General features: G+C 46.2%; 59 protein-coding genes, 1 pseudogene and 1 riboswitch (1 of these 61 cut by a window edge). Of the genes and pseudogenes, 16 read left to right on the top strand and 44 right to left on the bottom strand.

Going from position 1 to position 57070, the window contains the following annotated elements; genetic code table 11:
- Positions 1-42 carry the 3' end of an ABC-F family ATP-binding cassette domain-containing protein gene (locus B5G00_RS14895; RefSeq protein ID WP_087274142.1) on the top strand. The gene continues 1869 nt to the left of window position 1, outside the view, so the window shows 42 of its 1911 coding nt (coding positions 1870-1911); its start codon lies beyond the left edge, outside the window; it ends in the stop codon at positions 40-42.
- Positions 43-97: 55 nt separating this feature from the next.
- On the opposite strand, the gene B5G00_RS14890 is transcribed toward B5G00_RS14895, so the two are convergent.
- The 4 genes from B5G00_RS14890 to B5G00_RS14875 all read right to left on the bottom strand — a co-directional run bounded on the left by B5G00_RS14890 (position 98) and on the right by B5G00_RS14875 (position 4366).
- Positions 98-1300 (bottom strand): NADP-dependent isocitrate dehydrogenase, encoded by a 1203-nt coding sequence (locus B5G00_RS14890; protein ID WP_087274140.1) that lies wholly within the window; start codon positions 1298-1300, stop codon positions 98-100.
- Positions 1301-1329: 29 nt separating this feature from the next.
- Positions 1330-1995, bottom strand: a complete 666-nt coding sequence (locus B5G00_RS14885; protein WP_087274138.1) for a GntR family transcriptional regulator — start codon at positions 1993-1995, stop codon at positions 1330-1332.
- Positions 1996-2010: 15 nt separating this feature from the next.
- Entirely contained in the window at positions 2011-3402 is a 1392-nt protein-coding gene (locus B5G00_RS14880; RefSeq protein WP_087274136.1) for a 2-isopropylmalate synthase, read from the bottom strand.
- 133 nt (positions 3403-3535) lie between these two features.
- Complete coding sequence (locus B5G00_RS14875; protein WP_087274187.1) at positions 3536-4366, bottom strand: S8 family peptidase; 831 nt, start codon at positions 4364-4366, stop codon at positions 3536-3538.
- 116 nt (positions 4367-4482) lie between these two features.
- On the opposite strand from B5G00_RS14875, the gene B5G00_RS14870 reads away from it, so the two are divergent.
- The gene (locus B5G00_RS14870; protein ID WP_242971378.1) at positions 4483-6189 is read left to right on the top strand and encodes a S8 family peptidase; all 1707 of its coding nucleotides are present in this window, start codon (positions 4483-4485) and stop codon (positions 6187-6189) included.
- A gap of 70 nt (positions 6190-6259) precedes the next feature.
- Positions 6260-6502 carry a chorion class high-cysteine HCB protein 13 gene (locus tag B5G00_RS14865; protein ID WP_087274134.1) on the top strand — a complete coding sequence of 81 codons (243 nt, stop codon included), beginning with the start codon at positions 6260-6262 and terminating at the stop codon, positions 6500-6502.
- A gap of 536 nt (positions 6503-7038) precedes the next feature.
- Here B5G00_RS14865 and B5G00_RS14860 read toward each other — a convergent pair.
- Genes B5G00_RS14860 through hemA form a run of 7 tightly spaced genes read right to left on the bottom strand, consistent with a single transcriptional unit; the run spans position 7039 to position 15127 of the window.
- Positions 7039-8736, bottom strand: coding sequence for a MutS-related protein (locus B5G00_RS14860; RefSeq protein ID WP_087274133.1), 1698 nt, complete (start codon positions 8734-8736; stop codon positions 7039-7041).
- Between the two features lie 7 nt (positions 8737-8743).
- Positions 8744-10015 carry a glutamate-1-semialdehyde 2,1-aminomutase gene (gene hemL / locus B5G00_RS14855; protein ID WP_087274131.1) on the bottom strand — a complete coding sequence of 424 codons (1272 nt, stop codon included), beginning with the start codon at positions 10013-10015 and terminating at the stop codon, positions 8744-8746.
- Positions 10015-11001, bottom strand: a complete 987-nt coding sequence (gene hemB, locus B5G00_RS14850) for a porphobilinogen synthase (protein ID WP_164496700.1) — start codon at positions 10999-11001, stop codon at positions 10015-10017. Before hemB ends, hemL begins: the two co-directional genes overlap by 1 nt.
- 3 nt (positions 11002-11004) lie before the next feature.
- Entirely contained in the window at positions 11005-12516 is a 1512-nt protein-coding gene (gene cobA, locus B5G00_RS14845) for a uroporphyrinogen-III C-methyltransferase (RefSeq protein ID WP_087274180.1), read from the bottom strand.
- Between the two features lie 14 nt (positions 12517-12530).
- Positions 12531-13427 (bottom strand): hydroxymethylbilane synthase, encoded by an 897-nt coding sequence (hemC, locus tag B5G00_RS14840; RefSeq protein ID WP_087274129.1) that lies wholly within the window; start codon positions 13425-13427, stop codon positions 12531-12533.
- Entirely contained in the window at positions 13399-13908 is a 510-nt protein-coding gene (locus tag B5G00_RS14835) for a precorrin-2 dehydrogenase/sirohydrochlorin ferrochelatase family protein (protein ID WP_087274127.1), read from the bottom strand. The genes hemC and B5G00_RS14835 overlap by 29 nt, the downstream gene beginning before the upstream one ends.
- Positions 13898-15127 carry a glutamyl-tRNA reductase gene (gene hemA / locus B5G00_RS14830; RefSeq protein WP_087274125.1) on the bottom strand — a complete coding sequence of 410 codons (1230 nt, stop codon included), beginning with the start codon at positions 15125-15127 and terminating at the stop codon, positions 13898-13900. The genes B5G00_RS14835 and hemA overlap by 11 nt, the downstream gene beginning before the upstream one ends.
- Positions 15128-15273: 146 nt before the next feature.
- Positions 15274-15479: riboswitch (cobalamin riboswitch) on the top strand.
- 208 nt (positions 15480-15687) lie between these two features.
- Here hemA and B5G00_RS14825 point away from each other — a divergent pair.
- The 9 genes and pseudogenes from B5G00_RS14825 (at position 15688) to B5G00_RS14790 (ending at position 21521) form a co-directional block, all read left to right on the top strand.
- The gene (locus B5G00_RS14825) at positions 15688-16434 is read left to right on the top strand and encodes an energy-coupling factor ABC transporter permease (RefSeq protein ID WP_087274123.1); all 747 of its coding nucleotides are present in this window, start codon (positions 15688-15690) and stop codon (positions 16432-16434) included.
- A gap of 3 nt (positions 16435-16437) precedes the next feature.
- Positions 16438-16743, top strand: coding sequence for an energy-coupling factor ABC transporter substrate-binding protein (locus B5G00_RS14820; RefSeq protein ID WP_087274121.1), 306 nt, complete (start codon positions 16438-16440; stop codon positions 16741-16743).
- A gap of 15 nt (positions 16744-16758) precedes the next feature.
- On the top strand, positions 16759-17535 hold the full coding sequence (gene cbiQ / locus B5G00_RS14815; protein WP_087274119.1) for a cobalt ECF transporter T component CbiQ: 777 nt from the start codon (positions 16759-16761) through the stop codon (positions 17533-17535).
- Positions 17514-18137 (top strand): annotated as a pseudogene (locus tag B5G00_RS19850) (energy-coupling factor ABC transporter ATP-binding protein); the annotation flags it as partial. The gene cbiQ and the pseudogene B5G00_RS19850, both read left to right, overlap by 22 nt.
- 267 nt (positions 18138-18404) lie before the next feature.
- Positions 18405-19196, top strand: a complete 792-nt coding sequence (locus B5G00_RS19845; protein ID WP_242971379.1) for a sirohydrochlorin cobaltochelatase — start codon at positions 18405-18407, stop codon at positions 19194-19196.
- Positions 19197-19341: 145 nt separating this feature from the next.
- On the top strand, positions 19342-19803 hold the full coding sequence (locus B5G00_RS14805) for a DUF3786 domain-containing protein (protein WP_087274115.1): 462 nt from the start codon (positions 19342-19344) through the stop codon (positions 19801-19803).
- Positions 19804-19818: 15 nt separating this feature from the next.
- Positions 19819-20415 carry a TetR/AcrR family transcriptional regulator gene (locus tag B5G00_RS14800; protein ID WP_087274113.1) on the top strand — a complete coding sequence of 199 codons (597 nt, stop codon included), beginning with the start codon at positions 19819-19821 and terminating at the stop codon, positions 20413-20415.
- Complete coding sequence (locus B5G00_RS14795) at positions 20412-21074, top strand: DUF1638 domain-containing protein (protein ID WP_087274110.1); 663 nt, start codon at positions 20412-20414, stop codon at positions 21072-21074. The genes B5G00_RS14800 and B5G00_RS14795 overlap by 4 nt, the downstream gene beginning before the upstream one ends.
- An 18-nt stretch (positions 21075-21092) precedes the next feature.
- Entirely contained in the window at positions 21093-21521 is a 429-nt protein-coding gene (locus B5G00_RS14790; RefSeq protein WP_087274108.1) for a DUF2115 family protein, read from the top strand.
- Here B5G00_RS14790 and B5G00_RS14785 read toward each other — a convergent pair.
- The 5 genes from B5G00_RS14785 to B5G00_RS14760 all read right to left on the bottom strand — a co-directional run bounded on the left by B5G00_RS14785 (position 21518) and on the right by B5G00_RS14760 (position 26231).
- The gene (locus B5G00_RS14785; RefSeq protein WP_087274106.1) at positions 21518-22714 is read right to left on the bottom strand and encodes an MFS transporter; all 1197 of its coding nucleotides are present in this window, start codon (positions 22712-22714) and stop codon (positions 21518-21520) included. The two genes, B5G00_RS14790 and B5G00_RS14785, sit on opposite strands and share 4 nt — an antisense overlap.
- Before the next feature lie 26 nt (positions 22715-22740).
- Positions 22741-24051: a GNAT family N-acetyltransferase gene (locus B5G00_RS19675; protein ID WP_330396381.1), complete on the bottom strand. Its 1311-nt coding sequence runs from the start codon at positions 24049-24051 to the stop codon at positions 22741-22743.
- 202 nt (positions 24052-24253) lie between these two features.
- Complete coding sequence (locus tag B5G00_RS14770) at positions 24254-25144, bottom strand: DUF362 domain-containing protein (protein ID WP_087274176.1); 891 nt, start codon at positions 25142-25144, stop codon at positions 24254-24256.
- 411 nt (positions 25145-25555) lie between these two features.
- Positions 25556-26014, bottom strand: a complete 459-nt coding sequence (locus tag B5G00_RS14765) for a GNAT family N-acetyltransferase (protein WP_087274104.1) — start codon at positions 26012-26014, stop codon at positions 25556-25558.
- A 106-nt stretch (positions 26015-26120) separates the two neighbouring features.
- Positions 26121-26231 (bottom strand): DNA-3-methyladenine glycosylase I, encoded by a 111-nt coding sequence (locus tag B5G00_RS14760; RefSeq protein WP_140403172.1) that lies wholly within the window; start codon positions 26229-26231, stop codon positions 26121-26123.
- A 170-nt stretch (positions 26232-26401) separates the two neighbouring features.
- Here B5G00_RS14760 and B5G00_RS14755 point away from each other — a divergent pair, with 170 nt between their 5' ends.
- Complete coding sequence (locus B5G00_RS14755) at positions 26402-26821, top strand: PPC domain-containing DNA-binding protein (RefSeq protein ID WP_087274103.1); 420 nt, start codon at positions 26402-26404, stop codon at positions 26819-26821.
- A 57-nt stretch (positions 26822-26878) separates the two neighbouring features.
- Here B5G00_RS14755 and B5G00_RS14750 read toward each other — a convergent pair whose 3' ends face one another.
- From B5G00_RS14750 to B5G00_RS14650, 20 genes are all read right to left on the bottom strand, one after another.
- On the bottom strand, positions 26879-27661 hold the full coding sequence (locus B5G00_RS14750; protein ID WP_087274100.1) for a GNAT family N-acetyltransferase: 783 nt from the start codon (positions 27659-27661) through the stop codon (positions 26879-26881).
- Positions 27662-28049: 388 nt separating this feature from the next.
- Positions 28050-29426 (bottom strand): zinc ribbon domain-containing protein, encoded by a 1377-nt coding sequence (locus B5G00_RS19140; RefSeq protein WP_087274098.1) that lies wholly within the window; start codon positions 29424-29426, stop codon positions 28050-28052.
- A gap of 21 nt (positions 29427-29447) precedes the next feature.
- Positions 29448-30098 (bottom strand): precorrin-8X methylmutase, encoded by a 651-nt coding sequence (locus B5G00_RS14740; RefSeq protein ID WP_087274096.1) that lies wholly within the window; start codon positions 30096-30098, stop codon positions 29448-29450.
- A 28-nt stretch (positions 30099-30126) separates the two neighbouring features.
- Positions 30127-31635 carry a cobyric acid synthase gene (locus B5G00_RS14735; protein WP_087274094.1) on the bottom strand — a complete coding sequence of 503 codons (1509 nt, stop codon included), beginning with the start codon at positions 31633-31635 and terminating at the stop codon, positions 30127-30129.
- A 16-nt stretch (positions 31636-31651) separates the two neighbouring features.
- Positions 31652-32710, bottom strand: coding sequence for a pyridoxal phosphate-dependent aminotransferase (locus tag B5G00_RS14730; RefSeq protein ID WP_087274092.1), 1059 nt, complete (start codon positions 32708-32710; stop codon positions 31652-31654).
- 10 nt (positions 32711-32720) lie between these two features.
- Positions 32721-33701, bottom strand: coding sequence for an adenosylcobinamide-phosphate synthase CbiB (cbiB, locus tag B5G00_RS14725; protein ID WP_087274090.1), 981 nt, complete (start codon positions 33699-33701; stop codon positions 32721-32723).
- A complete protein-coding gene (locus B5G00_RS14720) occupies positions 33694-34299 on the bottom strand; it encodes a histidine phosphatase family protein (protein WP_087274088.1) in 606 nt (201 codons plus the stop codon). The genes cbiB and B5G00_RS14720 overlap by 8 nt, the downstream gene beginning before the upstream one ends.
- On the bottom strand, positions 34292-34678 hold the full coding sequence (locus B5G00_RS14715) for a bifunctional adenosylcobinamide kinase/adenosylcobinamide-phosphate guanylyltransferase (RefSeq protein WP_087274086.1): 387 nt from the start codon (positions 34676-34678) through the stop codon (positions 34292-34294). Before B5G00_RS14715 ends, B5G00_RS14720 begins: the two co-directional genes overlap by 8 nt.
- A complete protein-coding gene (locus B5G00_RS14710) occupies positions 34663-35436 on the bottom strand; it encodes an adenosylcobinamide-GDP ribazoletransferase (RefSeq protein ID WP_087274084.1) in 774 nt (257 codons plus the stop codon). Before B5G00_RS14710 ends, B5G00_RS14715 begins: the two co-directional genes overlap by 16 nt.
- Positions 35433-35972 (bottom strand): bifunctional adenosylcobinamide kinase/adenosylcobinamide-phosphate guanylyltransferase, encoded by a 540-nt coding sequence (locus B5G00_RS14705; protein WP_087274082.1) that lies wholly within the window; start codon positions 35970-35972, stop codon positions 35433-35435. Before B5G00_RS14705 ends, B5G00_RS14710 begins: the two co-directional genes overlap by 4 nt.
- Before the next feature lie 88 nt (positions 35973-36060).
- Positions 36061-37110, bottom strand: coding sequence for a nicotinate-nucleotide--dimethylbenzimidazole phosphoribosyltransferase (cobT, locus tag B5G00_RS14700; RefSeq protein WP_087274080.1), 1050 nt, complete (start codon positions 37108-37110; stop codon positions 36061-36063).
- A gap of 2 nt (positions 37111-37112) precedes the next feature.
- Positions 37113-38492 carry a cobyrinate a,c-diamide synthase gene (locus B5G00_RS14695; protein ID WP_087274078.1) on the bottom strand — a complete coding sequence of 460 codons (1380 nt, stop codon included), beginning with the start codon at positions 38490-38492 and terminating at the stop codon, positions 37113-37115.
- Positions 38493-38494: 2 nt separating this feature from the next.
- On the bottom strand, positions 38495-40477 hold the full coding sequence (gene cobK / locus B5G00_RS14690; protein ID WP_087274075.1) for a precorrin-6A reductase: 1983 nt from the start codon (positions 40475-40477) through the stop codon (positions 38495-38497).
- Positions 40470-41201 carry a precorrin-3B C(17)-methyltransferase gene (gene cobJ, locus B5G00_RS14685; protein WP_087274073.1) on the bottom strand — a complete coding sequence of 244 codons (732 nt, stop codon included), beginning with the start codon at positions 41199-41201 and terminating at the stop codon, positions 40470-40472. Before cobJ ends, cobK begins: the two co-directional genes overlap by 8 nt.
- Positions 41194-42309 carry a cobalt-precorrin 5A hydrolase gene (locus B5G00_RS14680; protein WP_087274071.1) on the bottom strand — a complete coding sequence of 372 codons (1116 nt, stop codon included), beginning with the start codon at positions 42307-42309 and terminating at the stop codon, positions 41194-41196. Before B5G00_RS14680 ends, cobJ begins: the two co-directional genes overlap by 8 nt.
- Before the next feature lie 29 nt (positions 42310-42338).
- Positions 42339-43103 (bottom strand): precorrin-4 C(11)-methyltransferase, encoded by a 765-nt coding sequence (gene cobM / locus B5G00_RS14675; protein WP_087274069.1) that lies wholly within the window; start codon positions 43101-43103, stop codon positions 42339-42341.
- A 19-nt stretch (positions 43104-43122) separates the two neighbouring features.
- Positions 43123-43815: a precorrin-2 C(20)-methyltransferase gene (cobI, locus tag B5G00_RS14670; protein WP_087274067.1), complete on the bottom strand. Its 693-nt coding sequence runs from the start codon at positions 43813-43815 to the stop codon at positions 43123-43125.
- 26 nt (positions 43816-43841) lie between these two features.
- Complete coding sequence (gene cbiD / locus B5G00_RS14665) at positions 43842-45011, bottom strand: cobalt-precorrin-5B (C(1))-methyltransferase CbiD (RefSeq protein ID WP_087274064.1); 1170 nt, start codon at positions 45009-45011, stop codon at positions 43842-43844.
- A 407-nt stretch (positions 45012-45418) separates the two neighbouring features.
- A complete protein-coding gene (locus tag B5G00_RS14655) occupies positions 45419-46360 on the bottom strand; it encodes an ornithine cyclodeaminase family protein (RefSeq protein WP_087274060.1) in 942 nt (313 codons plus the stop codon).
- Positions 46357-47544 (bottom strand): M20 metallopeptidase family protein, encoded by a 1188-nt coding sequence (locus tag B5G00_RS14650; RefSeq protein ID WP_087274058.1) that lies wholly within the window; start codon positions 47542-47544, stop codon positions 46357-46359. The genes B5G00_RS14655 and B5G00_RS14650 overlap by 4 nt, the downstream gene beginning before the upstream one ends.
- An 82-nt stretch (positions 47545-47626) precedes the next feature.
- Between B5G00_RS14650 and B5G00_RS14645 the strand changes: the two genes are divergently transcribed.
- Positions 47627-48271 (top strand): helix-turn-helix transcriptional regulator, encoded by a 645-nt coding sequence (locus B5G00_RS14645; RefSeq protein WP_158229644.1) that lies wholly within the window; start codon positions 47627-47629, stop codon positions 48269-48271.
- A 15-nt stretch (positions 48272-48286) separates the two neighbouring features.
- Here the strand turns inward: B5G00_RS14645 and B5G00_RS14640 are convergent, their stop codons facing one another.
- From B5G00_RS14640 to spoIVA, 5 genes are all read right to left on the bottom strand, one after another.
- Positions 48287-48754: an amidohydrolase family protein gene (locus B5G00_RS14640; protein ID WP_140403170.1), complete on the bottom strand. Its 468-nt coding sequence runs from the start codon at positions 48752-48754 to the stop codon at positions 48287-48289.
- 45 nt (positions 48755-48799) lie between these two features.
- Positions 48800-49612: a hypothetical protein gene (locus B5G00_RS14635; protein WP_162613514.1), complete on the bottom strand. Its 813-nt coding sequence runs from the start codon at positions 49610-49612 to the stop codon at positions 48800-48802.
- A complete protein-coding gene (locus B5G00_RS14630; protein ID WP_087274051.1) occupies positions 49597-49833 on the bottom strand; it encodes a hypothetical protein in 237 nt (78 codons plus the stop codon). The genes B5G00_RS14635 and B5G00_RS14630 overlap by 16 nt, the downstream gene beginning before the upstream one ends.
- 248 nt (positions 49834-50081) lie before the next feature.
- A complete protein-coding gene (locus B5G00_RS14625; RefSeq protein WP_087274049.1) occupies positions 50082-50693 on the bottom strand; it encodes a DUF3786 domain-containing protein in 612 nt (203 codons plus the stop codon).
- Positions 50694-50828: 135 nt separating this feature from the next.
- Positions 50829-52298: a stage IV sporulation protein A gene (gene spoIVA / locus B5G00_RS14620; protein WP_087274046.1), complete on the bottom strand. Its 1470-nt coding sequence runs from the start codon at positions 52296-52298 to the stop codon at positions 50829-50831.
- Between the two features lie 278 nt (positions 52299-52576).
- Between spoIVA and B5G00_RS14615 the strand changes: the two genes are divergently transcribed.
- A complete protein-coding gene (locus B5G00_RS14615; RefSeq protein ID WP_087274043.1) occupies positions 52577-54103 on the top strand; it encodes a putative DNA modification/repair radical SAM protein in 1527 nt (508 codons plus the stop codon).
- Between the two features lie 139 nt (positions 54104-54242).
- A complete protein-coding gene (locus tag B5G00_RS14610; RefSeq protein ID WP_087274041.1) occupies positions 54243-54998 on the top strand; it encodes a TIGR03915 family putative DNA repair protein in 756 nt (251 codons plus the stop codon).
- Between the two features lie 129 nt (positions 54999-55127).
- Here B5G00_RS14610 and B5G00_RS14605 read toward each other — a convergent pair whose 3' ends face one another.
- From B5G00_RS14605 to B5G00_RS14595, 3 genes are all read right to left on the bottom strand, one after another.
- Complete coding sequence (locus tag B5G00_RS14605; RefSeq protein ID WP_087274039.1) at positions 55128-55979, bottom strand: bifunctional 5,10-methylenetetrahydrofolate dehydrogenase/5,10-methenyltetrahydrofolate cyclohydrolase; 852 nt, start codon at positions 55977-55979, stop codon at positions 55128-55130.
- Positions 55980-56027: 48 nt separating this feature from the next.
- Positions 56028-56657: a cyclodeaminase/cyclohydrolase family protein gene (locus B5G00_RS14600; RefSeq protein ID WP_087274037.1), complete on the bottom strand. Its 630-nt coding sequence runs from the start codon at positions 56655-56657 to the stop codon at positions 56028-56030.
- Positions 56658-56761: 104 nt separating this feature from the next.
- Positions 56762-57070, bottom strand: a 309-nt coding sequence (locus B5G00_RS14595; RefSeq protein ID WP_140403169.1) for a formate--tetrahydrofolate ligase, incomplete at its 5' end; no start/stop codon positions are given.

Here is a 57070-nt window from a genome sequence, read left to right as displayed (position 1 = left end):
CTGGAGGAGCTTTATGAAAAATGGGAGGAACTTGCCCAATAGGCAGGTTTCTCCCATTTTTTAATCTTTCTTTCACCGTTTCCTGAAATTTCTATTTCTACTTCTCCAGTTCTTTGCGTATCTCCTGAATAAATTCCTGGCTGTTTAACACTACAGGATTCTCCAGACTGGTGATCAGTGCAAGATCTTTTGTCATCTTTCCGCTCTCAATAACACCTACAGTAGCTTTCTCCAGCTTGTCAGCAAAATCACAAAGATCCTGGTTTCCATCCAGCTCCCCTCTCTTTCTCAGAGCTCCTGTCCAGGCAAAAATGGTGGCCACAGAGTTGGTAGAGGTCTCTTCTCCCTTCAGGTGTTTGTAGTAGTGGCGCTGAACTGTTCCATGAGCTGCCTCATACTCAAAATATCCATGAGGAGACACCAGTACAGAGGTCATCATGGCAAGAGAACCAAAGGCAGAAGATACCATGTCGCTCATCACATCGCCGTCATAGTTCTTGCAGGCCCAGATAAAGCCGCCTTCTGCTTTCATGACTCTGGCTACTGCATCATCGATCAGTGTATAGAAATAGGTGATGCCTGCAGCCTCAAACTTCTCTTTGTACTCTTTGTCATAAATTTCCTGGAAGATATCTTTAAAGGTGTGGTCGTACTTCTTGGAAATAGTATCCTTAGTGGCAAACCACAGATCCTGCTTTGTATCCAGGGCATAGGAGAAACAGCTTCTTGCAAAGCTTTCAATGGAAGAGTCCAGGTTATGCATTCCCTGAGCCACTCCCGGCCCCTGAAATTCATGGACCAGTTCTCTGGTCTCTTTTCCTTCCTGGTCTGTATATACCAATTCTACCTTTCCTGGTCCTGGAATGATCATTTCTGTATTTTTATATACATCACCGTATGCATGTCTGGCAAGGGTAATCGGCTTCTTCCAGTTCTTCACACAGGGCTCAATGCCTTTTACCACAATAGGTGCCCGGAAAACCGTACCATCCAGCATAGAACGGATGGTTCCGTTTGGACTTTTATACATCTCTTTTAAATGATATTCATCCATACGTGCGGCATTGGGGGTAATAGTGGCACATTTTACAGCAACCTTATATTTCTTTGTAGCATCTGCCGCATCTATAGTTACCTGGTCATTGGTCTCATTCCTGTGCTCCAGGCCCAGGTCATAATATTCTGTCTTCAGGTCCACAAAGGGAAGGAGCAGCTCATCTTTGATCATTTTCCAGAGGATTCTGGTCATCTCATCTCCATCCATCTCCACTAGAGGTGTGGTCATTTTAATTTTTTCCATAGGTAAAATCTCCTTTCTCCCATCTTTCTTTACTTCATTTCTTCCCGAAGAACCTTCTCAATGTCAAAGTTCTTCAGATTTTCTATGGTATTGGCAATATGTCCGTAGGCGGCTTTTTCCGCCTCCTGACTGTTCCCCTGCCGGATAGCCTCCAGGATTTCTCTGTGCTCGCTGTTAGAAGGCCGCACTCTCATTCTGTACTGCACCGAGGCCTTACGTACTCTCTGCAGATACTGGTGAAAATCTCCCAGGGTATGGGTGAGGATCCTGCTTCCAGAAGCCTCATACAAAAGTTCGTGGAATCTGCCATCCTGCTGGCAGACCTGTTCATAGTTGCCCTTTCCTGCATGGTAATCGGAAAGGACAATAGCCTCTTCCATACCTTCCAGCTGTTCTTTTGTGGCCCTCCCGGCTGCCATAGAAGCGCACAGCCCTTCCAGCCGGGCTCTTATCTGATACATGTCCATAACATCCTGGGAGGAAATGCCGGTGACAAAGGCACCTTTATTAGGTATGATCTGTACCAGTCCTTCCAGGGCCAGCTGCCGTACAGCCTCTCTTACAGGGGTCCTGCTCACCCCCAGTTCCTTTCCAATAGTGCACTCTACCAGCTCATCGCCTTTTTTATATTTTCCTTTCAGAATGTCTTCCCTGAGTTTCTGAAAAACTTTTTCTCTCAATGACTCTCCTGCCATCTTCTTTCGCCGTCCTTATTCCAGTTTCACTCCCAAACGGCTGCAGCACTCATCAATTACGGCCAAAAGCTCATCATCGGTCAGTACCGTTACACGGCCTTCTTCGTACTGCTTGTCCACCCAGGCTTTGACCATGACTGCCAGCTCACTGTTCTTGTCAATCTGCTTCTCGCCAGACAGGCGGAAATGATTGTTGATCCAGTGGGCGATCCCTGCCAGGCCGGAAGTATTGGAGACTGCCACCTGAGGCGGACGGTTCAGGAATTTCTCTGTATCAAATATATTATAAATCTCTTCATTTTTCAACAGTCCGTCTGCATGAATTCCGGCTCTTGTAACATTAAAGGCAGTTCCCACAAAAGGAGTCTGGGGCGGAATCTTATAACCAATCTCTTTTTCATAGTATTCAGCCAGTTCTGTGATGACTGTGGTGTCCATTCCATCCAGAGAGCCCTTCAGCTGGGCATACTCGAATACCATAGCCTCAAGAGGTGTATTCCCTGTCCGCTCTCCAATACCGAAAAGAGAACAGTTTACACCACTGGCTCCATAGAGCCAGGCTGTTGTAGAATTGCTTACCGCTTTATAAAAATCGTTATGGCCGTGGAACTCAATAAGTTCAGAAGGAAATCCGGCATGGGTCATAATGCCGTAGATGATTCCCGGAACAGATCTGGGGATCACAGCGCCGGGATAATTTACCCCATACCCCATGGTATCGCAGCACCGGACCTTAATGGGAATGGAATATTCCTCCATCAGCTTTGTCAGTTCCAGACAGAAAGGAATTACATAACCATAGATATCTGCCCTGGTAATATCCTCCAGATGGCATCTGGGACTGATGCCAATTTCCAGGCAGTCGCGGATTACGCTGAGGTAATGTTCCATAGCCTGGCGGCGGGTCATCTTCATTTTATAGAAAATATGATAGTCAGAACAGCTGACCAGAATTCCTGTTTCTTTCAGACCAATATCTTTTACCAGTTCAAAATCCTTTTTGCTTGCTCTTATCCAGCTTGTAACCTCGGGAAATTTATATCCTTTTTCCAGACATTTATATACTGCATCCCGGTCCTTTTTGCTGTAGAGGAAAAATTCGCTTTGACGGATCTTTCCGTTAGGTCCTCCCAGTCTGTGGAGATATTCATAGATCTTTACAATCTGTTCTGTACTGTAGGGGGCCCTGGACTGCTGACCATCGCGGAAAGTAGTATCTGTGATCCAAATATCATCGGGCATGTGATGAGGGACGATCCTGTCGTTAAAAGCAATCTTCGGTACCTCTGTATAAGGAAACAGGTTTCGGAATACATTGGGCTTTTCCACATCTACCAGAGGATACATATGCTCCTCCAGTTCCAACAGATTCGTGTGATAATTCATACGTACAGCTCTGTCAATCATTTCTCTCACTCCTCATTTTCTGTAAAAATCATAGTTTCATACGCTACTATATAGAACTGCTTGTATCATTGTATACAATTATACAAAACCTGTCAATAAGTTTTTTAACTTTGATAGCATCCATAACCAGAAGTTATGACCTACCTAAAAAGTTTTGCAGCTGAAAAAGCCCCCATCCCTGGAGATTGTGGGGATAACCCAGGTCTTTTGCTGTAGCCCTCAGCCGTTTTTTTACATCCAGATTTGTAAGCTCCGGATATTTTTCCAGAAGCAGCGCAATTCCCCCGGAGACAACAGGGGTAGACATAGAAGTACCGCTCTTTCTGGTATAGGGATAAGGACAATTTTTATTAGAACAGGAAATAATCTCATTTCCCGGAGCCACAATGTCCGGCTTGCTGATACAGTCTTTCGTAGGGCCTCTTCCGGATATTCCCTGATTACGTACCAGCATATCGGAGGAGCCTACTGTAATGATCTTCCGGCTGCTGCCCGGAGCTGTAATGCTCCCTTTTCCCGGCCCCATATTGCCTGCTGCAGCCACAACCACCAGTCCTTTATCCCAGGCTTCTTCCACAGCCTCTATCAGGTCCTCATGTCCTTTTCGCTGGGTAGTCCCTACAGAAATATTTACAATCCGGATATGATAGCGTTCCATATTTTCTTCAATCCATTTCAGTGCCTGGATAACCTTTTCCTTATTTCCGTTTCCTTTTTCATCTAAAACTTTAATGGGAATGAGGCCGCAGCCAGACGCTGTCCCCCGGTATTTCCCGCCGGAGGCAGCCCCGCTCCCGCCCAGTATTCCCAGCACATGGGTGCCATGTCCGTTATCATCATAGGCCTGTTCCCGTCCATGGATATAATCTCGAAAGGCCCAGATCCTGCTGCCAAAATCTATATGAGGAAAAGCGCCTGTATCTAAAACAGCCACTCCGATTCCCTTACCACTTAATTCCCTCATGACTTTTCTCAGATACACCTTTGTTTTTCTATATCATATTCTTGGGAAATCTCCCTGGTTCCAGTCAAGATTTTCAGGGAACATTCATAGATTGAAAAGAATGAAGAGCCAAAAACATGGGAGTTTTTATGCCATCTATACGAGAAATGATTCTTTCCGAAGAGTATGCAGATGTCATCGTCCCTTATTTTCCCTGTTTTCTCAATCAATATCGGGAACAGGGTGCACAAGTCTTTAATGAGTATTACGGGATGATCCATTATCCCCTTTCTGAGCGGTCCTTTGCCGCTTTTTTTGAGGAGGGCTTTTTTTATACCACTGTGCCCAAGCTCTACACACTTTTGGACACGGTAAATCTGGATGCAGCAGGGATTACCCAGGTACAGAACCAGCCGGTACTGAAACTTACCGGCCAGGATATTATCCTGGGATTTATCGATACGGGAATTGACTATACTCATCCGGCTTTTAGAAGAAGTGACGGCAGCAGCCGTATATACGGTCTCTGGGACCAGACGGTTCAGACCGGCACACCGCCCTACGATCTGGAATATGGAAGTGTCTATACCCGGCAGGAAATTAATCAGGCATTGGCACTGGAGGATCCTTATTCTCTGGTTCCCAGCCAGGACGAAATCGGCCATGGCACGGCTCTTGCCGGGATTGCCGCTGGTACTGCCCTTCCTGAAAATGACTTCGCTGGAGCCGCTCCTCAGGCAATGATCGCTGTTGTCAAACTGAAACCTGCCAAGGAATACTTAAAATCCTTTTTCTATGTTACAGGAGACGCTCCTGCTTATCAGATGACGGACATCATGGCCGGCATCCGTTATCTCATCCGGCTCTCGGAAGAGCTGTTAAAACCTCTGGTAATCTGTCTGGGGCTTGGCACCAGCCAGGGTGCTCATTCTGGGGATTCTCCACTGGACTCCATGCTGTCTGTCACAAATCAGTTCCGGGGCATTACCGGCGTATCCGCTGCAGGCAATGAAGCCGGAAGAGCTCACCACTACTATGGTACTGCTCTAAACTCTACAGAGTATAACGCTGTGGAAATTCTGGTAAAGGAAGGCACCCGGGGATTTTGCGCTGAACTTTGGGGACAGCCTCCGGAAGTCTATGCGGTTGGTTTTGAATCCCCTTTAGGGGAGGTGGTCCAGAAGATTCCTCCCAGACTCAGCTACAGTGAAAATATTTCTTTTATCCTGGAAAACACCAAAATTTTTGTCAGTTCTGAAATCATCCAGACAGTTTCCGGAAGCCAGCTTATTTTTATCCGTTTCACAGATCCAACTCCCGGATCCTGGAAAATCCGTGTGTATACAGGAAACTACAACAGCGGCAGCTATCATATCTGGCTTCCGATCACTGGTTTTTCAAATCCGGATGTGACTTTTCTGGAGCCTAATCCTGATACCACCATTACCTCCCCCGGCACTTCTCTCTCTGTAATCACAACAGCCGCCTACAATGCATACAACAACAGTCTCTATCTGAATTCCAGCCGAGGTTATACAAGGACCGGACAGATTAAGCCGGATATTGCTGCCCCGGGAGTAAATGTTTTTGCCCCTGCTCCGAGACAGCGCTATACCACGATTACCGGTACGTCTGCTGCTGCTGCAATTACCGCAGGGGCCAGTGCTTTGGTCATGGAATGGGGTATGAATCGGACTCCCTCCAGGATCTTTAACAGTGAGGAGATGAAATCCCTCTTCATCCGGGGAGCACAAAGACGGGGAGATAATCTTTATCCAAACCGGGAATGGGGGTACGGACTTTTAGATGTGTATCAGGTATTTGTTTCTCTGTCTTCTCCCTGAAATATTTTGCACCCTTTTTTTCCCAATGCATAGTATGTAAGTGTAAACAAGATTTTTGGAGGAAACATTCATGAGTGATTTAGCTGCTACAAATTGTGGTTGCGGTTGCGACGATAACTGCGGAGGAGGCATGAGCCGTGGCTTATTCGGCGGCGGATGCAGCTGCATCATCTGGATTCTGCTTTTACTCTGCTGCTGTGGAAACGGCAATACCTTCAGCGGTAATGACGGATGCAGCGACTCTAGCTGTCTGATCCTGATCTTACTGCTCCTGTGCGGATGTGGCAACGGATGCGGAAACGGATGCTGCTAAAATAACAGGAAAGGGGGCTGTCACATCATATGTCATGAATATTTATACATTTTATGCGAATTTGTCGAGCATAGCTTTGAGACCATAGGCTCAAAGCGGCACAGACTGAGCAATAAGATGTATAAATATTCTCGATTTCGATTAATGCGACAGCTCCCCCATATTGTGCAAATGGAGCTGCGTATCCGCAGCTCCAACCCAATGGTAAACTCGAAGACTGTGCTTTCCATGGTCATAAATCAGACGTTTATGCACTGCTGCGATAAACGAGAAATGTCTGCCTGTGCAGATTTAGAACGGGTTCTTTTTTCTTTTATCACTCCCATCTTCTGTTTTCTCACAGCGAATGATGATTTAGTCTTTGAGTTTCCAGCAGACACGCTGATTGAAGAAATAAAAACAAAAAGTAAAAAGAAAAGACAGCATTGTCTTTTGACATCTTCTATTATGACAACATCCGGCCTCTCCGTCAAGGAAAACAGTCTGACAGTTTCCGGTGGATTCCTGCCTTTTCTCTTCTATATTTACAGCATGTCTCAGAATTTTTGTACTTTCTCCCAGATTCCTGTCTCTTCAAAATCTGCCACTGCTTTTTTTGCCTCTTCTGACAGGTTTTCCGGATATCCCGTCATTTCCAAAAGGCGTATGGCATTTCTGGTGGTCACTCTGCCTTTCTTCAGCAGATAATTAAAGACTACCTCATGTTCCTTTACTTCTTCCTCAAAATGATAGTTTTCGTACAGGTCCTCCAGAATATAAGACAGCTCAATATCATGGGTAGCTGCAAAGGGCAGCACATGCTCCCTGTCCAGACCCGCCAGTATCCTGGAAGATGCACCAATCCTTTCAATCGTGTTTGTCCCTCTTAAGACTTCATCAATGATACATAAAAGACAGCCTTCTTTTTCTGTCTCATCTAAAATCCTTTTCAGGGAACGTATTTCCACGATAAAATAGCTCTCTCCCCTTTCCAGATCATCCCGAAGAGCCATGGAAGTCATAACTTTAAAATAAGGCGCCTGGTATTCAGAAGCTGTAACAGTATAGATAGTCTGAGCCAAAATGGTATTTACCGCTATATTCTTCAGAAAAGTGGATTTTCCCGAGGCGTTGGAGCCAGTTACCAAAATCCCGTTCTCTGCCTCTATGCTGTTGGCCACAGGATGAGAAAGCAGCGGATGGTACAGGTTTTCCACCTTTAGATAAGCTTTGCCTGCCATTTCAAGTTCCGGTATGCTGTAGTAAGGCAGACTTACTCTGAAAGACGCAATGGAGATCATGGCATCCAGATATCCGAAAATCTTCATCAGACCCAAAATTTCTTCCTGATGTTCCTGCATGGCCTTCATCATGGTAGAAAACTTAATCAGGTCAATGTGCGTAAGCATACGGATATAGTCCATGATCAGCCCTTCCATCCCTCCTCCTGTACTGCTCTGCTCCAGGACCAGAAAGGATCCTTTCTGAAAGGTCCGCAGTTCTTTCCGGCATCTTTTTCCTTCTTCCATATATGAAGCAAGCTCCGGGATCTTCAGTTTTTCCAGATTTTTCTGTGCCTCCAGAAGCTGGATCACACAGCGGAAGCTGGTAAGATACAGATCAATATCCTGCTTTCGCATAAAATACGTGATAATATTCAGAATGCAGATTCCCAGGAAGCAAAAGATTCCCGGCGAAGGCATGGCTGCAAAAAACAATAGGGAAAGGAAAAAGGCGCCGCACATAACTATCTGGAATCCTTTTCCCTGGATCTCTACCTCTTTCGTTACACTGACAGCCTCATAAACGCTTACATTTCCCGGTTTCCGGATTCCGGCAAGAAGAGCCTGTACCTTGTGCCGCTCCATTTCTTTCTCTGAGAAAAATTCCAGAAGCCTCTGCCTCTCTTTCAATTCCTCTTCCTCAAAAACCGGCTTTCTCAGAATCTCATAGAGGTATTCATCTCCAATGGGGGAAATGCTCTGGTTTATCAGAGCAAAAATCCGGTCCATATCCAGGTCATTCCAGGTAATATCGTCAACATAAAAGCCTTCTTTTTCTCTTTTACGGAAAAACTGGGATATATGTTCCAGTTCATCATAACTGTATTCCCGCTGGGGGATCTTGCCCCAGGAAGCCATCATCCTTTCCAGAAAAAGCTTTCGCCTCTTACCCTTTTCATAATAATTCAGGACTCCAGCCCCTGCCAGAAACAGAAGAATCACTACCAGCCCGATTACGGTATCATTATACATAGTTCACCTAAAAATAATTGTTTATAAGCTCTAAAAATTGATGGATATCTTCCTCTGTATGAGCGTCAGAAAGGAAAATAGCTTCAAACTGAGAGGGCGCCAGATGAACTCCATGCTCCAGCATATATTCAAAATATTTTGAGAAAGCCGCCGTGTCAGAAGTCTTGGCTGACTGGTAATCCCTAACAGGAGTTTCTGTAAAGAAAATACTGCCAAGAGAAGCTACAGCATTTACCTGGTATCCGATTTCCTTCTCCACAAAAATCTTCCGGATTCCCTCAAAGAGGATTTCTCCTTTCTGGAAAAGACGTTTATAAATATCCTGGTCCTCCCAGAGGATTTTCAGCTGAGCCAGACCTGCTGCCATGGCGATAGGATTGCCGCTTAAAGTACCTGCCTGATAGACCGGACCGCTGGGGGCCACCATTTCCATGATCTCTTTTCTTCCGCCGTAGGCTCCCACAGGCATGCCTGCGCCGATGATCTTTCCATAAGTAACCATGTCAGGCGTCACTCCGTAGTATTCTGCCGCGCCCCCGAATCTTAAGCGGAAACCGGTAATCACCTCATCAAAGATCAGCAGGGCTTTATGCTTGTCACACAGATCTCTCAGACCCTGAAGAAAACCGTCTTCAGGAGGAACCACACCCATATTGGCGGCCACCGGCTCTACAATCACTGCTGCCACCTGATCCTGGCTTTCTGCCATTAATTTTTCTACGCTATCAAGATCATTATACACTGCGATCATTGTATCCTGGGTACAGCCTTTTGGCACACCGGCACTGTCCGGTACGCCGCTGGTCATCACGCCGCTTCCTGCACTTACCAGCATGGCGTCCGTATGACCATGGTAGCAGCCGGCGAACTTAATAATCTTATTCTTACCGGTATAGCCTCTGGCCGTGCGGATAGCGCTCATAACTGCTTCTGTACCGGAATTCACCATACGGATCATTTCCACATGAGGGATCCGCTGGCAGATAAACTCTGCCATCTCTACTTCCCGCTCTGTAGCGCAGCCAAAACTTAATCCGTTCTCGCTGGCACGGATCACCGCTTCTTTTATCCGCTCATCATTATGCCCCAGGATCATAGGACCCCAGGAACCGATATAATCTGTATAAGCGTTTCCGTCCACATCAAAAATCTTGCTTCCCACAGCTCCCTGGATAAATCTGGGAGCCTCATCTACAGAACCAAAGGCTCGTACCGGGCTGTTTACTCCTCCCGGGATTCTTTTCACTGCTCTCTGAAACAGCTCTTCTGATCTTGTCATTATCCGATTCTCCCTTCGTCTAAGAATTTTGCGATTTCTTCTGCAAAATAAGTTAAATAAATATCTGTTCCTGCTCTGAAAGCGCTGACTGCCATCTCACAGATGATCCGGTCCTCCTCTATGTATCCCAGCTTTGCTCCTGCCTTGACCATAGCGTACTCTCCGCTGACGGAATAAGATGCCACCGGAAGATGGATCTGGTCTTTTACCTCCCGGATAATGTCCAGATAATTCATTGCCGGTTTTACCATGATAATATCCGCTCCCTCTTCTACATCCAGAAGAGCTTCTTTAATAGCTTCTCTTCGGTTATGGAAGTCCATCTGATAGCTCTTTCTGTCGCCGAAAGCCGGGGCAGAACCTGCTGCATCACGGAAAGGTCCGTAAAAGGCAGAGGCATATTTCACTGCATAAGACATAATGGGAATATCCCGGTAGCCGTTCTTATCCAGGATGGTGCGGATAGCCCGGACTCTTCCGTCCATCATATCAGAGGGCGCTACCATATCCGCTCCAGCCTCTGCATGAGAAAGAGCTGTCTGGGCCAGATATTCCAGGGTTTTGTCATTGTCCACTTCATGTCCACAGAGGATGCCGCAGTGTCCATGGGAAGTATACTCACACATACATACATCGGTGATCAGATATAGCTCATCCTGAAATTCTTCTCTCGCTTTCCGAAGAGCCTTCTGAACAATTCCATCCTCTGCATATGCCTGGCTTCCGACCTCGTCTTTGTGGTCAGGAATACCGAAAAACATTACCTTATCTACTCCTGCTTTTTTTAATTCCTCCAGTTTTTCCGGAAGCCGGTCCAGGCTGTACCGGTACTGCCCAGGCATAGTAGCGATTTCTTCTTTCAGATTCTCTCCCTCTCTTACAAAGATGGGGTAGATCAGAGAGCTTTTATCCATTCTGGTCTCTCTTACCATTTTTCTTAAACTTTCTCCCCCTCTGAGTCTTCTGGGTCTGATCCCCATGTCCATTTGTCAACACTCCTTTTCCTTTAATCTTATTACCAGCTCCAGCACACTGTCTATGGTAGCTTTTTCGGCCATATAGGTCTTCATTCCATAGGAGTCTGCCGCTGCTTTTGTCTGTTTTCCAATACAGGCCGCTGTGACCTTTGTATAATCCAGATCCGGGCAGGCCGCTGCAAATCCTCTTACTGTAGAGGCGCTGGTGAATACCGCACAGTCTATCCCGCCCTGTTCAAATTCTTTTTTCTCATCTATGATTTCCTGATTTTCATAAAAAGTATCATAAGTGGCGATATCTGAGATCCGAAGGCCCGGTTTCTTTTCCAGCTCCTCCAGGATTTCATGATTTCCAATCTTAGCGCGAGGGATCAAAATCCGCTCTTCCCCGCAGCAGGCATCTCGCAGGGCTTTTCCAAGGGAAGCTCCGTCATAGATTTCCGGAATCAGATCCGGGATCAGGCCTCTCTCTTTCAAAGCTTTCTCGGTGCCTTTGCCGATAGCGGCAATCCGGATTCCTCCCAGCTTTCTGATATCTGTTCCGGTCTTCAGCAGTTCTTCAAAGAAGACCTTCACTCCTGTAGGACTGGTAAATGCAGCCCAGTCATAAGTATCCAGCTCTTTAAAGGCCTGATGCAGTTCTCTCTGGTCTTCCAGGGGCTCTGTCCGTATAGCAGGCAGTTCCAGAACTTCCGCACCCAGTGTCCGAAGCTTGGCAGACATGGTGGAGATCAGATCTTTTGGTCTGGTCACCAATACTTTATAACCGGCCAGCGGAAGCTTTTCATACCAGGCAAATTCCTCTGCCAGAGCGCAGACCTTTCCTACCACAATGATCGCCGGAGTTTCCACTCCCTGCCGCTTTACTTCTTCCGGCAGTTCCGCCACTGTGGAAACAATCCTTTTCTGCCCTGCAGTCGTTCCTTTCTGGAGAACTGCCGCAGGCATCTGTGGATCCATTCCTGCCTCCAGAAGAGAGGCGCAGATATCCGGAAGGGCTGTAACTCCCATGAGAAAAACGAGGGTGCCTTTGGTGTCCACCAGTGCCTTAAAATCAATATCGTAGGCTTCTCCCTGGCGTTTATGACCGGTGATAATATGAAGGGAAGAAGTATAGTCCCGGTGAGTCACAGGGATGCCGTTATAGGCAGGCACTGCAATAGGGGAAGTTACTCCCGGCACCACCTCATAGGGAATCTGCTCCTTTGTCAGAAGCTCCAGCTCCTCTCCTCCTCTTCCGAAAAGGAAAGGATCCCCTCCCTTCAGACGCACCACACGGCAGCCTTTCTTTGCCTCTTCTACCAGGACCTGATTGATCTTCTCCTGGGGCATAGTGTGATGAGAAGCCCGTTTTCCCACATTGATGGCTTTTGCCTCTTTTGGAATCTGGGATAAGACTCCCTGTCCAACCAGGCTGTCATAGACTACCACCTCTGCGTTCTGTAAGATTTCTCTGCCTTTTACGGTAAACAGGCCCGGATCTCCCGGGCCGGCGCCTACCAGCCAGACCTTTCCTGTACTCATATCTATCTGCTCCTTTACTGCTGATTTTCTTTCCTGCATGTTTCCTGCAGCCTGCGGGCAAGGGAAATCCCCAGTTCCTCTGCCGAGGAAATTCTGCCTTTTTCGCTGCCTCTTATGTATTTTCCTGTTTCTTCCTCATAGTACAATCCCATGAGGAATAATTCCTCTCCCAGAACCTGTCCGTGAGCCGCTACGGGAGAAGAACAGCCACCGTCCAGATAGCGGACAAAGGCCCGCTCTGCTCTGGCTGCAGCGGCAGCCTCCGGATCCTGGAAATCTGCCAGGTAAGAATAATCCTCTCCGGCCCTTCCCTGGACTGCCAGGATTCCCTGGCCAGCAGCGGGTATGATTTCTTCCACAGTAAAATAACGGCTGATCCTGTTTTCCAGTCCCAGCCTTTTCAGTCCTGCTGCTGCCAGGACCAGGGCACTGTATTCTCCGCTGTCCAGCTTTTTCAGCCGGGTCAGGACATTTCCACGTACGCTCTTAAATTCCATATCCGGAAAAAGCTCCTTTAGCTGAAGGATTCTCCGGAGGCTGGAACAGCCTATAGGCTTCCTCTTGTCCATGGTTTCCTGTCCTTTTGGAAGGACCAGCACATCCCGGGGATCCTCTCTTTTGGAATAGGACACCAAAGGCAGCTCCTCCGGTACTTCCATAGGCATATCCTTCAGGCTGTGCACAGAGAGGTCACTTCTCTTTTCCATAAGAGCCTTATCCAGTTCTTTCACAAAAAGCCCTTTTCCTCCGATCTTATCCAGTGTCCTGTCCAGGATAATGTCCCCTGTTGTTTTCATAGTCAGGATCTCTGCCTGGATCTCCGGAGAGTGTTCTTCTATATATTTTTTTACCATTTCACTCTGGATCACTGCCAGCCGGCTTTCACGGCTGCCGATTATGACTTTCTTCATCTTGTACCTCCATGTTGTCTCCCAGCAATACCTTCTGGGTTTTTTCCCGGACCTCTCTCACTTTCCTGTGGTCTTTTCCGCTTCCGTTGAATCCTATGACTACACCCTCGTATTCCAGGATTCCTGGAAAATGAAAGTCGCATTTATTCTGGTCGCTGGCTACATTTACCTGAATTCCCAGACATTTGCAGGCACTGTAAATATCTTCATTTACTTCTTTGTTGTCTGTGGCCGCAATGACCAGATCTGCATCATAAAGGTCCTCTCTGGAATAGGTCTTTTCTTTGTAAAGGATCTCTCCCTGACGGGCCAGACTGAGGATCTCTTCAGAAGCCTCAGGGGCTTCTACCACCACTTCTCCTGCAAAGGGCAAAAGGGTTTTTACTCTCCGGGAGGCAATTTTCCCTGCCCCTACTACCAGAACCTTTTTTTGGGTCAGGTCCACAAAGAGGGGAAACATTTTTTTCTCTTTACTCTTCATATAGCTTCTCCAACCCTTCCACACAATTTATAAACTCTTCTTCTTTCATAAAATCCTTCAGGCCGAACATCATCTTGTTGACCACTTTCCCGGCAGCTGTGTCAATGGCATTTAAAAGATTTTCCCGGTCTTTCTCTTCCATGGGAGTCTTCCTTAATATCTTCATGATACGGAGATTCAGATCTTCTACTGCATCTGCCTTGATCTCCTGAATCCTTGGGATCAGATCTCTGCCATTGTACCAGCTGTAAAACTCCTCCTGCTGCTCCTGAAGGATCTTCCCTGCCTGGTCAAGGCTGGCCTGGAGCTTGGGAGATACCGCATCAATCTTGAAACTGTCAATATCGTACAAAGTCACATTACTAAGGGTCCCTGCCGAAGGCTCTATGTCTCTTGGCACTGCCAAGTCGATAAGAACAATATGTCCGGGAATTTCTGCATTTTCAATCTGCTCCATAGTCAGCGTATAATTAGGACTTGCTGTAGCGCTGACTGCCAGATCACATTTTGGAAGAAACTCCAGACGCTCTCCATAATTGATCCTGTCGCAGCCCTGAGGGATTGTCACAATTCCGCTGCGGTACTGCCGCACTGTGACCGTTACATCTGCTCCTGCTTCCTTAAGAGCCAGAGCAGTTACCTTCCCCATTTCGCCGTTTCCAATAACCATACAGGTTTTTCCCTGGATGGAAAATCCCTGATTTTCCAGACGTTCTATAGCCTGGTGGATTACAGAGCTGTTGGCTCTGGAAAAGCTTACCTGGGTTTTTACTTTCTTTGCAGCAGTAACCGCCATGCGGAATAAAACCTCCAGAACATTATCTGTACAGTAAGCTTCTCTGGAAAGGGCTAGGGCATCTTTCACCTGGGTAATGATCTGGTCCTCTGCAAGAATCTGGGATTTCAGGCCACTGGTAAGATAGAACAAATGCTCTACGGCCTCCTCTTCTTTTCTGGAAACAAAATACTGCCGGAATTCATCCGGATCCTTCTCTTTTTCTCTGCATAAAAATTCATAGAGAGAACCTTTCCAGTCTTCCCCAGTACTGGCCCAAATCTCCATACGGTTACAGGTAGACAGAATAATACAGCCCAGGATTCCCGGCTCTTTTTTCAGATTTTCCAGGGCTGCAACTGTATTTTTTTTCGTAAATGAAAACTGGGCCCGAACATCTACTGATGCCTTTTTGTAGTCGATTCCAATCATGGAAATACTCATGTCTTTACTCTCCCCTATTTTCTTTCTCTTATGAATTATGAACGGTCTTATCTCCACTCAATCTTTTCTCATCTTAGCATAGAATTCTTTCCCGTGCAATGATTGATTCCTATTGACAAAAATCCTGTATATGCTACAATAAATCCAGAATTGAATGTACAAAGGTGCCTGCATAAAATGCGGGAGAATAGGAAAGCTGAGTGAAAAGCTCACACGGTCACGCCGCTGTAAAGGAGGAGCCGTATTTCTTGTAAGGTTTTTGTAAGACCTGCGTCACTGGGAATTACCTGGGAAGGCTGAAATACGGTGAGGATGCCTAAGTCAGAAGACCTGCCTTGTGCACGAAATTTACACAGGTTACGAACGATGGCCTCGTGTAAGAACAGGTTGGCTCATAGCAGTTCAATTCTATTTGCTATACCTCTTGTTCTTCTGGTAGCCTGTGGGAATCATCCCTCAGGTTTTTTTATTGTACAGGGAGCTTTGTTCCCAATAAAAAAGTCCCGCAAAAATATACTGCAGCGGGAAAATCACATTTTACTATCAGAAAGGAGAAGAAAATGAGTAAACAGGAAAAACGTATTCTGGCTCTGGCAGGGGCTTTTGCCCTCACCTTCGGCATTGTCCCCAATGTCAGCGCCATGCACATTATGGAGGGATATCTGCCCGGAGGTTTTTGCATTGCCTGGGGTGTTTTGTGCCTGCCATTTTTGATCGCAGGTTTCATGTCCATAAAGAAAACTTTAAATGACCACCGAAATCTGATCACACTGCTGGCCATGTCCGGCGCCTTTATCTTTGTGATCTCATCACTGAAGATCCCTTCCGTAACAGGAAGCTGTTCTCATATGACAGGAACTGGACTGGGTGCCATTTTGTTCGGTCCCTCTGCTGTTTCTGTGCTGGGACTGATCGTTCTTTTGTTCCAGGCCATTCTGCTGGCTCACGGCGGCCTTACCACTATTGGGGCCAATACCTTTTCCATGGCCATAGCAGGACCTTTCCTTTCCTATGGGATATATAAACTTTGTAACAAAAGTGGGATGAACAAGCGGGCCAGTGTTTTTCTGGCCGCCGCTTTAGGCGACTTATTCACATACTGCATCACCGCTTTGCAGATGGCTCTTGCTCACCATGCAGATACTAGCATAGGCGGCGCTTTGGTGAAATTTCTTGTGGTTTTTGCTCCTACCCAGGTGCCTCTGGCCATCATTGAAGGAATCATCACAGTCCTCATCGTCATGGGACTGGAAACCTATGCAAAGCCAGAGCTTCGTACTATCGGATTTATAAAGGAGGGAAAATAAGCCATGAAAAAGAAAGTGTTTCTGGGAATCCTCTTAATTTTTTTAATCGCTCTGGTTCCTCTCTTCGCTTTAAAAGATGCTGAATTCGGAGGCTCCGATGATGCAGGCAGCCAGGTAGTAGAAGAGGTGGATTCTTCCTATGAGCCCTGGGCCACTCCTATTCTGGAAAGGCTCATTGGCGGAGAACTGCCAGGAGAGGTTGAAAGCCTTTTCTTTTGTATCCAGACCGGTATCGGCGTGGGAATCATTGCCTTTATCATGGGCAGGTTCGTGGAACGAAGAAAATGGATGAAACATGAAGAACAATAAAGGAAGGAGTTTCCCGTGATTACCATAGACAAGCTCTGTTATAATTCAAAGCTTCGCTATGAAAATGCCGGTGAAAAATTTGCCTTTGCAGTGATTACACTTTGCATTTGTGTAATGAGTCGTTCCATTGCAGTGGCATGTATTGTTTTAGCTGTGACAGGGATTCTTGCCGTATGGAAAGGCGGAGTCCCTGTTTCCCGTTATCTGGGTTTTCTCACTGTACCACTGGCTTTTTTATTCCTGAGCACAATAGCAATTATGTTTAACATTAGAAAAGCCCCTTTGGACCTTTTTGCGATTTCAATCGGCAGTTGGTATGTGACGGCAAGTACCGATTCTTTTTTCTACGCAGTACAGTTGATCCTGACGGCCTTGGGAGCCGTATCCTGCTTGTATTTTCTATCCTTTACCACACCTATGCCGGATATCCTGGAAGTACTGGGAAAACTCCACTGCCCTGGTCTTCTTATTGAGCTGATGCTGCTGATCTATCGTTTTATTTTTATTCTCCTGAACACAGCTTCTGCTATTACCACATCCCAGAACTGCCGTCTTGGAAATAAAGATTACAGGACTTCTTTAAAGTCTTTTGGGCTGCTGGGCTCTGTACTTATGATGCGGGCTATCTCCCGCTCCAATAAACTTTATGACGCTATGGAAGCCCGGTGTTACGATGGCAGAATTCAGGTGCTGTCAGAGAATCAGCCTCCCAGAAAAAAAATCATTGCCGCTATCGCAGTCTTTGATACTGCACTTTTCATTTTTGCCTTATGGAGGAGATTTTTCTCATGAATCAAGATATTATCTTAAAAGCCGAGAACCTTTATTATTCTTATGATGACGACAACAGCCATTCTCTCAATGGACTGTCTCTGGAAATAAAAAAGGGGCAAAAGATAGCCGTTATGGGAGCCAACGGCAGCGGAAAATCCACTTTTTTCCTCTGCTGTACAGGAATTCTAAAGCCTCAGAAAGGACATCTGTTTTTTAAAGGAAAGAAATACGCCTATGACAAAAAAAGTCTTCTGGATCTGAGGAGCAAAGTGGGTATCGTCTTTCAGGACCCGGATAACCAGCTTTTCTCTGCCAGTGTTTACCAGGAAATCTCCTTCGGCATCCTGAATCTGGGGGTTGCCCCGGAAGAGGCCAAAAAAGAGGTGGAGAAAGTCATTGATTATCTGGAGATCACCCCTTTCCGCCATAAACCTACCCACGCCTTAAGCGGAGGTCAGAAGAAGCAGGTTTCCATTGCAGATATCCTGGTCATGCACCCGGATATCATTATCCTGGACGAGCCGGCAGCGGCCCTGGATCCAAAGCATACCCAGATGGTAAACCACATTGTAGATCAGATGACAGAGGCGGGGATCACCGTTCTCATGGCTACCCACGATGTTGATTACGCCTATGAGTGGGCAGATGAAGTCATCCTTTTCCATGAAGGAAAAGTCCTGCTCCACGGGTCTCCCGCCCAGGTCTTTTCCAATAAACGGGTTCTTGCCCAGACTAACCTGGAGCCCCCTGCAGTATTGGAGCTTTTTGAAAGTCTGTGCAGAAAAGGGATCCTGAAAGCCTCTCTGGAAATCCCCAGGAATTTAAAAACCCTGGAACAATATATAGAAGAAATAAAATTAAACCCACATTACGGAGGAAAGAAACCAGTGACAGCAGAAACAAAGAAAGCCATTCTGGCAGTAAGCTTCGGCACCAGCCACAACGATACCAGAAAAGTGACCATTGACGCCATTGAGAGAGATATGCAGGAAGCCTTTCCCGACTACATGCTCTACCGGGCATGGACCAGCAAAATGATCATCAAAAAGCTGAAAAACCGGGATAATGTTCATGTATTTACCGTCCTGGAAGCTATGGAACAGATGAAAAAAGACGGGATTACCGACGTTCTGATACAGCCTACCCATGTTATAAATGGTATTGAAAATGATCTGATGAAAGAAGACGCCCTGGCTTACCGTGATGATTTTCACTCCATCACCTTCGGGGATCCTCTCCTCACCAGCGCAGAAGACAATCTTGCAGTGATCCAGGCAATTGCCGATGAATTTTCTGACCTTGCCCAGGATCAGGTGCTGGTACTTATGGGCCACGGTACCACCCATTATGCCAACTCTATTTACGCTGCCCTGGATTACACCTTTAAAGACAAAGGCTACAAAAATATTTTCCTTGGCACGGTAGAGGCTTATCCTTCCATGGAAAGCCTGATGCGAATGGTAAAAGAATATAATCCTTCCAAGGTGGTTCTGGCTCCCTTTATGATCGTAGCCGGAGATCACGCCAAGAACGATATGGCAGGAGATGATCCGGAATCCTGGTACAGCCAGTTTAAAGCCGCTGGTTTTGAAGTGGAGCCAGTGATAAAGGGACTTGGTGAATATACTGGAGTCCGCAGTCTTCTGGTAGAACATTTAAGAGTTGCAGCAGAAATGTAGCAGGCCTCCGAAATCTTTAAAGAACGATAAAAGGCAAGAGCCTGGAGATCTCACAATCCTGTGAAAAATCTCCGGGCTTTTTTTACTTGATTTTTTAGACCGATTGGTCTATTGTTAGAGTAACAACTTTACCAGGGAGGATTTTATGGAAACGGTAACATCAAATTATGAAAAAATGAAAAGGTCTATGTCAAAAGTATTTCTCCAGTATCCCCAGGAAAAAATGATTGAAAAGTTTTCTCTGGAGGCTGACAAGGATTACCTGTATGTGTGGTTTTTCGGCCGCAAATACCGGATCAATCGCTCTACAGGAGAGGTTCAGTGGTCGGAGGATTCATTTTGCAGCGTACAGGAAGCCGGATATAACGAAGCCATGACCATTTATGACGTCCTCTGCAATGCAAAGGATACCTGTCATCTGTCCCATGAATTTGTAAACATCAACACCTTTACCACGGTCAAAACCGGGACTTTAAATCTTGGCAGCGGATTTTTCCAGAATACAGCGGATTTTTTTATCTGCAGATCCTGGCGGACAAAAACACGCCGGACTATATGCACTATGAGACCCTTATGTTCGCCCTCTCCCATCTCTTTGAACGGCTGAAGGAGGAAGTATCCCATGAAAAAAGGTGAAGAATCCAGGCAGAGACTCATCGCCTGCGCCGCCAGGCTGTTCTGGAAGAACGGATACGCCGCTACAGGGATCAGCGAGATCCTTGCCCAGGCAGGGCTTCCAAAAGGCTCTTTTTATTTTTATTTTAAGAGCAAAGATGATCTGGCTGTAGAAGTGATCTCCTATTATCAGCGGATTTTGCTGGATCAGTTAGAAAATATTTCCGTAGGGAAGACCTGGGAGACTTTTGTTGACGGCACCTTCGGATTTTTACTTAGTTCCTCAGAAGATACCGATTTCCTGGGCTGTCCTTTTGCCGTCATGGGAATGGAGACTGCCTTTTACAAGCCGGAAATCGCAAAGAAATATGGGGAAGGGATAGAAAAATTCCGGGATCTTTTCTGCAGGGTGCTGCTTTTCTCCGGCCTGGAACCGTCTCATGCAGAAACGCTTTCCAGCCGGTTTCTATCCCTGTATCAGGGAGCCATCCTCCTTGGAAGGATCAGCGGAAACACTTCTTACTTGACAGAAGCGAAAAAAACTATGATCGAAATATACCGGGAATACTGCGTATTTCATAAGATCGGAAAGGAGTGCCTATGAGTACCGTTATTCTCTCCTGCACCACGTTATTGGAATATGTACAGAAAGCCCAGGAAAGCTGCGGCACCAGCTATCCTGTTGTGGAACTTGACCGGAAATATCATGCAGAGCCTTCCCGGATGCGGGAGCATATCCTGAAGACCCTGGCCGGTCTTCCTTCTGATGTGGACACGGTTCTGGCCGCCATGGGATTCTGCGGCGGTTCCTGGCAGAATGTATCCTGTGCCCGGACTCTGGTCATTCCCAGAGCCGCCGACTGCGTGGCTCTGGCTTTGGTTACCCGAGAACGCTACTCACCGGATCTTAAGGAACCCGGACATATGTATCTGTTCGGCGAAGGGGACAATGGTTTCTCCATACGGGCTATCTATGAAAATCTGCTGGAAACCTATGACAGAGAAATGGCAGATATTGTTTTTGATATGTATTTTGAACACTACTATCACCTGGATATTATTGACAACGGTCTCTATGACTGCTACGACCTGGACTATGTGGAACAAGCCCAGGAAGATGCCGTGCGGATCCACGCAGAGCTGGATTTCGTCCCCGGCAGCAATCTGCTCCTGGAAAAACTGGTATCCGGCCAATGGGACAGCCAGTTCTTTGTAGTACCGCCAAACACAACCATCACACAGGAAAAATTCTTTAATCTTTAAGGAGAAAGGAAAAAGATTATGACTAAAAATTCTCTATTGACCCAGTTGAAAAAAGCCATATCTCCATCAGAATACACCCTTCTCCTGGAAGACAGACTCTCCCATATCAGTCCCTATAACCGCCGCACTATCCTGGAAATAATGGAGCACACAGAAGCCGGAGATACCAGCCTGCCCCTCTCTGAAATACAGGCCCTGAAAGGGATCCTTGACAGCTATCTGTCCAGATATCTGCCGGACGATCCTTCCACCTGGAAATGGATCCTTCTCTCCTGCCTGTATCTTTCCTTCATTCGAGAGGAGCCTATGCACCCTCAGAAACTTGTCCATTATAAAAAGACAGTAACAAACGGCAAAACCAGTTATTACTGTCCTGTAAAAAATATGGAGAAGGATACTGTCTGCTCTTTCTGTGTCTGTGAAAATATGAAAAAACGTATCCTCTAATGAGCTGTCTTTTTTGTAAGCAGCTCATGCATGACAGCCATAAGCACAAGCAGCGCCATCATATACACTGGAAAGAGCGTAATACTGATATGATTGGCGATCAGCCCGAACAGAGGCGGCATAAGGCAGGTGCCCACATAGGCGCTAGCCATCTGTACGCCAATGATGGCCTGTGACCGATCCGCCCCGAAATGCTCCGGCGTAGAGTGGATAATACAGGGATATACCGGGGCACAGCCCAGTCCGATAAGGATCAGCCCGGCAAGAGCTGTCACATTCGGCCCGGGAAGAAGCATAACAAGAATACCTGCGAAAATAATTACCTGTCCCAGACGGATCATCTGCACATCATTGAGCTTCATAGTAATAAAGCCGCTGACTGCACGGCCTGCAGTAATGCCGATAAAAAACATTCCGGCAAAACGTGCAGCTGTTTCCGCAGGTATCCCTTTAAATAAATGGAGATAGCTGCTGGCCCACAGCCCTGCTGTCTGTTCAATGGCGCAGTAACAGAAGAAACAGAGCATAACTTCCTTTGCTCCTGGAATCTTTATGATCTGCACCAGAGAAAGGGCGGATTCCTGTATCTCTGCCTCTTTTTCTCTGTCTATTGTTCCCTCTTCTTTTTCGGAAAAACTTCTGCTGCCCCGTTTTTTCCATAAAGGCAGGCTGAAAATAAGAACGGCGGTCAGAAGAATCTGGAGGATCCCCACGCAAAGGTAGCCGAAATTCCATGTCCTGCCTCCGGACAGGGCAAATCCCATGATATATGGTCCCACCGTAGCGCCCACACCCCACATACAGTGAAGCCAGCTCATGTGGTGGCTCTCATAGTGGAGAGCAACATAGTTATTCAGAGCAGCGTCTACACTCCCTGCCCCAAGCCCATAGGGAATCGACCACAGGCAGAGCATCCAGAAGGAACTGGAGAAAGAAAAGCCTAAAAGAGCGGCGGCTGTCATAGCTACGCTAATCGCCGTCACTTTCCCCGTTCCCAGCTTCTTTGTCAGACGGTCACTCTGGAGACTGGATACGATAGTCCCCAGGGAAATGATTATGGAAATGATCCCGGCATAGGAAACAGGAACATGAAATTCCGTATACATTGTAGGCCATGCGGAGCCAAGGAGACCGTCCGGAAGGCCGAGACTGATAAAAGCAAGATATATGATCGCAAGTAATAAGTGTGTCATCTTATGATTCTCCTTTTATGTAGCTGTTATTCTATGAACAGAGATATTCCCGAAAACATCTTATGCAGCTTATACTCATCAAAGGGAAGATATTCCGCAATGGTGAAACCGGCAACATCTGCATTTTTTGTAATGAGACCTAACACCTCTGTCAGCTTTTCTATAGTCATCTTTCCGCCGCCGGAGCCGTCTCCCGTTAATTCCGGATCAGCAAAGTAGGTGGAGTGGAAGAAATGCTCATCCAGCACATCAACATCCAAATGCACCAGAATGTGTTCAAACTTTTTTACAAACTCCAAAATTTCATGATCCGGCACAAAAGTCTCTTCCTGCACCTTATAATCCACTCCAATATCATTCAGAAACCGCTCCTGATAATCATGGAGGGGCTGCAGCCCAATATATAGAACCTGAGACGGTTCAAAACTTCCATGCCGCATTCTTTCCGAAAGAACTTCCGGTCCATATCCCAGAAGTGTCCGCAGCACCATTGCATGGGCGTTGGGATATCCGTCCTCTGCTGAGGAAACATCCGGATGGGCGTCGATCCATATGATACCGGTATCTTTATATTTTCCGTGAAGATAATCAAATGGAGCAAGGGAAACCATACAATTTCCCCCTATGGTAATGATCCTGTCCGGTTTCTCCCCCTCGATTTTCTTTGCAGCGTCTTCAATCCCGGCAAGTACTTTTTCTCTGGCGTAAATCCCTTCTTCAACCTCTTTTTCTTTATGATCCGGCGGGGCAATGTCGACCTTCACAAGAGGCTGCCGTTCATTTTGAGGCAATATGTGGGTAAGAAGATGTGCGCCAAAATAATAGGCCTCTAATCCCCCGCTGACATGATCCGGATAAAGCAAACGTATGGTTTTCATAGTCTCCAAGGATTTCTCAGTACGGCTCATATATAAAAGCGGATAAGGATTTCCCTGTTCATCCAGTTCTGTCCTTTTATAAACACGAAAACCCATATGTTCATAGAATCCTTTTGCCTGGGGGTTCTGTTCATTAACAGCCAGCCGTTCAACGGCATAGTTTTCAATCCCATATCGGAGCAGACGTTTTCCCAGTCCTTTTCCCCTCTCCTCCGGTGCAACAAACAGCATTTCCAGGGAACCGTCCTCAATTCCCATAAAAGCTTTCGGACATCCTGCTTCATCCTCTGCGATCACCAGATGTTCAACACTTTTTAATGCCTGGGGAACGTATTCTTTGATATTCTTGATCTCTCTGTCTGACAGAAACAGATGGGTAGCTTTCACAGAGCCTTCCCATACCTCCAGAAGACAGTTTATCAACTCTGATATCCTGTTTTTTACTTCTATGATTTTCATAAATTCCTCCTGTTTTTCAAACTGATATCGCACAGGTAAGAGTATACCAGATTTACTATGAAAAAACGAGATAAAAATTTAAAAAGAAGCGAAACAGGCATGACCGAGATCATGCCTGTTCCAAAAAATTCACATATCACTGTTTTACGACCATCAAGCATCAGGGACGGCTTCTTATAAAAATGACAGGTGAATCCTGTTTTTAAAGTTCTATAAGTTCATATTCCCTGGTTCCGATTCCCAGATCCTCAGCAGCTTCAATGGTATGGATTCCGTTGCGGCTGTTCACACGTTCCATAAAGTGGTCCCTGCCGGGATCATCGGAATGAATTACCAGATCCATACAAGCCTGATCAATAACAACCGGATCTGTGGAGGCCAGAATACCGATATCTTTCATACAGGGATCCTCCGCTACTGCACAGCAGTCACAGTCCACAGAAAGGTTTTTCATTACATTAATAAAGGCAGTCCTGCCTTTAAAATGCTCCACTACACTGGCCGCTGCATCAGCCATAGCCTCTGGAAATTCAACGCTGCTGGCATGCTGTTTCCATGTCTCATAACGGTCATCGGTCTTGCCGGCAGAATGGATCAGAGCCTTTCCGGCTCTTGAAGCACAGCCAATAGAAAGCTGCTTAAGAGCCCCGCCGTAGCCGCCCATAGGATGCCCTTTAAAATGAGCCAGGATCAGCATAGAATCATAATTCATAATGTTCTTACCCAGGTGGTTTTCTTTGAGAACTTTACCATTTGGAATGGGCCAGATCACATCCGGTCCCTGGGCATCCATAAGATCTACATCAAAGTATTTATTCCAGCCGTGCTCTTCCAAAAGTTTCAGATGAGACTCTGTATGGTCCCGTACACCTCCGCTGGCGTCACCATAAGCAGTGTTGCACTCCACAATCGTTCCCTGAACTTTCTCAACCATAGGCCGCCAAAACTCCGGACGGAGGAAATTTTGATTTCCCTTTTCTCCAGAATGGACCTTCACAGCCACTTTTCCTGGCAGCTCCACTCCAAGGGCCTGATACATCTCTACAACCTTTTCAGGGGTAATTTCTCTAGTAAAGTAAACCTTTGCCTTCATATTTTTCCCTCTCTTTCCTGTATTTGATGGTTCAGCATAATATACCGGAAAGCTTTCGGTATAATCTGAATGATCATTTATTTGTATCATAGCTCTTGAAGTCAACTCTAAGTCAAGAGTTTTTCTGAAAATAGTCCATCATATCAGAAATAATCCTCCTGCTGCTGCCACAAGAATTCCCAATATCCTCCCAACAACTTTTGCCCGTTTATATCCCAGCCATTTTACAGTTTCCGGAGTTGTAAGAGGAAAAACAAGGATCGTAATCCCGGTAAGAAAAAGCCCTCCGGCTTCTGCCCCTTCTCTTCCTGTTATCGCACCAATAAACAGAACCAGAATACCAATCCCGATTCCCAGGAGAAAGTACCTGACATGTCTTTTGTCTTTCTGAAGTTCTTTTTTTATACGCTGCTACAATTCCTTCTCATAAATGTATCTCTGAGGCCTCATTCCCTGTTTCTCATAGAATCTTTTGGCGTCGCTGTTAAATTCCCATACCATAAGGTCCAGCCGTTTTGCCCCGGTATTTCTGCCTCTCTCTTCCATTTCTTCATAAAGCTGTGAGGCAATCCCTTTTCCCCGAAAATTTCTGTCTACAATCAGGTCCTCTATATACATGGTCTTCGTCTCCACCATACCGCTTTTCTTCCGTAGAGTTCCTATACAAAGACCGATTACCACACTTTTTTCTTCAGCAAGTATAGCAATAATTCCCGGATTGCTTACAATCTTTTCAAATTCTTCTCTGGAATAGGGGTGTTCCAGCTCTGTATACAGGTCCGGCCTGCCTTTTACATGAAGCTCATGAAGTTCCTTCATAAGCCTGTCAATTTCCGGGTAGTCTTTACTTTCCATGTCTCGTATTTCCATCTCTGCCACCTCTTCCTGCTTTTTCGTTTCTACTCTCTGAGTAAGAGCCTAGATTTCCTTTACTGCTCTTTCTCTCTTCTTTTTTTGACTGCGTCTGACAGTTCCATCAGCTCTGGAAACCGAACTGTTTTTGATCGTCCCACAGAGGAACGCCCCATTCCTCATCATGGTAATGTATCATTTTCTCATTACAAAGACACCATTTACACCTGTTCATAATATTTCCCTCTACATACTGTACCCTCAGTGTATTTTCATAAATCATATCACAATCTGTCATAAAAGTCATAAAATATACGGACTTTCTTTCCTATGAAATCCAGTTCTTGACAATCGTTTTCCTCAGACTGTATGATTAACTATATAAATCTGGGAGGTACTTATATTATGGAATACAGAAAATTTGGAAACACTTTGATCGCAAGAATCGATAAAGGAGAAGAAATCCTGGAACAGGTAAAAGAAATCGCTCTGAAAGAAAATATAAAGCTGGCAAGCATCCAGGCTTTGGGCGCCATCAATGATTTTACTGTAGGAGTTTTTAAAACTGACGAGAAAAAATATTATTCCAATCATTTCAGCGGCAGTTTCGAAATCGTATCTCTTACCGGAACTATCAACACTATGGACGGTGAATTTTACTGCCATTTACATATGAGTGCAGGAAATGATAAGGGAGAAGTCTTCGGTGGTCATCTGAACCAGGCTATGGTCAGCGCCACCTGTGAAATGGTCATAACTCTCATTGAGGGAACTGTGGACAGGGCTTACAATGAAGAAATCGGGCTGAATTTATTTAAGTTTTAAATATCCTGGTATAAAGGATGTGACAAACTGTTTTCAGCCAGTCTGTTGTGGAACGTATTAAGGCAGCAGAGTAATTTCATTCATATCCTGAACGATCTTGGCCGGTTTCACTGTCATCTCCACCCAGGCAGGGATAAATCCGCTTTTTATCCCGTTTCTCACAGAGCGGATGTTGGACCAGGCAGAACAGTAAAAAGGCACCTTGCCCCGCTCCAGTATCTCAACAGCCAGTCTGCTGGTCAGTGCAGAGGCAATTCCCGCCCTGCGGTACTCTGGCAGTACATCCACGCCAATCTGCCACATCTTGTCGCAGTCAGCAGAGCACCCTGCCAGGCCAACCAGCTTTTTGCCGTCATATGCCCCTACTCCAAGGACATCCAGGTGTTTCCTTTCCCTGCACAGAGCATTGCTCCATTCCGGTCTGTAAAGCTCCTCAAAGTCCTCTCTGTGTAAAATTTTCAGGGAGTAACTGCAGGGAAGGGGCTTCACCTTTTCCACATCCGGCAGATAATATTCCGCCATAAAGCAGACCCTCTGCCCTTCTTTTCTAAGTCTGTCCTCCAGCCAGTGCATATTGGGGGTCTCAAAACAATGGTAAAATGTAAATCTATGGATATACTCCCATATAAGCTCCCGATACTCTTCTTTCACAGAAGCAACAATATTATTTCCATAGGATACCAAATTGGCGGAAACCGGCTCCTGATAATATTTTTTAGCCCCTGGTCCTAGGCCCCCGCTGACCACAACCGGTTCCTTTTTTAAAAAATCTTCTGCCTTACAGTTTAAATCTGCCCCAGACTGCTCCATGGCAGTCTTCATTATTTCCTGATTTGTCATTTCCTTCTCCTCTCGGCTAAACTATATTTTTCAACGGAAAAACGGTCCAAAATACATTTCCGATGATGTAACCGTCCTTTTTCGTATACAATTACGGTTTCATAATCTGGATTCTCTTATACAACCGTTCCTTTAGCCAGTTTATTACGGTTGCACACCTGGTTTTTCTTATATAACCGTACTGTAGACCATAAAACTACGGCTTAAAACCAATTTCTTATATCACAACCGTACTAGAGACCTAAAAGCTACGGTTATAATACAAGTATTTTCCATGATAACCGTTCACAGAAAAATACCAAGAGCTGCCGCATAAAAACACAGGTATAAATATTCTCCATAGGTTTCATGCGACAGCTCTTTATACAGCAATTCCTTAAAATGGGCATCATTCATAAACTTCTATTTCTGAGATACAGTTGTCCTCCCATCTCTCACCTTCATAAGAAGACTGTATCCGTATCTTTATCTCAGAAGCCTCCACCGGTTCCTGAAGTGCCAGGTAAAAGACTTTTTTCTCATCTGGAAATTCCAGGACTTCCTCTTCTCCCTCTCCCACCTGAACGGCCAGGGACTGGGGACGGGCATTATAGTTCCACAGCTCGTCACTTTTCCAGTTGCCAAGATAGAGAGCAAGATAACGGATCTGATGACTGCCGTCCAGGGTCAGGGTAACTCCTTTTCCCTCTCCGGTGCCTTCTTCTCCTTCCTGCCAGGAAGTTGCCGGATCTCCGTCTATAAGACGGCTTCCGCTATAGTCTTCTTCCTCTGACTGTTTCTGGGAATCTGCCTGAGCAGATGCGGGCTGCAGCTTTGTATACTGGGAAAGATCTGCTTCTTCTGAAAGGAGACGGATATTTCCAGTATCAGCAGCCGTAGGCTCTGTTTCGGTTCTATCTTCCAGTTTCTGAGTATACTCTCTTTCCAATGTCTCCAGATGATTCATTCTGCGGATCCCCAGAATGATACCTGCTGCCAGACACAGAAGGAGAAAAAACCCTGCCAGAAGAGCCGTATATCGCCTGGCTCTCTTCTTCTCCGGCGTCAGCGGTTCTTTCTCTTCTTCCTCTTCTGCCTCTTCTTCATCCTCATCTTCGTCCTCTTCCTCGTCAAAGTCAGACTCTGATTCCAACTCCGTTGTCTCTTGAGATTCCAGAGTTTCCTCTGGCAGATCTCCTTCATCTGAGGAAGACACTTTATCTTCCGGACTCTCTATTTCCTGAACAAAGCTTTGTTCTTCCAGGCCTGCTTCTTCCGTAAGTTCTCCTGAGGGAAAATCTTCCCCAGAAACTTCCTCTTGGGAAGTCTCCTCTTCTGAAATCTCCCTTTCGAAGTCTTCTGCCTGAAAATCTTCTTCCAAAAGTCCATTCTCTGGACTCAGGGCAGAATTTTCCCTTTCAGAATTTTCCTGTTCTATATTTTCTGTCTCAGAATCCTTCGCCGCAGCCTCCTCTGGTTCAAAAGCCTTGGACTCAGATTCCTCTGCTTTAGCACTCTTTATCTCAGAAACCCCATCTTCAGAATCTTCCTGTTCCGAAATTCTCTCTTTTTCTTCTGGTTCCGAAGTTTCTCCATCCGAAGCATTCTTCTGAGAAGCCCCATTCTGTTCTTTCTCTGCCTTTAAGATTTGTTCCAGCTCTTCATCTGACTTATAATAGGCCCATATATCTTCCTCGTCCATGTACTCTGGAAAAACGGCCTTACCGCATCTGCTGCAGTATAAGTCAATATCAGAAAGTTCCTTTCCGCATCTTTCGCACTTCATACAAATTCCTTCCCGGCAATTTTACTTCCAGTAATCTCGCTCATTATCAATCATGTAAAGCAATGCGTTACAGATACAGGCGGCGATATTGCTTCCGCCCTTTCTTCCACGGGCTACAATATAGGGAATCTCTGTATCCATAATCATTTCTTTTGATTGTACCACATTTACAAAGCCTACTGGAACCCCTATGATCAAATATGGAGAAATTTTTTTCTCCTGTATAAGCTCATAAAGACGCACCAGAGCCGTAGGGGCATTTCCAATAGCAAAGATTACCGGCTTTCCAAGGGCCGCCGCCTTATCGATGCAGGCAGTTGCTCTGGTACAGCCCTGTTCTTTTGCAGCAGCAGCCACGTCTTCATCGGACATAAAGCAGTAAACCTCTCCGCCATATTTCTGCAGCGCCTTTTTATTGATCCCGGCTTTTGCCATCTGCGTATCTGTCACGATACAGGCACCTTTTTTAATGGCTTCTATGGCTTTTTCCACTGCCCCTTCTGAGAAGCAGAGATTGTCTGCATAATCGAAATCTGCGCTGGTATGGATACAGCGCTTTACGATCAGCTCGGTTCCCGGAATCAGCTTCTTATCCCCCAGCTCCTGGGTAATGATCTCAAAGCTTCTGGTCTCTATTTCTTTTGGTTTTACATTTTCCAGTTCTACTTTCATACTGCCATCTCCTGTTTTTCTGCTCCTGTCAGATTCCTTTTTCCAGGATCTGATAGATTTTTTTCATATCTAAGTGTTCCCTGAGGCCTTGAGCCAGCAGGTCATACTGCGTTTCTTTAAAACTTGCAAAATCCACTCCTGTCATAGAAGAAACATCCAGTCCCTTGATCTCTCCTATGGCTTCTACTACTTTCTTGGCTACTTCTTCTTTATCGAAGATACCATGTACATAAGAGCCATATACATTGTTATAAAAGGCTCCGTCTGCTTTAGTTTCATTCTTTACCGTATCGGTGATCCTGGTAAAACTCTCAACGTTCTCATGGAGCTTTGTCTCTCCCATATGGATTTCATAGCCTTCCAGATTCACTCCTGTCAATGTATGGAGAGGTCCCTGTACCTGGCCAAAAGTTCCTTCCACACGGGTTCTGGTCTTCCCTTCTCTGAACACGGTATCCATAGGCAGAAGTCCCATGCCTTTGATCGCTCCTCCGGCCTCTACGTGCTCAGGGTCTGACAGAGTCTCCCCCAGCATCTGGTAACCTCCGCATACGCCGAAAATGATCTTTCCCTCAGCAGCTTTCTTCAGCACAGCTGCCTCCAGGCCGTTCTGCCGCATCCACAGCAGGTCTTCCATAGTATTCTTGGTTCCAGGAAGAATGATCATATCTGGATTTTTCAGCTCCTGGACATGGCGCACATACCGGAGAGAAACTCCCGGAATCACCTCCAGAGCGTTGAAATCTGTAAAATTGGAGATTCTCGGCACCCGGATCACGGCGATGTCAATAAGACCTACTTCCTGGTTTCCGGAGAACCGTTCTGTCAGGCTGTCCTCGTCCTCTACCTCCAGCTCCATATAGGGGGCCACTCCCACAACTGGAATATTGGTCCTCTCTTCCAGCATTTCTACGCCGGGATCCAGTATGGTCTTATCGCCACGGAATTTGTTAATGATCATGCCCTTTACCATCTTCTGCTCTTCCGGTTCCAGAAGCATAATGGTTCCCATCAGCTGGGCGAAAACCCCTCCACGGTCAATATCTCCCACCAGGAGCACCGGCGCCTTTGCCATTTTAGCCATACCCATATTGACAATATCTTCTTCCTTCAGATTGATCTCTGCAGGGCTTCCCGCTCCTTCTATGACAATGATATCATATTCTTCAGCCAGTTTTTCATAAGCTTCCATAACTTTTGGCACAAGCTGCTTTTTATACTTAAAATAGTCCCTGGCGCTCATAGTCCCCAGAACCTCTCCGTTTACGATCACCTGGCTCCCCACATCATTGGTAGGTTTCAGCAGTATGGGATTCATCAGCACGGAGGGACTGATCCCTGCCGCCTCTGCCTGCATGACCTGGGCTCTTCCCATTTCCAGTCCCTCCTGGGTGATAAAAGAATTCAGAGCCATATTCTGAGATTTAAAAGGGGCAACCTTATACCCGTCCTGTTTAAAAATCCTGCAAAGACCTGCCGCCAGCAGGCTTTTTCCTGCATTGGACATAGTCCCCTGTATCATAATTGCTTTTGCCATAATCCTTCCCTCTTTTTCAGTTTTCTCTATTTTGTTCTAATATCTGCTCCAGAACCTCCAAAAGCTTCTGGTTCTCCTCTTTTGTCCGGACGGCCACTCGATAATAGCCTTTTCTCAGTCCCCGATAATTGCTGCAGTCCCGGATATAGATTCCTTTGTCCAGGCACTTTTCCTGAAGATTCCAAGGGCCTTTAAAAAAGATATAATTCGCCTCTGAGGCAAATGTGAAAAATCCCAGTTTCCCCATACCCTCCAGAAGACGTTTCCTCTCCTTTCGGATTTTTACCATAGACTCTTTCACATATGTCTCTTCTTTCAGAGCGGCAATCCCTGCTTCCTGGGCCACTACAGAAACATTCCAGGGCTGCATGACAGCCTTCATCTGTTCCAAAGTCTCAGAGCTTCCGCAGAAGCCATAGCCCAGCCGGATTCCCGCCATGGCATATTTCTTTGTAAAGGCCTTCAGCAGAAACATCCGGGGATATTCTTTCAGATATCCTTTCATGGAATATTTCTTCGGCTCCTCCAGAAAGTCTTCAAAACATTCATCCAGCACCAGGAAGGCCCCCATCTGCCGGCATCGCTCTGCCAGTCTTTTCAGATACTCCGGTTCTGCGGCCACTCCGGTAGGGTTGTTTGGATTGCAGAAAAACACCATATCTGTATCCTGCCGGATGGCATCTAAAAACTCCTCTCCAGGGCAAAACCCCTTCTCTTCTGAAAGAAAACAGTATTCCGTCTGGCATCCCCAGGCATTCAAAGCCTGTTCATATTCTGCAAAGGTGGGAGCAGGAAGGAGCGCTTTCCTGGGCTTTACTGCCAATACCAGACCAAAGATCAGATCCGCAGCTCCGTTTCCGCAGATAATGGATTCCATAGGAACGCCTTCTGCCTTTTCCAGAGCCTGACGCAGTTCTTCACACTCCACATCCGGATAGTGACAGACCTGAGCCATAGCCGCCGCCCCTGCTTTTTTTACCCCATCGGGAGTTCCGTAAGGATTACAGTTAGAAGAAAAATCCAGAACATTTTTGTGCCGGTAAATATCTCCTCCGTGTTTGTGTATCTCTGTCATTATCTCACCTCTAAATCAGGGAAAAGATTCCCATTATTGCCAGCCGGACTCCTGCAAAGATCACCGTACCTAATAAAGCGCTTATATACAAAAGCCGGTTTGCCCGGGGAATATCTTCAAACTCCACAGGCCTTTGGGGATCTCCCAGGGTAGGCTTTTCATACAGCTTTCCGAAGTAATATGCATTTCCTGCAAGCTGTATATTCAGGGCTCCTGCCATAGCCGCCTCTGTCTGGGCGGAATTAGGGCTTGCATGGTTATACCTGTCCCTTTTAAAAATCTTCCAGGCATTTTTCCCGTCCATTCCGTCCAGAAAGGCTGCCCCGATCAGCAGCAGAGCTGAGAGCCTGGCGGGAATATAATTTACTATATCGTCCAGTTTGGCTCCATATCTGCCAAAGTTCAGATATTTGTCATTTTTGTATCCCACCATGGAATCCATGGTATTCACAGTTTTATACAGATAGAGAAGAGGCGGCCCTCCCAAAGCCATATAAAACAATGGAGCAATTTCTCCGTCTGAGGTATTCTCTGCTACGGTTTCCACCGCTGCCTTGGTCACACCTTCAAAGGTAAGGTTCTGGGTGTCCCTGCCCACGATCATGGAAACTGCATATCTGGAACCTTCCAGATCTCCTTTTTTCAGCTCCCGGTATACCTTCATGCTTTCCTCCTTCAGAGATCTGGCCGCCAGCATCTGGTAGCACATAAAGGTTTCCAGAAGGATTCCCAGCACTGTATGGATCTTATAGGCCAGGAAAAGGATTCCCGCCGGGATTGCAAAGCCCAGGATACACAGAAGGATTACCATGAGAAGCCCTGCCTGCCGTTCTCCCTTTGGTGTTTTTGGAAAAATTCCTCTCAGCTTCTTTTCCAGAAAACTAATCTCCAGACCGATAACCCGTACCGGGTGGTACAGCCAACGGGGATCTCCCAGAAACAAATCTATGATAAAGCCCAGAACCAGGGCCAGTGGTGTCCATTTAAACATCTGTCCATAATCCTTTCTCAGCGAAGACTACACTTCTGTCCTTTTTCCAGGATTCCTCCTCCAAGGTCAGCGCATAATATTCTCCGTTTTTTATCTGCCAGTCAAAATAATCCCGGGAAGGCCGGCCATAAGCGCTTAAAATACTCATGATCGTACCCCCATGAGCCACAATAGCCGTTTCAGGGCTTCCCAGGGAAAAGGCCGTCTCCACACACTGGAGAAAGCCTCTGCGGCACCTGGAACGAAATTCCTCAGAATCCTCTCCTCCCGGAAAGGGAAGGGTGCCGCCGCTGTCGATCCAGGCCTGATAGTCCGGATTTCCCGACAGCTCTTTATAGTTTTTGTTCTCAAAATCACCGAAGTCACATTCCTGCAAAAGAGGAATTTTTCTCTGTTCCAGGCCGGGATACAGAAGCTCTGCAGTCTGGATACAGCGTTTCATAGGGCTTACGAAAAGAATCTGAGCCTGGGGATAGGTTTTCCCTTTCAGTTCCCGGATTCCTTCTTCGCAGAGAGGTTCATCTGTTCTGGAACCGATATATTTTCCGGAAAGATTGCCCTGGGTCTTTCCATGACGGATAAGATAAATCTTAAGCATCTTTGATCACCGTCCCAATTCCGCAGACTATCCGGATCACCTGGCTGCTTTTCTGTGCGATCCTGGTACATACTCTCCCTGTTGTCTCCCGGTAATTCCTGTCAAAGGCTTCTATAGGAACTACCCCATATCCCAGTTCATTGGATACCAGGATGATCTCCGGATTTTTTTCCAGAAGTTCTCCTTCCAGATTGTCTAGATTCCAGTTTTCCTCTAATCCTTTCCGGATCCATTCATGGAAATGATAGAGACAGGGACAGTGAAAAATGTCCTCATAGGAAGCCGTGGCCCCGTCCTTCATCTCCGCGTCTTCCAGGTGGAAGGTCTGTTTTACATAGTCTTTTTTCCCTTGAAAGGCTCCGCCTATAACCAACCGCATAATTTCTCTCCTATCACTGCGCCAAAAGCGATCACCAGCTCACAGACCTGCATATGAAATCCTGCCAGATCTCCGGTAATGCCGCCAAATTCTTTCTGAGACATTTTATAATAATACAGATATTCCAGAGCCGCTCCTAGAAGAACGCAGCCTCCGATCACCGGCTCATAAGCCAGCATAAGAACTGCACAGATTACTACGTAAACCAGTGAAAAAATCTTCACACAGGTTTTCTGAGCCCCATCGGAAAAGGTAGCAGCCAGTCCCGTATTTTTTGCCATAGGAAAAGCAGCAATGGAGAATCCTCCCATTGCCCTGGACAAAATAAATCCAATACATACCACCGGCAGAGCCTTCAAAGTCATCTCGCTGTAGACTCCCAGATAAAAAAGAAAATAGATTACTGCGGTGATAATGGCAAAGGCTCCTGCATGGGAATCTTTAAGGATCTCCAGCTTTCTCTCTCTTGGCTGATAGGAGTGAAGGGCGTCTGATGTGTCCAGAAGCCCATCCAGATGAATTCCTCCGGAGATGATCACAGGTATCAGCACCAGCACAATAGAATAAAAGGTATGGCTCTGTGTAATCTGAGACCCCCAGTATCCCCAAATCCAGGTGACTCCTCCGATGATCACTCCGATCAGGGGAAAAAAGCACATGATGTACCGCATATTTTCTTTCGTCCAGTCGATTTTCGGCATTGGAACTTTGGAATACATTGAAAAGGCGATTTTAAAACTATTCCACCATGTTTTCATATTTTCTGTCCTTCTTTTCTCTCGTTTTTATGACACAGGGGGATTCCATAAACCACCTCTGTTACATTGACCGCCATCCTGGCGATCTCCTGATTGATCTGCCCCAGATAGGCCTGATACTGTCTGGTCTCTGGTGAATACTGGATTCCGTCGGAAAAAATCTCATTGGTCACCACCACCAGTTCTCCGGCCTGCTCTGCCAGAGAAGAGACCCCTTTTAAGATTTCCTCCACTGTATTTTCTCCTGCTCCCTGTTCCTGATACATTTCATTTGCCACCAGGTTGGACATACATTCCAGCAGTACACAGGAGCCTGGCGGAACCTGGAGATTTTTTAAGCCTGTATAACATTCCAGCGTCTGGAAGTTTTTTTTCCCTCGCATTTTCCGATGACGGCGGATACGCTCATGGCTTTCTTCATCAAAGGGATACATCGTGGCGATATAGATCCGCTCATGTTCCCCGAATCCGGTAATGACGCTTTCCGCATAGGCAGACTTCCCGCTGCCGCTGCCTCCGGTTATCAGTGTAACCATATCCTAAACCTCCTGTGTACTTTGGGTGTTTTTATAAAAGCCCCGGATTGCTACGTGCCAGGCACTCCCGCAATCATGATCCCCATTCTCATTCCAGGTGCTGGTATGCTTCCATGCCGAAGTTTCCGAAATCGCTCATGCCGTGATAAACGGCCAGGCCGGTATCCAGAAGAGGGAAGAGATTTAAGGCTCCAGTTCCTTCTCCCAGGCACATGTCGCAGTGAAGAGGCGCTTCTTTTCCCAGGGCTTTTAAGATCAGTTCTCCTGCCGGCTCTTTGGATACATGAGAAGCCAGCATGTAATCTTTTGCCTGGGGGCATAAAGCAGCCGCCAGAACTGCTCCTGTGGCAGAGATTACTCCGTCAATGACCACAGGCATATGACAGGCAGCTCCTCCCAGGAACAGCCCTGCGATCCCACCGATATCAAAGCCTCCCACTTTTGCCAGAACATCTATAGGGTCTTCTTTATCTGGTTTATGAAGGGCAATAGCCTCTTTGATCACCTGTATCTTCCGGTTAAACCCTTCTGTGGAAAGCCCGGCTCCTCTTCCTGTCATCTTCTCTACGGGAAGGTCCAGGAGTACAGAAGCAATAGCGCTGCTGGTAGTGGTATTTCCAATTCCCATCTCTCCGGTAGCCATGATCTGGTAGCCTTTTTCTTTCATCATACAGGCAACTTCAATACCTGTCTCCACAGCCTGGATGGCCTGTTCTCTGGTCATGGCTGGTTCCTTTGCCATATTTTTTGTGCCGTAGGCAATTTTCCTGTTGAGAATACTGACCTCTGTGGCCACCCCCACATCAACAGGGAAAATGTCGCAGTTTACAGTTTTACACATAATACTGGAAGCCGCCTTTGTCTGAAGGAAGCTCTCTGCAACCAGGGCTGTAATCTCCTTCCCTGTCTGGGTAACCCCTTCCTCTACAACTCCGTTATCTGCGCACATGGGAACCAGAACCCTTTTTTCTGTATGTACTCTGGGATCTCCGGTGATTCCTGCAATCTGTACCACCATATCCTCCAGTTTTCCAAGACTGTGAAGAGGATGGGCGATACTGTCCCAATGCTCTCTTGCCTGTTCCATAGCCTTTTCATCTAAAGGCTGGATTCCATTGACTGCTTCCTGTAAATTCATAATTACTGCCTCCTTCTCTCTCTCGCATAGTTTCTGCATCTATCTACATAAGCTGCCGCAAATCTGGGATTTCCCCAGTAATAGAAATGTGGAAATCCGGCGATCATGGAATCTGTACAATGGATACAATCCCATCCCCTGCTGCTTTCCGGTTTTTGTCCGTGGAAATCCTCCCCGCAGCTTGTAGAGTCAAAATAATGGAATTCATGAGCCGGGCAGGAACCTGTGTCCTGTCCGAAAACCTTTCCCTCTTTTTTCTCCAGAGTCAGATAGCCGAATCTGGAAAGTCTGGGTGTCTTATAGGCTTTGCCCTCTATGATCCCTACTCCTTTCCGGTCTTTTCCCTCCATATCCTGAAAGGTCTGGTGGAGATACATAAAACCCCCGCACTCCGCCAGGACCGGAAGACCATTTTCCAACGCATCCTTTATCTGGCTGCGCATATTTACATTTTTTTCAAGTTCCCCTGCGTAAAGCTCCGGATACCCGCCATACAGAAGAAGGCCGTCCAGATTCTCTGGCAGTTCCTGGTCATGTATAGGAGAAAACTCTGTCAGTTCAGCTCCAAGCTCACGCAGCAGTTCTAAGTTATCCTCATAAATAAAGCAAAAAGCCTCGTCTCTTGCCAGGCCGATCCGAACAGACGGCTTCTCACAGATTTCAGGAAGGGCTGGCTTTGCAGCTTCCAGGGCCGGCGCTGTATCCGCCAGCTTCAGAAGTCCCTCCAGGTCCAAAGACTCCTCCAAAACTTTTGCCAGCCGGTTCAGCTTTTCCTTCAGATCCTGTATCTCTCCTGGCAGCACCAGGCCTAAATGCCGGCTTTCAATAGTACATTCCTCCACCTTTGGGACATATCCGTAGACCTTCAGCCCCAGCTCTTCTTCTATCTGCTTTTTCATCCTGGGATACAGCATGGGAGACATCTGATTTAAAATTACCCCCTGGATCCCGCTGTCTTTTTTATACTCACAGAATCCTTTGATATATGCCAGAATGGAAAGGCTCATGCCTTTGCTGTTTACGATGAGCACTGCAGGAGTCTTGGTAATCCTTGCCAGATCATAGGCGCTGGCCCGGAAAGTGGTCCCGCCTACGCCGTCATAATATCCCATGACCCCTTCCATCACCGCAATGTCACAGTCCCGGCTGTTTTTTTCCAGAAGATACCTCAGGGTATCTTCTCCGGTGAAAAACGTATCCAGGTTTCTGGACTTTGTTCCGATAACCTTTGTGTGAAACATGGGGTCAATATAATCCGGTCCGCACTTAAAGGAGGCCGGATTTAAGCCCCTGTTTTTCAAGGCCTGAAGGATCCCGCAGGTAAGAAGGGTTTTACCGCTGCCGCTGGCTCCTGCTGTCAGCAAAAAACGTGGTGTCTTTATGGTCAGTTCCCCCTTCCTCGTCCTGTACAGGATATAATATATATGGGATTTTCCCCCATCATCATGTGATAAGAGCCGATTTCCCTGGACTTGCTCACACTGAGCTGGACAATTTCTGTGTCTGTCACCGGAAGTTCTTTTATGCAGCGGAGACTTTCCGCCACAGTTTCCAGTGCAATGCAGTTGATCACGATCCTCACCTGGGGATTTTTCTCCAGGAGCAGTTCCAGAATTTCCTTCATATTTCCAGAAGAGCCGCCGATAAAAGCCTGGTCAGGTGCCGGAAGGTCCTCTAGTGCCTCCGGTGCTGTTCCCTGGATCACCCTGAGATTATCTGCAGCAAACTTCTTTTTGTTTTTCTTTAAAAGCTCCACTGCCGGTTCTTTTTTCTCAATGGCAAAGACTTTTCCGTATGGAGTCCGCAGAGCCATCTCTACAGATACGGAACCGGTTCCTGCCCCTACGTCATAGCAGACGGAATCTGGGCGAAGTCTCAGCTTTGCAAGGGAGACTGTACGGACCTCTTCTTTTGTCATCGGCACCTTATCACGGATGAATTCCCCATCCGAAATTCCGTGAACTGACAAAAGCTCCTGACATTCCTCATTTTCTGCACAGACCACACTTAAAGGATCTCCTTCATAGTTCGTAAAGTCCTCTGGCTTGCCCTTTTGAATTTTTTCCTCAGGGTAAGAAAGACATTCTCCTGTGTACAGGGTTACATTTTTCATATCATATTCCAGAAGTTTTCTGGCCAGGTCAGAGATGCCGTCCCTGGTTCCCAGGATTGCAAAAACCTTTCGGTTATGGCGGATCAGAGGAACCAGATTTGCCTCTTTCCCATGGGCGCTGGTGATCAGTGCGTCATCCCAGGACTTTCCGATACGGCTCATAAAATATACCACGGAAGAAATGCCGCAGATAATCCGGACATTTTTTCCTTTAAGAGCCTCAAGGAGCTTTCTGGCCCCGCTGTAAAAGCCTACGTCTCCGGAAAGTAAAACCGCAATTCTGTCATATTCCGGATGTTCTTCTATGTATGCGGCAATCTTTTGGCTGTCATATTCGATAAAACAGTCCTGCCCGGGATTTTTGCAGGAGTCGGTCATCCTTCTGGCGCCGATAAGGAGCTGAGCTCCGCGGATTGCCTCTTGGGCTTCCACGGTAAGTCCTTCCCTGCTGCCCATGCCGATTCCTACCAGAGCAATCTCTCCCTGGGCTTTCAGACCGTATCTCCTGCACAGAAGCTGCCGGCACTGGCCCACAGAGATTCCTTCTTCCTTAAGAGGCCTTCCAATAACTACCGGAATACAGCCGCATTCCCTGGCTGCGTCGATCTTATCCTGAAATCCGCCTGCATCTCCTGACATCTTTGTTACCAGATATTTACAGTCCAGCTGACGGATCATTGCAGCGTTCAGTTCCCTGGAAAAAGGTCCCTGCATACAGATCAGGTTTTTTCCCTGAAACCCCAGTTCTCCGCACTGAAGGGCTACCTTTGGCAGAGACAGGACTCTCAAAAACACCCTTTCCTGATAGTCTGGAAGCCTGGTATACTTGGTAGCCTCTTTACTTCCTGTGGTAGCCAGAATGTTCCCTTCCCTATGAGAAAGGAGCTCTACAGCCTCCTCTACGCTGTCTGCAAAAATCCAGTCGCTGTCCTCTTCTGTCTTCTGATTTTCCCGGAGAATACGGATATATTCCCTGCCAGTTTCCTCACAGGCCTTTTTTATGTTTTCTGTGACCTGGGCCGCATAGGGGTGAGTAGCGTCCAACACCATATCCGGTTTTTTCTGCTGGAAAAGGGCTTTCATCTCTTCCACATCTAAGCGCTGGTGGGATATCTCCAGCACTCCGCTCTCCGGCAGAAGTTTCTCCCCATACTCCGTAGCCACACAGACATAGCCTGGCAAATTGTGACGATTCAGAAATTCTGCGATTTCTCTGCCCTCTGTAGTGCCGGCAAAAACAATCACTTTACACATTCTTATACCCTCTGGGAGTTACCATTTTTCCTCCCACATTTTTCGTCTGAGAATTTCCCACGAAAACCGTGGTAAACATATCCACCTTTGTATTCTTTAACTCTTCCAGAGAAAGGACCTTCATGGCTTCTCCCTCTCTTCCGATATTCCCCACAATGCCGCAGACTGTATCCGGAGACTTATATTCCATCATCAGATTGCAGGCTTTTTCCAGATAATCGTGGCGTTTCTTACTGGAAGGATTATAAAGACAAATGACAAAATCTGCTTTAGAAGCTTCTAACAGTCTGGTCTCGATCTTCTCCCAGGGGGTCAGCAGATCACTGAGACTGATCAGGCAGAAATCATGAATCAAAGGCGCTCCCAGCACTGCGGCGCCTCCTGTGGCCGCAGTTACGCCTGGAATGATCTCCAGCTCTACCTGAGGATATTTTACCCCCACCTCATACATCAGGCCGGCCATGCCGTAAACCCCTGCGTCGCCGCTGCAGATCATGGAAACAGTCTTTCCTTTTACAGCCTCCTCAAAGGCCATTTCACAGCGCTCCACCTCTTTTTTCATAGGTGTGGTCATAAATTCTTTGCCTGGAAAATGGTCTCTTACCAGATCCACGTACACTGTATATCCAATGATCACATCGCTGTTTTTCAGAGCCTGGGCCGCCTCAATAGTCATCTTCTCATAGGCTCCCGGCCCGATTCCAACTACATATAATTTATTCAAAGTTCACACTCCATTTCTTCATAGCCAGAGCTACGGTCACACCGTCCTGGGCAAATTTTCTAAGTATCAGCCGTCCTTTTCCCTCTTTGCTGCTTCCCAGAAGAGCAGCTCTTTCACACACGTTATCGACTCCTGTAACGTCCTTTACAAAGGAAGAAGAAGCATAGGTTCCCTCTACTTCCTCCAGTTTTTCCCTGCTGTAAGTGACAAAAGGCAGGTTTCTTTCCTGACAGTATTCCAGAATCCCTTCCTCGTCTTTTTTCAGGTCAATGCTGGCTACCTGTTCCATGGCTACGGAAGGGATCAGCAGCTCATCACAGGCTCTCCGGATTACTTTTTCCACGATTTCTTTCGGAGTTTCTTTTTTACATCCTACTCCTGTAGTGATCACCCTGGGGATCAGGTACAGCGTGTGTACGAAAGGATGCTCCATATAGCCGTTGGTCACATAGATTCCCAGCTCTGGTTTTTCTTTTCCCTCTTCCAGAAGCTTCAGTTCCTCCGGAATCTCCCCAAGCCATGGAAAATCACTGGCAAAACCAACTTCTTTTCCTGCCAGAAGAGCTGCTGAAACCTCTTTTGCCAGAGTCATATCAGAAATAAAACAACTGTTTTTCTTTGCAAAAACATCCACTGCAAATTTATTGTTCAGGTCTGTAGCAGTAGTCACCACTGGCTGCCCATGGACGATTTCCGCCACTTCCTGAGTCAGTTCATTGGCCCCTCCGATATGTCCGGACAGAAGAGAAATGACAAATTTTCCCTGTTCATCTACTACCACTACTGCCGGGTCTACTTTTTTGCTTTTTACAAAAGGGGCAATGCTACGCACCGCAATACCGCAGGCGCCGATAAAAATTATGGCGTCACAGTCTGCAAATCTCTGCTTGGTCCACTCTCTGATGGACTCGTCCACAGGCTTTGCAAAATCCTTTACATTTCGGAAATCTCTGGAATCTTCATCCAGCTGGGATTCGTCCAGAACTTTTTTGGTATACTTGCTTTTTGCATAGGAACTGACTTCATAATTCCGCTCCTTCAATACCCAATAAAGCATCTCGCTGAGACGATAGCCTGCCCGGCTGAAGCTTATGATCGCTATTTTCATTTCCTTCACCTCTTATCTTCTTCCTCTTATCACTGAGGTCCTGTACCTTTTCTGAATTCTGTAGTAAATTCCGGATGATACAGCAGGGAACGGTCATAGGAATTGTGGGAAACCACATCCCCAATGATCATCAAAGCTGTTTTGGTAATATTGTTTTCTTTTGCTGTCTGGGCCAGAGTAGCCACTGTACATACAAACTTCTTTTCATCTTCCCAGGTAGCCTTATAGACGATTGCCGCCGGTGTATCTGGTTTATAGCCTCCTTCGATGAGACGTCTGGACAGCTCCTCCAGCATGCCTGTACTTAAAAACACTACCATGGTTGCCTGGTGAGCCGCAAAAGACTCAATACTTTCCTTTTCCGGCACTGGAGTCCTTCCCGCCATTCGGGTAATGATCACGCTCTGGGAAACATTTGGAAGGGTATATTCCAGGTTCAAAGCCGCTGCTGCACCGGAAAAAGAACTCACTCCCGGACAATAGTCATAGGAAATCCCCTTCTCGTCCAGCACATCCATCTGCTCCCGGATAGCGCCGTAAAGACAGGGATCTCCAGTATGAAGACGGACTGTTGTTTCCCCTTCTTCTTCTGCCTGGAAAATCACCTCCAGTACTTCCTCCAGTGTCATTTTAGCGCTGTTGAAAATCTTACAGTCTTCCCTGGCATACTCCAAAAGCTGGGGATTTACCAGAGAACCCGCATAGATGATCACGTCTGCCTTTTCTAACAAGTTCTTTCCGCGGAGAGTGATCAGATCTGCCGCTCCGCTTCCTGCTCCTACAAAATGTACCATGATGTTTTCCTTTCTTCTGTTAGTTTTCTTTTACAATGATCAGAGAATAGTATCCGGAATCTTCCGGGATCTCTTCCACCGACCTGTATATTTTTTCTGAAGGCATACCGCAGTTTTCGATCATCACTGCCTTCTGTCCGCTTTTTTCTATACTCTCTTTTACTTGTTTCATTTTCTTTCCTGTCTTCATCAGGACCTTCGTCCCGGGAAGCTTCAGGATCTCTTCCATTTCCTGGGCTTTATAGGTAGCCGGTATCACATGGAGAGGCTGATCCGCCTCCACCAGTCCCATATTCAGCCTGGCTGCCACTGCACAGAAAGAGGTGATGCCGCTGACGATCTCCGCCTCATATCCTCTCTCCAGGATCCTTTTATGGACATAGAGATAGGTGGAATACACAGTAGTATCTCCCAAAGTGAGGAAAACCACATTTTTTCCTTCTTTAAGATAGGACTCCACCTGATCCGCCGCCTTATCATGATTGGCTTTCAGCACCTGAGGGTCCTTGGTCATAGGCATGGCCACAGGGATCAGTGTTTTTTCATCCAGTTCCTCATAAGCCCTCTTCACGATCTGATAAGCCACACTGGCCTGAATCTCTTTCCCCGGCACAGCGATAACCTCATTGTCCTTTATCAGTCTCAGCGCCTTTAAAGTAAGGAGCTCCGGATCTCCCGGTCCCACTCCTACTCCATATAATTTTCCTTGCATGTCTGTCTCCTTTGTTTTACATTTCTTTATACTGACGGCTTTTTATATTGTTTTTGCAAAAGCCGGATCAATTCCTCTGTATTTTCTGTCTGCCCCAGATAGCCGTATTCGTTAGAAAATATCACGGATCCCAGGAGCATTCGGTCATAAGTTCTGTGGTTCATGTAATATAAGATTCTTTTTGTCAGCTCCTCCATGACCGGCTCCAGAAGATTTTCTCTCCGGATCACAGCCAGAGCCTCGTCTGTGGTAATGGTATCCAGGATTTCTCTGGCTCCTTCCAGAGAAATTCCTGCCCGTATGGCGTTTGCAGCCAGCAGCTCCGCCCGGCTGTCTGCACATCTGGAATGGGTGTTCATGATCCCCCCGGCCACTTTTACGAACTTGCCGATATGAGAGACAAAAAGGATTCCTTTCACCTCCATATCCAGAGCCATATCCAGTGTCTCCCCTATGTAATTGCTGCACTTCATGCTTTCCTCAAAAGGCAGGTCCATATGCTCCTTTAAATATGCCGCTCCGTAGTTTCCCGGGGTGATCAGAAGATATTCTCCTCCGTTTTCCACCTTCTGACGCATTTCGATCTCAATGCTTTTGATCAGGGCACTTTCACTCATAGGCTCTACAATCCCCGAGGTGCCAAGAATGGAAATCCCTCCCCGGATCCCCAGCCTGGGATTAAAGGTCCTGGCTCCCACCCGGTCCCCTCCGGGAACACTGACGGTAAGAAGAAGCCCCCCCTCATAATCTGCTCTGGAACAGATTTCTTCGGTTTCCTTTAGAATCATTGACCGTGGGACTTTGTTGATAGCCGGACTTCCCACAGGCTGCTCCAGGCCTTTTTTCGTCACTCGTCCTACTCCTTCTCCTCCTTCCAGCCGGATCCCGGAATCTCTGGTCTTTTCTGCTTTTACAAAAATCTCCAGTCCGTCTGTGGCGTCAGGATCATCTCCCCCGTCCTTTTTCACGGCACAGGAGACCCAGTCCTTTCCCTGACTGATGTGGAGAAGCTCCAGATTCAGGAGGATCCCTTTCGGCGTCATCAGCTCCACCTGCTCCACCTTTTTGTTCTCCAGAAGGATCTCCACTGCTCCTTTTGCTGCAGCGGCAGCGCAGGAACCGGTGGTGTAGCCATACCTCATTTTCTTATTGTTTTTTATACTGTAATAGCCTTCTAATCCTGTTTTATGCTCCATATCCTGCCTCTGTTTTCTCAAATAAAACGAAATTTGTGCAAAGAAAAATCCGCTGCCAACTGGCAACGGACCTAGTGTATCACAGAGCTGTATCAGCTCTTTACCTCACACGATATCATGGAAGTATCCGGTTGCCGCAGATAAAACCTCCACACCTTCTGAAAATCTTATGTATCTGGCTTTCACAGTAACGGACTTGCACAGGAATTCCACCTGCTTCCATAAAGATTTCCAGCTTATTTTTTCAAGAATGACCTTGTTTATTATATAATTTTCTGTGCAAAAAGTCAACGTAAACCAGAAGTCTGCAAAGCACTATAAAATATTTAAAGAGCTGGTTAAAATAGCAAAAAAAGCTGCCGCATCTATGATTTTCTGACCATGGATACGGCAGCCCCTAATGTTATTTATTTCTTCGATTCCAGATAAACCAACTCCGCACTGGAAATATCTTCAACTGCAAGACCCAGTGCATCAAAAACAGTAATATCATTTTTGCTTTGACGTCCTGGTACTTTGCCTAAAAGCAATTCGCCTACAGAACCGATAATATGGGATTCCGTAATAATACCTTCCTTCAGAGGAATAAGATATTCCCCGCTCTCCTTTCTGCATGAAGGTGTATGATCCGAATAGAGCCTTGCTGCCCCGATCAAGTCGGATGCCACTTCTCTTGTAGTCGGAGAAAATGTACCGACTGCATTAATATGAACACCTGGCTTCACCATATCTTTGGTAAGATAAGCTTCCTTTGCAGGACATACCGTACAGATAATATCCGCATCGGCAACAGCACTTTCAACACTCCCGCAGGTTTTAACGGAAATCCCGTATTTTTTTTTCATTTCCTCGGCATATAGTTCTGAAGCTGCGGGATTTTTGTCGTATACGGTGACCTCTGTGATCTTTCTTACCAAACGGATGGCTGCAAGATGGCTTCTTGCCTGAGCTCCCGCTCCGATCACTGCCATTTTGTGAGCGTTTTTCTCTGCCAGCAGATCTGTGGCTACAGCAGAAACACATCCTGTACGGATTTCTGTGATACTCCCCGCCTCGATCATGCCGCAGACTGTGCAGTGTCTGCTCTCAAAGAGCATCACATATCCAATATGAGAAGGATAGCCTGTTCCCATATTCGGTTCATAGGCTGTGATTACTTTTGCTCCGAAATAGTCCCCTGTATACGCCGGCATAAAACCAAGAGCTGCGGTATTGGGCATCCTGCAGATCAGTCTCTGAGGCATTACACACTTTCCTAATTCCAGATCCATAAGAGTTTTTTTCATGACATCCATGCATTTCTCCGGTGTAAGCAGCTTCCTTACCTGTTCTTCCTCTATGATCTTCATATCTTTTCTTTACCGCCTTCCTTTAAGTATCCCATGGCTCCTGCCACATAGACAAGTACGCCTGTTTTCATAGATTCCTCATCAAAAATAATCCTGGGATTATGCTGCGTCAGCACCTCGCTGTTTTCCGGGCAAGCGCCAATCAGGAAAAAGGTGGACGGAACCAGGTCGCTGATATAGGAGAAGTCTTCACTGAACGGAAGTTTCAGGATATGGTCATTTACTTTCGCCGCATCCATATGCTTTTTGATCTCATTTCCGCACAGTGCTGTGACCATGGTATCCGTAACCACAGCCCCCATTTCAAGGGAATATTCTATCTGGGCGCTTCCGCCGAACATTGCGGCAGTCTGTTCCGTAATCTCTGAAACCCTCTTCTTAATCTGTCTGCGCACATCATTGTTGAATGTGCGGATATTCCCCTTCAGCACTGCTGTCTCAGGTATTGCATTGCCTGCAGATCCAGCATTGATGGATCCAAAGTCCAGTACAGCCATCTCCTGAGCATCTATCTCACGGCTATTTACTGTCTGAAGGTTCAAAACAATATGACATGCAATATTGATCGGATCAATGGTCGTATGTGGGACAGATCCATGCCCTCCTTTCCCATGTACGGTGATCGTAAACAGGTCTGCCCCTGTAGAGAGACTTCCCGTGCCATAGAGAACCGTCTCTTTTGGAAAACATGACATAATATGTGCACCAAATGCCGCATCAACCTTCGGGTTTTCAAGGATCCCATTTTCAACCATGTTACGACACCCGTAACCTATTTCTTCTGCAGGTTGGAACAAAAGTTTTACCTTTCCAGGAAGTTCATCCTCAATTTCTTTAAAAATCCGGGCTGCGGTAAGAAGCATAGCCGTATGTGTATCGTGCCCGCAGGTATGCGCTGCACTGTCATAAGTACACGAAAAAGGCAATCCGCTCTCTTCCTTCATTGGCAGGGCATCCATATCGGATCGAAGCAGAATGCATCTGCCCTCTTTTTTCCCGATTACCGCTGTCACCCCATGGTCTCCAATATCTATCGGCTTACATCCCATAGCAGTCAATTCTTCCTTCACATACTGCACTGTATGATCCAGATCAAACCCGAGTTCGGGATGCTGATGCAGATAACGTCGATTTCTTATCAGATCCTTTTCATATTTTTCAATCAATTTTTTATAATCCTGCATGCTTCTTCTCCTTTCCTGCAGGTTGATAAATTATCAACCTGATGTTAAAATCATAGTAAACATAGTAAGTGAGGTAATTGTTATGACAAAATCAGAGGCATTTTTCTTTCTTGACCGCTTGGCTCACGGCATTGCACTCATCTTCGGCGAAAGCTGTGAAACTATCATACACGATTTTTCAGACGGCATGATGACAAACGTGGCAATTTACAATGGAAATGTCAGCGGTCGAAGCCCCGGCTCCCACAATGGTATCCTGGATTCCTCTCTTGTCGATACAAGCCAGATCCGGAAAATCGGCACCCATGATATTATCAATCAGCTTGTTCATTTAAAAAATGGCCGTACTGTAAAATCCTCCACTTTTTTTCTCACCGGAGAAGATTATGTCCTCGCACTGGGGATCAATTACGAGATCACCCTGATGACGCAGATGGAACATTTTCTCAGTTCAGTTACCTCTGACAGCGGTGATCTCTTTTCTACCATGTCAGGGAATGAAAGATCTGACGCTGACCTGCTGGTACAACTCTTCCACCAGGCGTTGTCCCGAATTGGGGTTCCCATATCTGCCATGAAAAAACAAGAGCGTTTTTCCCTGGTAGCTCTCCTGAAAGAACAGGACTACTTCCGCCTGCAAAAAAGCGTCGGCTATGTAGCAAAGCAGCTAAATGTCTCTAAGTACACAATCTACAAGTATCTCAAAGAACTGGATGCCGATGCCTGACATCCGGTTCCTTATTTACATTCTTCGGACGATTTTTCCTCTCTTCATTACAAGTTTTGGTCTGTGATACATACAGCGGATATCCAGATCCGGTTTTCCGTCTACCAGGATCAAATCCGCTGACATTCCTTTTCGGATCATTCCGACTCTGTCTTCAATCCCTGCGATCACTGCGTTATTTCTTGTGCACTGAAGCAGAATATCCAAGTCCTTCATCCCGCAGTTCTCCCTACGGAATCTAAACTCAATCCCGTTATCATAGCAAAAGTCTCCGGCAGCACAATCTGTACCGAATCCAAGATACAGACCCATCTCATATGCTTTTGCCATTTTTTCCGTACAGTGTCGGAACATCGGTCCCAATCGCTTTTCCCAATAATCCTTTCTGGGGCCGTCAGAGATATGCATAACAGCCAATGTGGGAATCAGATACGCCCCCTGTACAGCCGCAAGCTCCACTCTCCTTTTATCTTTTTGTTTCAAAATGATAAGATGTTACCTTTTGGCCGTTGAGTTCAATTTCATCCTTCACAACTTGAAATCTGTTTTCAAAAATATCCGATCCGGCTCAAGGAACTTTCCTGCAGTCATCTCTTCAAACTGAACAACTGCCTCCCGGCCGAGGCGTTCCTGAAGAAAGGCCTTCCAATCCGCAGGATGCATGGGCCGATCCCAGCCAAATTGTTTTACAATGTCATCAATACTTCCTTTCCCGGCCCGTCGAAGCTGCGCCTCTGTGTTCGCCAGATACAGGAACCCTCTTCCATAAGGGCACTCCTGTGCGAGCCTCTCTTTCCATTGGATCTTCGGTATTTCCATATTCGGCGTCTCCCTGAAGGGATTCTGATAATATCTTCTCCCAATCTTTTCATTTAAGCACTTGACCGTAAATTCATCATCAAGAAATCCTCCAATATAGGGAAGCCAGGTACAGTAATATTCTGTGGCTCCTTCCAAAAACCAGGTTCCCTCTCCCACATTATTGTCGTCCATATATGGCCAGGTATGGGTCATCTCATGGATCAGTACATTGAACCATTTGTCCGGATCAAAGCCGCCAAATGCACTGTAGCCGGAGATAAAAGCATATCTGCAGGCCGATCCCCCATTGCTGATCACAAAGGGATCTCTCCTCAGAAAAACTTTAAATTGTGCATCCGGATCGTTAAAGTATTCCTTCTCATACTGAAAGATTGGAAACAGTTTCTCCGCAATAGGACGGATTTCAAATTCCGGTTCCGACAGATAATATACTCCGAAAGACTCATTTTCCACCGCACGGATCTTGCCGACGGTAAATAAAGAAATCCCAAGCTCTGTGATTTTCATGGACTTGTCCACATTTCCTTCTCTTCACATTCAAGAAAACCCTTTTCGTCCTCGATCCTTAGATATTCCATATCCGGGAAGGGACAAAGACCGCCGAAACCTTCATCAAACCGACAGAGCATAGGCGCACCGGTAGATACTTTTATATCCGGACTGCTGAGTTCATAATCAATAAAGGAAATCGTGTCCTTCTTCCAGAATGGTCTGATCACAATCTTTAATTTAGGTCTCATTTCTCCTCCTTTATTCATTCGTTAAGATTTTTATGGGCATTTTAGCAACAATTTTTAATTATTATACTTGTTAGTTGATAAAAATTCAATATTATATTGACTATTTGTCAACTTTCATTCTATTATTTAGCATCATTTGTTAAAATATAAAAGTGCCACAATCCAGTGTTTTCAAAGATTGTGGCACTTTTTTTCTTTTTAGTACTAAAAACGCAAATCAGGAATCTGCTCCTCTTATTGATATCAATTCAGACAAGTACATGTATCAGTCTCTCTGTACCGATCTGGGCCAGAGTAGGCACACTTTCCGGGTGAGTCCACTGGGCTATGGTATCCTGGAATAAAATGTTAGCGGAAGGGGGAAACTCCTCGTCTCCGTCCCAGAAAATATAAGTAAGCCTGATCTTTGGAAATGCATGGAGCGTAAGGCTTACGTCTCCGTATTTTTCCCGGATGCCGCCCAATTCCAGTCCTGCTTTTAAAAGCTCCTGGGAACGGCCTGCAAAATGCTTTTTCAGAGGCTCCAGAGCAGATCTTTCATAGGCCTTTTCAAACACCGCCGCTTCCCGGATTTCCCGGAAGGGTACCATTTTGCTGCCTTCTTCTGCGAAACTTTTACAATACCGCAGATGGTGCATAATGGTCAGTCTCTCTGTAACCGGGATCTCCCGTTCTCCTTCTCCAGTAATCTCTCCTGTCCCTCTGGAGATCCTGCATCTTTCACCGAAAAAAGAGAGAGATAGATTCTTCTCATCAAACTCTCCCCCTATCTTCTTAATAATATCCTCCTGGGGACATTTTACAAACCAGTCCTGAAACTGGGCATATACCTTTTCGTAATTCGATTCTTTCTTTTCCATAACATTACCTCTCTCGCCGATATTCCCTTTTTCTCCATACCGGGCAAATTTTTATATCAGGCCCGCTGTAGTCAGTTTAGCACAGGAAAAAACAGACGTACAGAAAAACTTCCGCACGTCTGCCTCTGTATCCCTTTATATGATAATGCAAACCAGTCCGCCTTTGCTGTCATTGACGATTTTCTGCATGGTATCCTGCAGTTTAATCTGGCTTTCATCTCCGATCTGTACCAACTTGGTATGTATACCGTCTTCTACCAGCTGGCCGATAGATTTGCCGAATATATTTGTCTGCCATACACTTTCTTTCCGTTCATCACAGGTCTTAATATATTCGATCAAATCTTTTGCCTGTTCTTCACTTCCTACAATTGGGGCAATCTCCGTTTCAATATTTGCCCGTATCATATGGATGGAGGGACTTACTGACTTAATTTTTACCCCATATTTGCTGCCCTGTTTGATCACCACTGGTTCCTCCAGCTTGATCTCTTCCTTGTCAGGAGTTACGACTCCGTATCCTTTTCCCCGCACTGCCGAAATGGCGTCTTGAACTTTCACATATTCTTTCTTCATCTTGGCCATTTCCTGCATCGTATGAATCAACTCATATTCGTCGGAAATAGATACTCCCGTCATTTCACTTAAGATTTCATAATACCATTTTTCATCCATATCCACTCGGACCTGTACCCTGCCATTGGATAGGGAAATTTTCTCCGGAGTCATATTTTTTACATATTCTGAAGAGAAAGGAAGATGCTCTCTGTCTGCATCTTTCACGTACCTCATCTTGCCCATCAGGTCCCGGATCCCGTTTAAGAGATTTTCCTTCAGATAATGGTCCGGAGGAAGCATTTCTACCCATTTCGGCACATAAAACTCCATCTGAACAATGGGAAATTCATATAAAATTTTCTCCAGGATTCTGGTAATATCCTCTTTCCTAAGCTGCTCACAGTTTACACTCATAACTCCAGCCTGATATTTTTTCTTCAGTTCCTGGACTAGATTCTGAGTCTCTTCTTTATAAGGCTTCTGGGAATTTACCAGGATCAAAAAAGGCTTTCCCGTCTTTTTCAGCTCCTGAACCGTCTTTTCTTCCCCTTCTATGTAATTTTCCCTGGGGATCTCCCCGAAAGAACCGTCACAGGTGATCACAAGACCAATACTGGAGTGTTCTTCAATAACTTTTCTGGTTCCTGTCTCCGCCGCCTGATGAAAGGGAATCTCATAGCTGAACCAGGGGGTTTTCACCATCCGTTCTTTTCCCTCTTCCATGTTTCCTGCTGCATCTCGGACCATAAAGCCCACACAGTCTATAAGGCGTATTTTCGCTTCCAGATCCTCTCCTAAAGATATTGCCGCAGCCTCTTTTGGAATGAATTTTGGTTCTACTGTGGTGATCATTTTTCCGGAACCGCTTAAAGGAAGCTGGTCTCTCACTTCCTTTTTTTGATTTTCCTCCATATTGGGAAGGACTGCCAGCTCCATAAACCGTCTTATGAACGTGGACTTTCCTGTACGGACCGGTCCTACTACGCCTATGTAAATTTCCCCGTTTGTACGGGCCTGGATATCCTGATAGATATGATATGCATCCATGAACCTGCCTCCTTAATTCTACTGCCCTGTCGCAGCAAAACCCCTGCTTTCTTCTCAGAGAGTCCCTTCCAGGGTTTCTGCACTCCGACATCATATTAATAATATATATGTGTCCCATCCTCGAAAAATGCCATGGATTTTCATAGTTTCAGGTACTGCCTCTCCGTCAAATTTAGAGCCGTTTTCGAACATTCGTTCTTGACAGAATTTAAACTCAGGCATATAATAGAATCAGAACATTTGTTCGTTTACTATTAAGAATTACTGGGGAGTTGATCATGGAAATAAAAAAAGAACCCGACTTAGAAGAAAAATTAAAGATTCTCTCAGATGCTGCCAAATACGATGTAGCCTGCACCTCCAGCGGCGTTGACCGGAAAGGAGAAAAGGGAAGTCTGGGAAATTCCAGAGCCTGCGGTATCTGTCACAGCTTTGCCGCAGATGGTCGCTGTATTTCCCTCTTAAAGGTACTTCTCTCCAACCACTGTATTTATGACTGCAAATACTGCCTCAACCGCCGTTCCAATGAAAGAATCCGAACCTCTTTTACACCGGAGGAACTCTGTACCATTACTATCGAGTTTTATAAGCGAAATTATATTGAAGGCCTTTTTTTAAGCTCCGGAGTTATAAAGAGTCCTACCTATACCATGGAACTGATGTATCGTACTCTTTTCCTTCTCCGAAATCAATATCATTTCAGAGGCTATATCCATGCCAAAGCCGTCCCCGGCGCCGCTCCTGAAATCATACAGGAGATTGGTTATCTGGCAGATCGAATGAGCGTCAACATGGAACTGCCCACAAAAGAAAGCCTCCGCCTTCTTGCTCCAGGCAAAAGCCACGAGGCGATTCTCCGTCCCATGAGTCAGATTCAGCAGCAGATTACGGACTATCGCCTGTCCATTGGAAAATCTATCTCTATGGAACGGCATTTTGGCAATCAGTATCTCGCAGGAAGCATTTTTTCCTCTTCTGCAAAGAGACTAGACTCTCAGAAAAAAGTTCTGCCAGATAGCACCAGCCCTTCTCTTCTCCAGGAAAGCGGCTCTCAGCTTTTGGAAGGTTCGCCTGGCAAAAGAGATTTATCCTCTCAAAAAAGTCCCAGGCCTTTTGCGCCTGCCGGGCAGAGCACCCAGATGATCATAGGCGCTACTCAGGAAAATGACTATCAGCTTTTAAAAGTTACCCAGGCTATGTATCAGCGCTATGATCTGAAGCGGGTCTTTTTCTCCGCTTACATTCCCCTGAACGAGGACAGAGACCTGCCTTCCTTGGATACAGCCCCGCCTCTTCTCAGAGAACACCGTCTGTATCAGGCTGACTGGCTTCTCCGATACTATGGTTTTCAGGCAGAGGACCTTCTCAGTCCTTCCCGCCCTAATTTTAATATCTTTCTGGACCCGAAATGCGACTGGGCTCTCCGGCATCTGGAGCTGTTTCCCATTGAAGTCTCAACGGCCTCTTACCAGGATCTTCTGAAAGTTCCCGGTATTGGAAATAAATCTGCCTGGAGGATCCTTCAGGCAAGGCGTTTCGGCAGACTGGACTTTTCTTCCTTGAAAACCATGGGCGTGGTACTAAAGCGGGCCCAATATTTTATTACCTGTCACGGGAAAATGCGCTACCGCACTCCCATAGAAGAAAATTTTATTACCAGACAACTTACGGGAAATGAGGAGAAAGCCCTCTGGGAGCTGGAGCATCCCCAGACCTACCGCCAGCTTTCCCTCTTTGATGACAATTTTCTGGAACTTCCCCCTACTGTGGAGGACAGCCGGAAAACAATCTCCGGACAATTATAACCTAATGGAGATGATTCTGCCTATTTCCACATTGCAGTCTTTCATCAAGTCAAAGACCTTCGCAGCAGTCGTCAAACAGACATGCTGGCATGTTCCCTTGGCTCGTTTTCCGCGAGAATAAATCAGGAGGTATTATTAAATGGTTGTTTTCACCTGCCATGATGATTTTGAATCCATGATGACCTGTATCTATGACGCCTGGGCCGCACGGCTGGGTCACTCCAATATACGGCTGATGACTGAGCCGGTAGATGAGCCGGAGCTTTTCTGCCAATACCGTCATATTGACCCGAACCTGGAAAAATGCCAGAAGGTCATCCGCTCTGTCCGCACAAAAATCTCTCCAAATGCTTACCAGGATATTTATCGGGCCGCTATGCACTGGAACCCTGACAAGCTGGATATTATTTACCGTTTTCTCGTCCTGGGGTTTGCCTGGGGCTCCCAGGTAACCCGTATGTTAAATAATCCCTATGTATCTGCACTTTTTGAGCTGGACCGAAAAGTATCCAATGAAAGCCATCAGTTCCGGGAATTTATCCGTTTTTCCAGGCTTAATGACCAGGCCCTCTTTTCCCTCATCGAACCTAAGTGCAATATCCTTACCCTGGTAGCCTCTCACTTTGCTGACCGGATGCCCTCGGAAAACTGGCTGATTACAGACAAGAAACGGCTTTTAGCAGTTGTTCATCCCAAAGATAAAGATTACTTTCTTACTTCCGTTACACCTCAGGAACTGGCCCATATGGAAGCGGCCCAAAAGGAAGACAGCTACTCTTCCCTATGGAAAGCCTTCTTTCATTCCGTAAGTATCGAGGCACGGACAAATGAGCGCTGCCAAAGAAACTTTCTGCCTCTCTGGTACAGGAAGAATATGACAGAATTTTCTATATGATTTCTCTAGACTATTCCCACGCCCGGAAGGCTGTTTTTTCTATAGGACAGTCCGGAGGACTTTCCCTATAGAAAAAAGACCCCGCCGGAAATCTGACAGGATTCCGGCGAAGTCTTAACTTAACCAATCTTATAAATATTTTCTCTTTGCAGCTTCTACTACATGACCAACCAGTACAGAAGTAGTTACGCTTCCAACTCCTCCTGGAACTGGTGTGATTGCTTCTACAATAGGCTCTGCTTTCTCAAAGTCTACATCTCCGCAAAGCTTGCCTTCAGCATTTACATTGATACCTACATCAATGACAACCTGTCCTTCTCTCAGATATGTATCATCTACTACGCCTGCACGTCCTGCTGCTACAATAACAATGTCTGCTTCTTTTACAACAGAAGGCATGTCTACGGTTCTTGTATGGCACACGGTAACAGTTGCATTTTTCTTGATCAGCATCATAGCCGCCGGCTTTCCTACTACCAGGCTTCTGCCGATAACAACGGCTCTTTTTCCTGTACAGTCAATGCCATAGTGGTCCAGAATCTCCATACATGCCTGAGGTGTACATGGAGGGAATCCCACTTCTTTACCTGTAAATACACCTGTCATAGAACCATCGGTCATACAGTCTACGTCCTTTGCAGGATCCAAGGCATTCTCAATAACCGCCTGATCTAAATGTTTTGGAAGAGGACGGAACAGCAGTACCCCATGGATATTGTCATTCTTATTCATCTTCTCGATTTCTGCCAGCAGATCCTCCTGGGATACATCTGCGGGAAGCAGCACCTTCTCACATGCAACGCCCAGTGTCTCACAGCGTTTTGTGGCGCCTCTCTCATAAGAAATATCACTTTCATTCTCGCCTACACGGATAATTCCAAGGGTAGGTTTTACACCCTTTTCCTCCAATGCTGCAACATCTGCTTTAATTCTTTCATTCAGTGCAGCCGTTACTTCTTTTCCAAGTAATCTCTTTGCCATCTTTCTAAATTCCTCCTGCATTTTCTACCAGTCATAGACTAATTTACATTATTTTAATCTGGATAAAACACTGTCAAAGGTTTCATCTGCGATTTTTGTATACTTTTCAAGCATAGCGTCTGCTTTTTTGTTTAATTCTTCTGCATACTCTCTGTCGGCCATTGATTTTGTATTAATATAAACATTCAGACTTGCACCCTTTAGTGCAGCTTTACAGAAAGCAGCGCCTACGCCGGCATCGCTGATTGCCAGTTTAGATCCCTTTGCAGCAAACTCTACGATTACTTCAATAGCTTCACAGCATTTTTCCATGATTTCCATAGGTACAGAGCAGGCATCTTTTAATACGATCTCCATTACCCGGGCTTTTTCGGCTTTTTCTTCCTCTGTCTCTCTGGGCATACCGTATGCTTTGGATAGAGGTTCAAACACTTCTGCATCTCTCTCAATAAGACGAAGAAAATCTTTCTGGAGTTCATCACATTTTTTCTTTAACTCCCACATCTCATCTTCCACGTCTGCATATTTTTTCTTTCCTACAGTCAGGCTTCCCACCATATTTCCCAGGGCGATACCTACTGCCCCTACCAGAGCAGAGGCACCGCCGCCGCCAGGTACAGGTGCTTTAGAAGCTAAAACCTCTACGAACTCATTACATGGTACAGTTGAAAATCCCATTTCTTATATCCTCCTAAAATCTGAAAGTAATTTCCACCAGGCGGAAAAGCTCTCCGCCCGGCGGATACTGCTATCTGTAAACTCTTGAAAGGTTTCAGTCGAAATCAGAACAGACCGGAAATCTTACCTGTCTCATCTACATCAATACGCTCTGCAGCCGGTACCTTCGGCAGACCAGGCATAGTCATGATCTCACCAGTCAGGGCAACTACAAAGCCTGCTCCTGCGGAAATCTTCAGATTTCTGACAGTTACTTCAAAGTCTGTAGGCGCTCCCAGTTTTGTCTGGTCATCCGTTAAGCTGTACTGAGTCTTTGCTACACAGATCGGGCAGTTGCCAAATCCCTGTTTTTCAAGCTGCTGTGCCTGTTTCTGTGCATTGGCAGTAAGGACTACTCCCTTGCCTCCGTATAC

Origin of the sequence: Blautia sp. An46 (assembly GCF_002161645.1) — a bacterium.
Classification (GTDB): domain Bacteria; phylum Bacillota; class Clostridia; order Lachnospirales; family Lachnospiraceae; genus Blautia; species Blautia ornithocaccae.
This window is presented reverse-complemented; position numbering and strand designations above follow the sequence as displayed.

Excerpts from the sequence above, each read along its gene's own strand:
- hemC (WP_087274129.1), bottom strand. The coding sequence starts at position 13,427 with ATGAAGAAAGTCATAATCGGCAGCCGTGAAAGCCGGCTGGCAGTGATC.
- B5G00_RS14720 (WP_087274088.1), bottom strand. The coding sequence starts at position 34,299 with ATGCTTAAGATTTATCTTATCCGTCATGGAAAGACCCAGGGCAATCTT.
- B5G00_RS14655 (WP_087274060.1), bottom strand. The coding sequence starts at position 46,360 with ATGAAGATCATAGAGGAAGAACAGGTAAGGAAGCTGCTTACACCGGAG.
- B5G00_RS14805 (WP_087274115.1), top strand. The coding sequence starts at position 19,342 with ATGGAAACGGTAACATCAAATTATGAAAAAATGAAAAGGTCTATGTCA.
- cobT (WP_087274080.1), bottom strand. The coding sequence starts at position 37,110 with ATGAATTTACAGGAAGCAGTCAATGGAATCCAGCCTTTAGATGAAAAG.
- B5G00_RS14755 (WP_087274103.1), top strand. The coding sequence starts at position 26,402 with ATGGAATACAGAAAATTTGGAAACACTTTGATCGCAAGAATCGATAAA.
- B5G00_RS14680 (WP_087274071.1), bottom strand. The coding sequence starts at position 42,309 with ATGAAAATAGCGATCATAAGCTTCAGCCGGGCAGGCTATCGTCTCAGC.
- B5G00_RS14715 (WP_087274086.1), bottom strand. The coding sequence starts at position 34,678 with ATGCGGTTGGTTATAGGCGGAGCCTTTCAAGGGAAAAAAGACTATGTA.
- B5G00_RS14710 (WP_087274084.1), bottom strand. The coding sequence starts at position 35,436 with ATGAAAACATGGTGGAATAGTTTTAAAATCGCCTTTTCAATGTATTCC.
- spoIVA (WP_087274046.1), bottom strand. The coding sequence starts at position 52,298 with ATGGATGCATATCATATCTATCAGGATATCCAGGCCCGTACAAACGGG.
- B5G00_RS14785 (WP_087274106.1), bottom strand. The coding sequence starts at position 22,714 with ATGACACACTTATTACTTGCGATCATATATCTTGCTTTTATCAGTCTC.
- B5G00_RS14820 (WP_087274121.1), top strand. The coding sequence starts at position 16,438 with ATGAAAAAGAAAGTGTTTCTGGGAATCCTCTTAATTTTTTTAATCGCT.
- cobM (WP_087274069.1), bottom strand. The coding sequence starts at position 43,103 with ATGGTACATTTTGTAGGAGCAGGAAGCGGAGCGGCAGATCTGATCACT.
- B5G00_RS14795 (WP_087274110.1), top strand. The coding sequence starts at position 20,412 with ATGAGTACCGTTATTCTCTCCTGCACCACGTTATTGGAATATGTACAG.
- B5G00_RS14740 (WP_087274096.1), bottom strand. The coding sequence starts at position 30,098 with ATGAAAGTAGAACTGGAAAATGTAAAACCAAAAGAAATAGAGACCAGA.
- B5G00_RS14800 (WP_087274113.1), top strand. The coding sequence starts at position 19,819 with ATGAAAAAAGGTGAAGAATCCAGGCAGAGACTCATCGCCTGCGCCGCC.
- B5G00_RS14735 (WP_087274094.1), bottom strand. The coding sequence starts at position 31,635 with ATGGCAAAAGCAATTATGATACAGGGGACTATGTCCAATGCAGGAAAA.
- cobI (WP_087274067.1), bottom strand. The coding sequence starts at position 43,815 with ATGCAAGGAAAATTATATGGAGTAGGAGTGGGACCGGGAGATCCGGAG.
- B5G00_RS14825 (WP_087274123.1), top strand. The coding sequence starts at position 15,688 with ATGAGTAAACAGGAAAAACGTATTCTGGCTCTGGCAGGGGCTTTTGCC.
- B5G00_RS14600 (WP_087274037.1), bottom strand. The coding sequence starts at position 56,657 with ATGGGATTTTCAACTGTACCATGTAATGAGTTCGTAGAGGTTTTAGCT.
- B5G00_RS14765 (WP_087274104.1), bottom strand. The coding sequence starts at position 26,014 with ATGGAAATACGAGACATGGAAAGTAAAGACTACCCGGAAATTGACAGG.
- cbiB (WP_087274090.1), bottom strand. The coding sequence starts at position 33,701 with ATGTTTAAATGGACACCACTGGCCCTGGTTCTGGGCTTTATCATAGAT.
- B5G00_RS19675 (WP_330396381.1), bottom strand. The coding sequence starts at position 24,051 with ATGAAAATCATAGAAGTAAAAAACAGGATATCAGAGTTGATAAACTGT.
- B5G00_RS14835 (WP_087274127.1), bottom strand. The coding sequence starts at position 13,908 with ATGAAGAGTAAAGAGAAAAAAATGTTTCCCCTCTTTGTGGACCTGACC.
- B5G00_RS14605 (WP_087274039.1), bottom strand. The coding sequence starts at position 55,979 with ATGGCAAAGAGATTACTTGGAAAAGAAGTAACGGCTGCACTGAATGAA.
- hemB (WP_164496700.1), bottom strand. The coding sequence starts at position 11,001 with ATGGACATGGGGATCAGACCCAGAAGACTCAGAGGGGGAGAAAGTTTA.
- B5G00_RS14870 (WP_242971378.1), top strand. The coding sequence starts at position 4,483 with ATGGGAGTTTTTATGCCATCTATACGAGAAATGATTCTTTCCGAAGAG.
- B5G00_RS19140 (WP_087274098.1), bottom strand. The coding sequence starts at position 29,426 with ATGAAGTGCGAAAGATGCGGAAAGGAACTTTCTGATATTGACTTATAC.
- hemL (WP_087274131.1), bottom strand. The coding sequence starts at position 10,015 with ATGACAAGATCAGAAGAGCTGTTTCAGAGAGCAGTGAAAAGAATCCCG.
- B5G00_RS14610 (WP_087274041.1), top strand. The coding sequence starts at position 54,243 with ATGGTTGTTTTCACCTGCCATGATGATTTTGAATCCATGATGACCTGT.
- B5G00_RS14615 (WP_087274043.1), top strand. The coding sequence starts at position 52,577 with ATGGAAATAAAAAAAGAACCCGACTTAGAAGAAAAATTAAAGATTCTC.
- B5G00_RS14630 (WP_087274051.1), bottom strand. The coding sequence starts at position 49,833 with ATGAGACCTAAATTAAAGATTGTGATCAGACCATTCTGGAAGAAGGAC.
- B5G00_RS14730 (WP_087274092.1), bottom strand. The coding sequence starts at position 32,710 with ATGACAGAGATACACAAACACGGAGGAGATATTTACCGGCACAAAAAT.
- B5G00_RS14625 (WP_087274049.1), bottom strand. The coding sequence starts at position 50,693 with ATGGAAAAGAAAGAATCGAATTACGAAAAGGTATATGCCCAGTTTCAG.
- hemA (WP_087274125.1), bottom strand. The coding sequence starts at position 15,127 with ATGAGTATTTCCATGATTGGAATCGACTACAAAAAGGCATCAGTAGAT.
- B5G00_RS14645 (WP_158229644.1), top strand. The coding sequence starts at position 47,627 with ATGACAAAATCAGAGGCATTTTTCTTTCTTGACCGCTTGGCTCACGGC.
- B5G00_RS14705 (WP_087274082.1), bottom strand. The coding sequence starts at position 35,972 with ATGGTTACACTGATAACCGGAGGCAGCGGCAGCGGGAAGTCTGCCTAT.
- B5G00_RS14885 (WP_087274138.1), bottom strand. The coding sequence starts at position 1,995 with ATGGCAGGAGAGTCATTGAGAGAAAAAGTTTTTCAGAAACTCAGGGAA.
- B5G00_RS14880 (WP_087274136.1), bottom strand. The coding sequence starts at position 3,402 with ATGATTGACAGAGCTGTACGTATGAATTATCACACGAATCTGTTGGAA.
- B5G00_RS14770 (WP_087274176.1), bottom strand. The coding sequence starts at position 25,144 with ATGAAGGCAAAGGTTTACTTTACTAGAGAAATTACCCCTGAAAAGGTT.
- cobK (WP_087274075.1), bottom strand. The coding sequence starts at position 40,477 with ATGTGTAAAGTGATTGTTTTTGCCGGCACTACAGAGGGCAGAGAAATC.
- B5G00_RS14890 (WP_087274140.1), bottom strand. The coding sequence starts at position 1,300 with ATGGAAAAAATTAAAATGACCACACCTCTAGTGGAGATGGATGGAGAT.
- B5G00_RS14750 (WP_087274100.1), bottom strand. The coding sequence starts at position 27,661 with ATGACAAATCAGGAAATAATGAAGACTGCCATGGAGCAGTCTGGGGCA.
- B5G00_RS14760 (WP_140403172.1), bottom strand. The coding sequence starts at position 26,231 with ATGAACAGGTGTAAATGGTGTCTTTGTAATGAGAAAATGATACATTAC.
- cbiD (WP_087274064.1), bottom strand. The coding sequence starts at position 45,011 with ATGGAGCATAAAACAGGATTAGAAGGCTATTACAGTATAAAAAACAAT.
- B5G00_RS14790 (WP_087274108.1), top strand. The coding sequence starts at position 21,093 with ATGACTAAAAATTCTCTATTGACCCAGTTGAAAAAAGCCATATCTCCA.
- B5G00_RS14650 (WP_087274058.1), bottom strand. The coding sequence starts at position 47,544 with ATGCAGGATTATAAAAAATTGATTGAAAAATATGAAAAGGATCTGATA.
- B5G00_RS14865 (WP_087274134.1), top strand. The coding sequence starts at position 6,260 with ATGAGTGATTTAGCTGCTACAAATTGTGGTTGCGGTTGCGACGATAAC.
- B5G00_RS14875 (WP_087274187.1), bottom strand. The coding sequence starts at position 4,366 with ATGAGGGAATTAAGTGGTAAGGGAATCGGAGTGGCTGTTTTAGATACA.
- B5G00_RS14860 (WP_087274133.1), bottom strand. The coding sequence starts at position 8,736 with ATGTATAATGATACCGTAATCGGGCTGGTAGTGATTCTTCTGTTTCTG.
- cobA (WP_087274180.1), bottom strand. The coding sequence starts at position 12,516 with ATGAGTACAGGAAAGGTCTGGCTGGTAGGCGCCGGCCCGGGAGATCCG.